The sequence below is a fragment of the Desulfosarcina sp. genome (assembly GCF_055467485.1).
In genome coordinates, this window is the sequence record NZ_JBUOIV010000002.1 from 115,344 (window position 1) to 173,014 (window position 57,671).

The following is a 57,671-nucleotide window of genomic DNA, read 5'->3' on the forward strand; positions in this document are numbered from 1 at the left end:
TCTCCCGTCGAACCGGTGCCTTTTTTAAAGTCTTCTTTGGCTTCTTCAAAGCCTTTGCGAAAATTATCGGGCACGTTTTGAACTTCTTTTTTGACGGTCCGGCCCGCTTTGGTCCCGGACTCCTTTGCGTCCTTGCCGATTTTTTTCCAGTCGTCAGCCACGCCTTGCCAGAAGAGGCTCCAGGAAGAGGGGTTGTCTGCTTTCTGGCCAGAACCGGACCCGGCAATTGACGGTGATGCCGTCAGGATGGCGACGATGAGGAGAAAACCGATCAGATTCGATGTCATGGTGTCAGCTTGCCTCCTGAAACCTGATGCCGTTTTCCGTGGGGCGGGTCATCGAGGGTTAGCGGAATCACGCTTCTGCAACGATTGCCTCGATCTTTTCCCAGATGAACTGGGCCACCTCCTCGGCCGAATTTTTTTCGATCACGGCAAGATCCTCGCACAACGCCTCGATGTTGGCTTCTTCGATATCCGTCATTTTATTCACCAGGAATGAATCCACCTCGCCGCCTGCGGGCAGCAGGCCACAGGCACCCACGGCGCCGATGTAATTGCCGTCGACAAAAATCGGTACCACGATCTTCATCAACCCGGCGTCGCACTCCTCGATCACCGGCCGCTTCTCAACCTTGGCCTGGTTGGCCTGGTTCATGTGCGCCACGGCAAAAATAAACGACTGGCCCTTGTCCGTGGCCTTGATTGCCGGACAGAGACGATTGACCCACACTTTATTGTCGGTGATGCGGATGCCGTCGGTATTGAACACATTCGATTCCAATCCCGAGTGTTCATGGATTTCGTTCTCGATCTGGGTCCATTTTTCCAGGGGCAACAGGTCGGTCAGTTCCACGGTTATACTCCTTGATTCACTGGTAACGGTAAGGCTCCAATTTAGACGTGCAGTTTCTTCCTTTACCATTTTTGTTAGGTCATAGGGAAGCGCTTTCGGTAAGCCAGGCCCTGAGTCGCTTCATGCCTTCCTCGATGGAAATCTCGGCCGTGTACCCTAGGTCCCGTTTGGCCGCGGAAATGTCGAACCAGTGGGACGTAGCCAACTCCCGGGCAACGAAGCGCGTCATCCGTGGTTCAGCGGAAATGCCGAAGGTTCGGTAGGCCCACTCCATCAGCGCACCGATGCAGTAGGCCGCCCGTGGTGACAGGGTTTTGGTCAGCGGGGGCTTGCCACCGGCGACCAGGATCCGGTCGACCATCTCCCACAAACCGATGGGATGGTCATCGCTGATGAAATAGACCCTGCCCGAAACGGCAGGGTTTTGCTCCAGCGCCTGCATGGCCAGCACATGGGCGCGGGCAGCGTTGTCGACGTAAATCGTGTCCACGCGGTTGCTTCCGTCACCCACCCGGCGAAGCGTAGCGGCCCGGGCGATGATGCGCGGAACGAGGTGGTTGTCCTGCGGGCCCCATATCAGATGCGGACGCAGGGCTACGGTTTTAAGCACATCGTCAGCGGCGGCCATAACGGCCTGTTCGGCCATGGCTTTGGTCTGCGGGTAGGGTGCATGATAATGGGACGGATAGGGGACCGATTCATCCACCCCTTGCATGTTGCCGCCGTCAAACACCACGCTGGGGCTGCTGGTGTATATCAGCATGGGAACCCGGCCGGATCGGCAGGCCGTGATGACATTGCGGGTGCCGATCACATTGGGCCGGTGATAGTCCGCCAGCTTGCCCCACACCCCGGTTTTGGACGCCACGTGGAATACGGCATCCCTGCCGCTGACCGCTTTGTTGACGGCGTCGGCGTCGGCGATGTCGCCGGGCAACTGACGGACATCGAGGGTGTCCAGATCCGGGTAGGTGCCCCGCGAAAAGCTGACCACCCGATGGCCTTTGGCCAGCAGCTGCCGCACGATGGCTTTGCCTAAAAATCCTCCGCCACCGGTAACCAGAATGTTTTTTGGGGTGCTGACAGCCGATGCGTGCTTGGTTTCCATAATGAATCCGGTTACTGTTTCTTTTCCGCCCAGGCGGCCAACTGTTCTCTGAAAATCTTTGAATTGTGGCGGATATCAACGGGGAAAGCCCGGTGAAACAGGATCGTTTCGATGTCCTCAGTGATCGGGCTGGCCTTGGCCAAGGCCAGGAGTTCTTTTTCCAAGCCTTTTTTATTCTTGCCATCGTCTCCGGGCTCCAGCTCGATACAGACCACCGGCCGCTGCCGTCCCTGGGGGCCCACACCGACCAGTGCGCTGCGAAACACGCGGGGATGGTTGTTGAATATGGCCTCGCATGGAATCGTGAACATGGTTTTTGCCGAAGTGGTTACCCGATGGTTTTTGCGGCCGCAGAACCAGATACGGCCTTTTTTATCAATCCATCCCAGGTCGCCCATGCGGTGCCAGAAGGTGCCGCCGTCGACGATCTTGGCCAGTGCGTCGTCCCGGGGCCGCTCGTAATAGCCGCGGGTCACCTGATCGCCGCGCACGCTGATTTCGCCGATTTCTCCGTCCGGTAACAGCAGATCGTCCGTCCACTGGGCAATCGGCGCGTCCGAGATGCGGATGATCCTGACGTCGATGCCGGCAACGGGTTTCCCGACGCACATGCCGTAGCCCTGCTCGCTGAGTTTGCGGGTTTCGGCCAGGATCTCGTCGCTGCCGAAAGCGCTGACCGGCATGGCCTCCGTGGCCCCATATCCGGTATGGATCTGGGCGCCCTCGACGAGCATGGCGCAAAACCGTTCGATATCGGCCGGCGCGGCCGGTGCGCCCGCGGAGATCACCCGCTTCAAGGTGGGCAGTTTGATTCCTTTTTCATTACCGTAGCGGCCGACGCGATTGAGCAGGGCCGGGGAGGCGAACATGTTGGTAACGCCATGGTTGACGATCGCTTCGATGATTCGCTCCGGGTTGACCCGGGCCGGCTTGGTGGGGTCCATGTCCGGGATAATGGCCGTCATTCCCAATGCCGGGTCGAACAGGGCGAAAAGCGGGAAGGTGGGAAGGTCGATTTCCTTCGGAGTGATGCCGAACTGGTCGCGAATGGCGCGCACTTGGGCATCGAAGACCCCGTGTGAGTAAAAAACACCCTTGGCCGGACCGGTGCTGCCGGTGGTAAATAAAATGGCCGCGATTTCATCGGCCCGTGTATCGGCCATTTTAAATGGTTCCCACTGCCGGCTGCGCACCTGGTCCAGGGTGAGTCCGCCCCAGAACCAGCGACTGCCCACGGTAATGAAAGTATGGACGCTTTTGAAATACCCGGGGGCCAGGGTGCGCAGGACATGGGCCGGGGGAATGCCGATCAGGGCCTGGGCCCGGCTTTCCTTCAGGCAGTTCAGCATGCGGGAGATGCCCATACCCGGGTCCACCATGACGGGCACGGCCCCGACCTTGAACAGGGCGAAGACCAGGGCGAAAAAGTCCAGGCTCGGTCTGACCATGAGAATGGTGCGCACGCCTCGGCTGACCCCTTTATCTTCAAGGCCCCATGCCAGGCAATCCGATTCGATGTCCAGTTGGCGGAAGGTAAGGTGGGTGTATGCCACCCGGCCTTGCCCGTCCCTGCGGCAAGGGCAGACCACCGCCCGTTTGTAGGGTTGGATGCGAGCCATGGTGCGCAGGTAAGTGGCCACGTTGACCGTGGTACAAACAGGTGCGTCGGGTGATTTTTCCATAAGCGATCGGTTGTTATGCAGCCTTGTAGACGGCAACCTGAAAGATCTTATCCAAGAGTTTAGTTATAAATTTATAAGTTACCTGATTTTATGTATTTAAACTCATACAGAATCGAACTTGCGCGACACCGGATGGCGTGATAAAAAATCGGTTGCCAATCCGATGATCCGCTCCGGCACATCCTCCATCAGGTAGTGGCCGGCGTCGTCGAACAGGTGTTTTTCAGCCTTGGGAAACCGTCGGCACCACTCGTTGTAGTAATCCACGTCGAAAACGAAATCGTGCCGTCCCCACAGGATCAGCATGGGGACATGGGCCAGTGAGGCCAGGTGCCGGTCCACCCGGTCGACGATGGAGAATCCCGGATCGCCGGACAGCAGGGGAATGTCCTGGACGAAGCGCAAGGTGGCCAGCCGGTTTCTCGGGCAGTTGTAGGGGGCCAGCAGCCCTTTTTTCACTTCTGCTGCCAACCGTTTCCGCGGTGCCATGTGAAGGGCCCCTCTGGCAAACAGGTTCCCGTGGAGGACGGCCGGCGTGGCCAGGGCACCCAGATTGCGAATGACCCACAGACGAAAGGGGATGCGCTTGCGGCCCGGGGGAAAAAAGCCTGCCGTGTTGCTGATGATCAGGCGCGCCACCCGGTGCGGGTTCGCCACGGCCCAGGCCATGGCGATCATGCCGCCCCAGTCATGGACCATGAGCGTGACCCGATCCAGGTCGAGATGATCCATCAGCGCCGAAAAATCATCCAGGCGGCTCTGCAGCCGGAAGTCGTATTCGCTCTCATCGGGTTTGTCCGACAGGCCGCACCCCATGTGATCCGGAGCGATGGTGCGATGGCTCGATGCAAGGGCGGCAATGATGCGGCGAAAGAAAAAAGACCAGGTGGGGTTGCCGTGCACCATGACCACCGGGTCGCCCTTCCCCTGGTCGACAAAGTGGTAGCGAAGCCCGTTGCGTTCCAGATAATGGGACTGGAACGGATAAAGGTGGCGGTAGTCGGCCGCATCGATGGTCTGATTGCGAAGGGTCATGGTTTCGTTTTGCCTGCTGCTGGAACCAGGGCCAGTTCGAAATTCTCCATTTTGTATATGGGCAGGCCATCCACACTGAGCAGGCCGTTGGCCCGGATCGTCGGGGCGCCGCCATCACGCACGCGTGTGATCAGGGCTTCCACGGCAACGGTTTTATTTTTCGGAATGATCTGCCCGCGATAGGTCCAGCTGTGGCGGCTGCCCTCCACCATGCGGAACCGGTGGGTTACCGCCAGATGCGGCCACCGTTTCATTGTCACAGTTTTAATCAGTTGTAAAAAGGATTCCAAGCCCAGGGACCCGGGGCAGACCGGATCCTGGTGGAAATGGGCCTTGAAAAACCATTCGTCCGGATCCACCTTTTTAATGCCGCGAATGTAACCCAGACCGGAAGGCCCGCCTTCCGGCAAATTGGCCTCGATGCGGTCAACCATCATCAGGACCTTGCCGGGCAGGGCCAGCTCGTCCACGAAAAGGGAAAGGGCAGTGGCGGATTCCGTTGTGTGCGGGGGATCCATGGACAGGACGCTGGCACCGACCGTTGTCCCGGAATAGGGGGACATGGCTTTGACCAGGGGATCCGCCGGCCCCATGCCCTTTTGCTCGTTGAGCGCTTCAGCGGAAAAGAACCCGAAATAGGTGTCGCCGGTGTAGACCGGTTCGTCACCGGCATACACCTCGAAATCGAAATTTTCGATGATCATGTCGGCCGCCTCGCTGACCTTGGTCATGCGGCAACGCATGGTCAACGTGCCGGTGGCCGGTGTCACCTGGCGGTGCAAAATGGCGTTGCCTCCCAGGTTGCGGAATTTCAGGTCACGCTGGCTGCGCAGGGCCGAACCTGCATAGGCGGCCAGCCACCCGCAGGGTTGCAGGGCGATTTCCAGCAAGACGCAGAAGGGCATGACGCCGGAGCGGTCTGCCGCAAAATACCATTCCCGCTCGGGGATGTCATACTGGGCGGTGATCCATCCGTCGGCCTTGAGCGTCCATGGGGGCGGTTCTACATGGATCACCCGGTCCATGAAGCAATAGGGTGGTCCCGGAAGGCGAGCGATTTTTCGATTTTCGTCGAAGACGCGGTAAGGCTCACCAAAAGCCTCGGAGGGCTTTCCCGTGGCAAAGGCCAGGATTGACGCCCGATCGTACAGGGGGGCGGCAGGCATCGTCGGTTCTTTGACCTTCGTTGGGCGAGTGGTCCGTGGACGCCATGCAGCCTCGATCTCCTCACGGCTGATCCCGGTCATTTTCACGGACATATCCTTGAAAAAGACGATGGGGCGGCCGTCGGCCGACATATGGGCGTCGGCAATGGCGTAGGGTTCGGGGCCGTATCCGATTTCGCTGATCTGGATTTCGTAGTGCACATGGCGCGTTGCCGGGGTGACCGGTCCGCGGCATTTGAGGCGGGCGGCATTGCCAATTACCGGTTCGTAGCACACGCCGGGTTTTTCCGTTACCCATCCCATTCGCTGGAGAAAGACCCGCAGCGTGTGGGCGCAGCATTCGTACATGAGGGTGCCGGGCATGACCATGTCGTCCACGAAATGGCAGACGAGGAACCAGTCATCGGGGTGGATGTCCGCTTCGGCCCGGATCAGGCCGAGGCCATAGCGGCCACCCGCGGGGTCAAGTTCAAGAACACGGTGGATCAGGCGCATGCGGCCACCTGGCAAATGCAGGCCGGCCGACAAGCCGATGCCGGCGAACTGACTGCCGAAACACCCGGCCAGGTCGCCGCGGCGCAGGGCGTCCACCTGGTCCTCCGAATAGGTCTCCCTGGCCATGGGAACCGGCGGATGCCAATCCACCGGACATCTGCCGGGCACGGCCTGGCGTTCCCGTTCGGTGAGGATGATGCCGCCGGAGTTGATCACCTCGGCTTCGGTGAAAAATCCGGCACAACCGTCGCGCATGCTGATCAGGTGATCGCCATTGACAAACCCTTCGAAGCGAAAGAAGAACATCCAGGTCTCTCCCTGGCGCACGAAGCGGTCGATGGCGATCTCGTAGCGGATGGTATCCCCGGGACGGGGCAACCCCCTGTGAAAGACCACGACCGCGTCCAGCAGGCGGTAGGCCCGCTCACCCTTCACCCTATGGTCGATGCCCAGGTAGGAACTCAGAAACAGGTCTGCCTGACCGGCCTCCACGCTGATGCAAACCGGTGCGCGATCGCCATCCAGGTACCAGGCACCCGGCAGAACGTCATGCTCGGTGACCACCTGCCCCGATTCCATGGACAGCATTTTACCCTGCACGGAGATGATGCGATCCACCAGCATCAACGGCTCGTCGGGAAGGCGCACCCGCACCCGGTGGGTGTCCACCACGTCAAAGGCCGGTCCCAGGACGTGGCCCACGCTGCCGACGGCAAAAGCCAGGCACATCTCCCGGTCAAAGGCGGGAAGGTTTTGTGATTCGGGCACCTCAATCGCGGCAGCCGCAGCATCCGGCTGTGCCGAAGGCGCGCCGGTCAGGCGAGCGCCCAACCCCAGCAGGCGAGTCTGCAGGTCGACGGTTTCGGCAACACTTCGGGTTAATTCCTGAGATAAATCGAGAAACTGCTGATGGGCGCTGGCCGTGGTCTCCATGTTCCGGTGGGCCGCCTCAAGCAGTTTCGCCCAGGGGGCATCGAAAGCAGAATCGTTTCCAGCCGAAGCCGGCGATCCGTCCTTGCCTTGAGAGCCGGCCGGAAGCTTGACTTCCATCGGCGGCGAGGGCAACGATTCAGACGGTTCCTTTGGCTTCGACGCCACAGGCAACGCGGGTGAGATGATCGGACCGCCCACCGCGACCCGCACGATCTTGCGGTTACTGACCGACTCCGAAGAAACAAGGGCGGATGGTACGCCCTCATACAATGCGTTCAGGTTCACAGGTATCCGTTCGGCGACCAACCGGGCCAGGCACCGCAGCAACGAGGCGATTTCATCTTCGGTGCCATGGTTGGCCGCCACGGCCAAGTGGGGTTGACCGTCCAAGATCTGGTCGATCATGCGGCTGCACGACGCCCGCGGCCCCACCTCGATGAACACCCTGACTCCAGCGGCGGCTGCACACTTAATCGTCCGCGTGAAGTCGAATCCCTCAACAGCTTGTTTTACAATGGAATCAGCAATTTGGTCAGAAGTGACTTCATAGGGGGCGCCCCAGCTGCAGCTGTATACATCGAGCCCTGGCTTGGCAGTGGTCGGAAAAACATGCAGCCGCCGGTAGGCGTCGGCCGAAGGGCCGGCCGCATCGCAGTGCACGGTGACCACGCCGTCCAGATAGACGGCCTGGCAACCCATGGTGGTGACGGCCTGTGCCACCGCCCGTTCCAACCCGCCGATGACGCATTCACGGGGTGAGTTGACGATGAGCAGCCGCACCCGGGGTATCGCTGAAAGGGTTTGCCGGACCGATTCTGCCGGCCGGTTGACCACCGCCACACGCCATGCCACCTCTTCGCCCTCCGGTATCGACCATGCCTGGCGAAGCGACAGGCACGGGCCGGAAAGCTGGGTGGTGAACAGGTCGGTGGTCTGCATGCGCGCCAGCATGTCATCCCGGTCCGACCACACACCCTGGGCGAACAGGGCTGACGATTCGCCAAGGCTGTAGCCGATGACCGCATCCGCACGCACGGAAAAGCGGTCGAGGATGCGGGTCATGAGCTCGCCGAAAACCACCTGGCCAAATATCATGTTCAAGGGGTCGGCATTGAGCCGGGAGATGGCATCAGCCTCCCAACCGGCTTGCCACGAGCGTCGCCAGGGCATCAGACTCCAGGGTCGGAATTGGGTCTTCAATCGGGCGGTTTCACGGTCCATACCATTGACCGTGTCCGGAAACCGCAGGGCCAGATCGCGCCCCATGCCCAGGTAATGGTTGCCCGAACCGGGGTAGACCAGGGCAACCCGGGCATCGGCTCCGATGGGTTGAGCGCGAAAAAAGACCTGCCTGGAGTGCGGATCCGATTCGCCGGCGGCAATGGCTTGGCGGGCATCGTTGAACACCCTGCTAAAATCATCCTCCGGTTTAAGAATCAGGACGATGGCCCGGCGATGATCGGGCCGCGGCGGGTGCAATTGCATCCACCTTCCGGCAGTCGCCTCAAGCGGCTCGGCAGAGGCGGTGCGCGATAAGAAATCCTCCAGATCTGCAAGACCTTCAATCAGTTGCGAAGGTTCGTCTGCGCTGACTGCGAAAAAGCCGGCACGGGTGCCGATCACCGGTGCCGGACCGGCAGGTTCGACACCGGATGCGTTTTTTTCGTCCTCCTGAATCAACACGTGACTGCAAGTGCCATCCACGGTTATCGACGCGCAGCAGGCGGTTCGGGGACCGCGCTCCCGATCCCGATACCATGGCTGGGCCCGGTCCGGCATGTGAAAGGGATGAATCCTTTCCGCTGGTCCGTCCGATGGCTCGGGTTGCCGCGTATAACCGGCAAGGGGGGGTAAAACGCGATGATACAGGCACAACGCCGCTTTAGCCAGGGACGCCAGGCCGCTGGCAGCGCCGGTAAGCCCGGCGATGGGTGTGGCCGATCCAAGAGCGATGGCCGCTGACGGATCGGTCCGGTCGGCTTTTTGAAAAAAGCGGGCAAGGGCGGCGATTTCCATACAGTCCTGATCCGGTACACCGGCGCCGTGAGCTTCCACATATGACACCGAGTCGACAGGGACATCGGTGCGGCTAAAACACCCGGACAACGAGTAGCTGTAGGTCGACTCGCTGACCTTTCCCGCTGCCGGATCATCACCGCCGGCGCTGCCGATGCCACGGATGACGGCATAAATGCGATCGCCGTCGATCCTGGCCCGAGCCAGCGGCTTGAGCGCCAGTGCCACCGCACCGTCTCCGGGAAGCGTCCCATCGGCTGAGGCATCGAATGGGCGGACTGAATTGGTTGGCGAAAGGGGCAAGAAGCGGTTCGTGCGAACCACGCTGCGTCCTTCAGCGGCCAGATCCACCGCTCCGACCAGCATGGCGTCGACTGCCCCCTCCTGCAGCAGGTCGACGGCGACCTGCAACGCTTTGAACCCGGATGCCGTATCGGCTGAGAGCACGAAACTGGGTCCGCCGAGGCGAAATTCCCGGGCCATGCGGCTGGCGACGATGCCTCCTAAAGCCCCCATGACACGCGGCGGGGTGAGAGGGGGGCCGCATTGGTTACGCAGGTTTTCCATCCACTGGTCCATGGTCCGGTCGTCCAGGTTCAGGCCATGCACCGCGTTCCAGTGCCTGACCGCCGTGAAAAGCTGCCAGCGCAAATGAAAGTTCGTTGCTTCGAAATCGAATCCGATCCCGAACACCACACCCATGCGTTCACGGGGGGCGCGCAGGTCGAACCCGGCATCGGTCAGGGCGCCGGCACCCACTTTGAGGGCCAGCAACTGCTGGGGAAGGATGTCATGGATTTCATTGGGCGGAATCTGGAACTCGCCGATACTGATCTCAATGCTGTCGACATAGGCCCCTTTGGGGTCGAGGCCGCCCAAGGCGCCGATCAACGCGCTGTCGGCTCCTTTCCAGCGGCCGGGGGGCCGGGTCGCGATGCCGCTGTGGCCTTGAAATATGGCGTCGGCGTATGTTTGCAGATGGTTCAGCGATCCCAGGGTCACATCCATACCCACGATGGCCACCGGGGCAGGAGAAGCAACATCGGGGCTTTCATTTACCGATAATCGTTGGCAAGTGATGGATCGGTCCACAGGGCGATGCGTTGGCCACGCTTCGAAGAGGATATGGGCGTTGATGCCGCCGAAGCCAAAAGCGCTGACAGCAGCCCGCCTGGGGGTCTGTTCCGCACGGGCCTGCCACGGCGCTGCTTTGGTTTGCACCCTGAAAGGACTGCCCCTCAGCGGGCTGTCTTCGGGGGGCTGCTCAAAGTTGATCGACGTCGGCAGGGTCCGGTGCCGCATGGCCAGCAGCGTTTTGATGATGCCGGCCGCGCCGGCGGCGGTCAGCAGGTGGCCGATCATGGATTTTACCGAACCAATGGCGCAGGTGCCCGCGTCTGAAGATGCGGCTTTCCAGAGTTGAACCAGGCTTTGGACTTCCGTGGCGTCGCCGGCACGAGTACCGGTACCGTGACATTCGATGTAATCCACGTCTGATGGCTGCCAGCCGGCCAACCGGTAGGCCTGCTCCATTGCGCGGATCTGGCCGAGGCTCTCGGGGGCCAACAGGTTGCCGCGCATGTCGTTGGAAAGGCCCACACCGTGAATCACGCCGTGGATCGTATCGCCGTGTGCGATGGCGTCGGCCAGGCGCTTCAACACCAGAATACCGACACCTTCACCCACCACCAGGCCGTCTGCCCGACGGTCAAAGGGTGCGCAACGGCCCGAGAGGGAAAGGGCCTGCAGCTGGCTGAAGCCGGTCTGGGTATACAGGCATTCGGGTCGCGAGACCCCGCCGGTCACGACCATGTCCGCACGGTCCGCCGCCAGTGCCTGGCAGGCGAGTTTGACCGCGTAGATAGAAGACGCGCAAGCGGCGTCAAGGGTAAAATTATCCCCCCCAAATCCCATTTCCGCGGCCAGGAGTGCCGCAGGCAGCCCGTCGACCCGGCTGGCCATGGCCTCGACACGGGTCGGTATTGCCGGGGATGCCGGCGTACGGAGAAACAGGCGATTTTCAATGGCCTTGCCCAGGATTTTTCGGGAAAAGCCGGAGGCACTGTCCGTGGGCAGGGCGATGGCTGCCAGAATGGTATGGACGCGGCGGCGGTCGACCGGAGCGGTTACACAATTCCGGACGGCCCGCTTCCCGGCAGTGAGCGTAAGCTGGTGGACCGGATCCAGCCCTCGGGTCAACTCCGGATCAAGGGTAAAGGCATCGGGATCGAAGGTGAAATCATTGATCAAACAGGCGTGACGGGAATAGGGACGATCCGGCACCCGGGTGGTGCTCAGCCGATCCTGAGATGGGGAGATCCAGCGGTCCTCCGGAACCGGTGCAGACTGGTCGATGCCGTTGACGATGTTTTGCCAGAACCGATCCAGGTCCGGAGCGCCGGGAAAGATGCCGTCCATGCCGACGACGGCAATAAGGGGGTGTCTGTCCATATCAAGGAAAATCACTAATTTTTTAAAATGGTTTCGAGGTTGCCCCCGAAAATAACGATATTGATGGTATTGCTTTCAATTATTTGCCAAAACATAATTACATACCCGCTTCATGGATATAACGCAATAATCAATAGCCGATCAGCCTGCTGCCGATCCGGGTCACCGACCCATCGGCAGGCAATTCGCGTCTCTCAACATGCTGCCGGCGACCACGGCGCAAGGGTTCGGGATTTGTTTTGACAGCGGCATCCGCTGCCGCTATTGTGTTATTAACAGACGCCCACAATGATTTTGCCGCGACTCCGGATACAGATGATGCGGCGCCACGCTTTTCAAAATGCCCGATGCCGCCAATTGTCCAGCTCAATCGAATTGACGCATAAGCCACAACGCGCCTCTTGCCTATCATGCCATAGGGAAAAACGAATGATCAACGGTTCCACCCGGTCAGGCCGATTCGTAACATGCGGTTCTTTCACAAAGGCCCGCGAACACTCCAAGCCAATCATACCCTCGGAATGTTCGCTAAACGTGCTTTGTCGGATGTAACGCGTTTACGGTTTGGTCAGGCACGCGTAAACGAAAAAAAAAGGAGGTGAACCATGAAAATCCAAATCAAGCGTATCCTCTGCGCCACCGACCTTTCTGATTTTTCCAATTCAGCCGTGATGCAGGCCATCGGCATGGCCAAAGAGTTCGGTTCAAGGCTGTCGATCTGTCATGTGATCGATCTGCCTTTGGTTACCATGCACGGGGCGGCTTTTGTATACCCGGAAGATCAGATCGAAGAGATGAAAACCGGTGCCATGGATCAGATAAGGGGGTTGGTGAAGGACAGTGCGCTGAATTGGGAAGCTGTGGTGGAAACCGGCCCCGTCTCCAGCACGCTGTGCCGTCTGGTTTCTGAAAAGCAGGCGGACCTGGCTATCGTATCCACCCACGGGCGCACCGGGTTTAAGCGACTGTTCCTCGGTTCGGTGACCGAAAGGCTGTTGCGAACGATTTCCTGTCCATTGCTGGTCGTTACGCCGCCTGAAAAATCGGGTAGGATGGAAAAGCGGTTCAAGGGATTCGGCTTCGAACAGATCATGGTGGGGTGCGATTTTTCAGCAGATTCCGGGATGGCGGTGCAATACGGGTTCAGCCTCGCACAGGAGTTCGAAGCCGTGATCCATTTAGTGCATGTGGTGGAGCCTTTTGTCTACCGAGATGCCATGTTGCCGGATAGCGTAAAATCGGAGGCGCTCACCGAGGTGACCACGGGTTGCCGGCAGCGACTCGAAGAACTGGTGCCGGCAGATGCCCACAACTGGTGCAAGGTTGAGATCGCCTGCGAGGCCGGCAAACCTTTTCAGGCGCTGAAGAAATACGCCGCATCCCATCAGGTTGACCTCATCGTACTTGGTGTGAGGGGCCATTCACTGGTGGAAACGATGCTTTTGGGCTCGACAACCGACCGGTTGATCCGCGAGGTGGCTTGTCCGGTGCTGTCCGTCTGCCCGCCCTGATACGAAACAACGGCAGCCTGCGCCGTGGGAAATCGACGGATTTTTCACCATGACCGAGAGATAATCGTTTTTTTTAACGGTCATGAATGGCGTTTTTTTCGAGGCGTCCGTCCCATCACCGGCTTTTTCTCTTCAAATGAACACGGCCTGGAGTGGATCAGGGACAGCATGGCTCCATGCGCCTCAAGCTTCAAGTCGCCATCCCGGATGCCTAAAAGGATCGATCGTCTCCAGTTGATCAGGGACCATAAGAGGATCAGGATGCCCAGTCCGCAGAAAAGCAGAAGGTGAAGGGCCAATTGCAGGGGAATCAAGCCGGTGATGGACAGGAACAGCACGGTGGCCGAGGCGGCCCAGACATAAATCCTTATCTGTGCGGCAAGAAAGTCGTGATGAACGATGGTCCAGATACTTATCCGGGCAAGGGAGGATTGGAGTTTGAATGGATGTTTGGGATTCATGGTATACCTCCTTTGGTTATGTCATTTTTAAAGATCCTCCTTTCATATTGTTGGTTTACCGCTAACGTCGGGAAGATAGCTGCCGATCCATGTTGGGGTGAAGGGTCGGTTTTGCAAATAGGCTCTTTGATATCTATATAATTATAAATTCGAAATGGTTACCTGTCAATCGGCTAAGGTCGTTGCAGAACGGTTTTCGTTTTTGTGTCGGCCGGCAATTGGAAGACAAAGGGCAGGCCGATAAATCCAACCAGGGCAAAAATGATATATGTCGTTTTCAATCCAATCAGATCCCCGGTCATGCCGACGATCACCACCACCGCCGAGCGGGCCAGAAATGAAATCATCATGAACAGTCCGTTGGCAGCCGAGGGACTCTCCACGGCGTTTTCCTGAACCAATGCCAGCATCACCGGAGTGGTGGACAACAAGGTGAAACCGGTGAGCACCAGCATGGCATAAGCCAACCACCCATCCACCCAGACGAACGCCAGCAGGGATATTGGCGCGCCAAGCAGCGACAGGGTCAGTAACCGTCGGCGGCCAAAACGATCGCTCAGGGTGCCGGCCACCATGACGCCGGCAACACCGGCGATTTCGAAGATGGTCAATCCGGCACCGGCCAGCCACAGATTCCCCGTGTTCATGGCGATGAAGGTGGGCAGAAAGGAGGCCATGCAGCCGTGCATGAAGCCCCTGGCCACGAGAATGCCGGTAATCGGCATCAGGATATGCCGCATGCTGCGCCAGGTTTGCGTCAGCGGCACCGGTGCGGCGGCGGTGCGGGTCACCGGAAGGTCTCGGGTAGCCAAGAGCAGCATGGCCGAGCAGGCAAAACTGACCACCATCACCGGATAGAATCCGTCCAACCCCATGAGGGCCACCAGACCCACCGCCGCCATCGGGCCAACCGCACGGGCCGCTTCCCCGCCGACCATGAAAAAAGACATGCCCATGCCTTTTCGATCTCCGGACATGCGGGCCACCACCACCGGTGCCGGCACATGAAAAACGGATATGCTGATGCCGGCAAACAGCATCAGGATCAGCAGTATGCCATAGGTGGGTGCGACGCCGATAAGGCTCATGGGGACGGCGGTCAAGGCCGGCGCCAGTATGAGAAACCAACGCACGCTGATGCGATCTGCCAGGGAACCGATCCAGGGGTTGATCAATGCGGGCAACTGCATCACCGTGGACAGCAGCCCGGCCTGGGTCAGGGACATGGAGAGCTTTTCGATGAGCAGTGGCAACAGGGGCGCCAGAAAGCTCGAATAGACGTCATGCACAAAGTGTCCGATGGAGACGGCGATGACGCCTTTAAAGTTGACGCGGTCGCCCGCCAAGGGCGTTTGGATGGCCGACGGATTAACGATTGATTGCATAGGGTCCACTGTTGTCAGGAAAACGTGCACATATCCACAAGAAAGGCCCTAACCGATCGAACCTATATCCGTTTGCCCGGATTCGGTCAACCGCAGAGCGACCGATGGCGATCTTCAGGCTGGCAATACTTCGAAAGACCCATGGACTAATTGTCGATTCCCCGTTCGCATGGCAATCCGGTCGCAACGAAGGGCATGTGTACGTGGTTACGGCTCAATCCAACAAAGGCAACCGGCAAAGGTCAATGGCAGTGACCATCCAGCAATAGTTGTATTTGCCAGGAGAACGGTTATCTTTTTTATAATGGCCATTTGGCTTTGAAGGGAGCACCGCACTATGTATCTTGCCCGATTGCCCGACAAGCGTCACGGTCGGCGGTATATGATCCGACAATCCTATGCCGATGGTCACTGCTATCGGAGCCGTGACCTGTTCGATCTGGGTGATGACCCGTCGCGCTTTATTGTCTATCCCGGTGGGAATGGCTTTTATATCGATACGGCGGTGGAGGACGCCATCGCCGATCTGGGTTTTTCAGTAACCCAGAATGACCTGGAACCGGTTTTCATGCCCTTTCTGCCGCCGCACATCAGACGGGTGGTCGACGGATTCGATCGAAAGGCACGAACCGCTTCTCCTTCGGATACGTGTGCTCCGGCTGACACCATTCATCGCTTCGACCGGTACCGACTGCACTATCTCAAGCTGGGACGGGTGGACCCCAAAGATGTGAATTGCACGCCGGACCGTTTTTATGCAAACCTGACACACAAATCCCGCGATGAGATCGAATACGATTTTATTGAAGCGGAACGCATCTTGAAGGCGGAGGAACTGTCCCTCTACACGTATCAGATTTTTGACCTGCAGCGTTACTTCAGCGAACATTTTGCGCGCAGCCACCCCGAAGGCCTCGATCAGGAACGCATGGACCGTTTTTTCGTCAACACCCTGTGTCAACTCAGCCGGGACGAATCGTTCTGGGTAGGCAGCGACGATGAATCCGGGCTGCAACAGCACCTGGTTCGCTACGCGGTCATGTATTTCGACAACTGTTTTCCCTCAGGCGACCCCTTCCGTGATTACCTGAGGGATTTCATGAATCGCCACCGAATCCATCGCCCGCCGGAGAGCGTTCAGGTCAGCCTGGCCGAATCCGCCCGGCTGTTCGGCGTGACGGTGGATGCCTTGAAAAATATGGATTGCCGGTCGCTGACCCGGCAGTACCGCAAACTGGCCTTGAGGCATCACCCTGACAAAGGCGGTGATCCGGATACCTTTGTCAAGCTTGCTGCGGCCTATGAAAAATTGTTGAAGGGCAAATCAAGGAACTGACTTGACCAGCGATGGAAAAACAGGTGGCATCGTAGTGTTGGCCGATGCCACCTGTTTTGTTCGGAAGGCCGTCGGCTATACCGGCCGCGGTGCCGGTGGCGGGGTGCTGCTGATTCTTTCTTCGTAGGTGGAGAGCAGAAAAAGGGTGGCCAGCGGCTGGGTGAACAGCACACCGATGAAGACGGTCCCGCCGATCATTGAAATAGCCATGAAGATGATCACCACCACCACGTGATCAACCAGTTCACCGCTTCTGGCCATGGCATAGCTTTCCTTGACCGCATCGACGATGCCCATATTCTTGTCGGTCATCAACGGCATCATGTAGATACAACAGAAGGTGACCGCCACAACGACCATAATGCCGGGCAGGAAGAGCAGCGCGAAACCGATGGCGACCGCCACGAACACGGCGATGCCGAATCCCAACAGCGGCAGAAACAGATTCATGTGGGCAAAAAGGTCTTGGACTTTGGGTTCCCGGCCGTTTCGCATCAACTGGAGCAGGCTCTGGGTGTAACCGGCCATGGTGACCGGGGCCAGAATGCCCAGGCTCAGGGAACTCACCGCTACCATGACCAGGGTTATGAGAATCAGCGATACGACATTGCCAAGGGTCAGATTCCAGGCGGTTTCGATGTGACGCTTAAAGTCCATGGGCGCTCCTCAAGGCGTGTAGGTTTATCAAATGGTTGATGGAATACGATATAACCAACTTAGATAAATATAGTTTAATGTTATAGGCAGCGGGCGGTTCGCTTGCAACGAATGGTCGCATATACCGGCTTTGGCTGGCTGCTGTCAACCGTCATCGCCGATAGCAACACAGGCCGACGTCACCTATCATCGCTTTCCACTCCCGGATCTCCGATCCAATCGGCCGTCCAGCATCCGCCTCATCTGATCCCTTTCGGTTTTTGCCTGGGCAAGGTTCAGCTTCAGGGCCTCGTGTCCGGCGGGCGGGCATTCAGCCAATTCCTTTTCTAGCCGTTCCACTTCCTGTTGGAGCCGGTAAAGATCCCTGGCTATGAGTTGTAAGGACATGACATCCTATTCCTGTTTCTTGGGGAACGTGTGTGCCTTGAGAACGGCAAAGGGGCTGCTTTCATCCTGGCGTTGGCATTGGCAGGATGTTTGGTTGAGATTCGCACCGCATCGGTTGCACAAACCCTTGCACGAATCCCGGCACAGGGGTCTAAACGGCAGGGCCATGATGATCTGCTGGGCAATTTCATCTGCGAGATCGATGCTGTCCCCGCTGTAGACGATCACGTCCATATCATCTGCGGTAAGCTCGATGTCGTCCTCCGCGGCCGGATCAATCGCGCAAGGATCTTCCGGCACGGCCGTGCCGGAGAAGTCGGTTTGTATTTTCATGTCAAACGGCTCGAGGCAGCGGCCGCAGGGCATGCGGACTTCAGATCCTGCCCTGCCGCTGATCATAACCGTTTCGCCGGCAAGGGTTGCATGAATATGCACATGGATCGGCCGGATAAAACTGACGACGCCGTCACCGGCAACGGCAGCGAGAAGGGGCAATGCGGCAGCATCCTCCCGTTGGTCCAGATTCAATCCCTGCTCGGTGATGCTGCCGATGTGGATTCGAAACATATTTAGTGGTTTGGTTGTTTGAATGGAATGCGTCGGTTAACGTCCCTGGTCGTGGCCTGATGCAAGACACAGCCAGGGACGTCGTTCAGGATGATAGTCTACAACTTCTGTGCATTGGCCGCAAGATAATCGGCGACACCGTCGCTAGTGGGGTTCATGCCTTCATCACCTTTGTTCCAACCGGCCGGGCAGACTTCACCATTTTTTTCGGTAAACTGGAGGGCGTCGACCATGCGCAGCATCTCGTCAACATTGCGGCCTAAAGGCAGGTTGTTGACGACTTGATGCTGAACCATGCCATCCCGGTCAATTAAAAAAGATGCCCGCAGGGCCACACCGGCATCGGGGTGCTCGATTCCAAAGGCGCGGGTGATGTCATGCTTCACGTCAGCCACCATGGGAAACTGAACCGGCCCGATGCCACCCTCTTTTACCGGCGTGGTTCGCCATGCGAAATGGGTAAACTGGGAATCGATGGAAACACCTACCACATTTGCGCCGCGATGGGTGAAGGCGTCCATGCGCCTATTGTGGGCCAGGATTTCAGTGGGACACACGAAGGTAAAATCCAGGGGCCAGAAGAAAAGAACCGTATATTTTCCTTGCAGGTCGGAAAGTTTGAATTCTTCTACGATTTCACCGCTGGGCAATACCGCCGGCGCGGTAAAATCCGGTGCAGGTCTTCCTACGAGTACACTCATGTCGATCTCCTTATTATCTGAACCGATGCCGGTCATCGGTGGTTGTCGAAAAGGGCCACGCATCCAATTTTGGTTTCCCGGCCTTCAACACAGGCACAGCCACGCATCTGCCTTGCCGGGTTTACGATTCCATCGTGGTCAAACAATCGGCAGTTTTGATGGTATCTGTCATGTCATAGAAATACTTGACTTTAAATATCGAATGCGAAGCCCCGTCGGCCCGATCGTTCGCCACAGACATGTCCAATAATCATTCCATATGACGACATGTCAAGTCATCTGAGGCGCATGGGCCATAGCGCGGCATGATCGAGGTTGAGGCGCACGCCCCTCGCCGAGCATTTGTCGCTTGTTGCGGTGTTCGCTGCTTGATCAAAAAATGATCATGGTCGGGACGATCGACGGATGTTGACTGCTATGGGTTCGAAAAGATTCGGTTCATTCGTGGCGTTAAAGAAGGCTTCTGCGGGTTGATGCTGTCGGCGGTCTCCGGGAAACCACGGTTGTATGGGCCGGCATAAAAACATCTTGATGAACGTTCTTTTTGTCCCGTGGGGTCGGCGGGTTCAGCCAACCAGGGCGTGTCGGGACCGAATCAGCCAGGAGGGGCGGGGGCGGCTGTCGGGTTTTCTTTGAAAAAGATCAACTGCCACCTGTCCTGGTGGGGGTCGTGTCGGATGATATAGAGGCTGCCGTCATCACCGACAAGTTTGAAATACCGGTGGTCCGGCGCCAACCAGCGATCCTGGATCGCAACGACGCCGACGTGGCGTGCTCCCATCGTCAGGCGCCGCGGCGTCTCTTCGCTCCGGTAGCCGGCATAGCAATCGACCCGGATATCCATCTATCTGCCGGGCACGATAATTCGGGAATCGCTGCGCTGCTTATTCTGCTCCTGCTCCTGCATTTTTCTGATCTGCTCTACCATGCGGGCCATTTCCCGCTCCATGGCTTCGGGAAATACCTGGATGGCTTCGGCCAGGTTGTTGGCCATCAATTTGGCCTGCAGGGGGAGCGGGCCCTGTGGGGTGAGGATTTGCGTGTGGCCGAAAAAGACGGGGGAACGACTGGCGTCGTCCTTGCCGTCCGCCGTAACGGGCACCATCCGTCGTATGGATGCCACCTTTAGATCGGTGATGGCGTCCTCTCGATATAGACTGGTAGTATCTACTTTAAAATCAATTTGTTCTTGCCCTGTCATTAAGATTCTCCATTCGTTTTGGGTGATGGTGTCTCGTAAAATACGCGAGGATTCAAGATAGCTGATTTTGTTAAAGGTGTCACGGAGTTTGTAAAAAGAGCCTGCCATCAGGTTGACCTACCTATACTGTTGAAGTTTGCTGCCGCCCGTCATATAGTTGAAGACACATGCAAACCGAAACAAACGCCTCGCCCTCCAAGGGGCAATTTTTCAAACTCCGCATGACCGCCATCGGCATCTCCCTGTCTGTCTCCGTGGTGCTGATGGCCGTCAAATTCTATACTTTTCACCTGACCCGCTCCTCGGCGGTGCTATCCGATGCGCTGGAGTCCATCATCAATGTCGTGGCAGCCGCGTTTGCCGTGGTGAGCATCTGGATGGCCGCACAACCTCCTGATTCCGAACATCCTTACGGACACGGCAAAATCGAATACTTCTCCGCCGGGTTCGAAGGGGCCCTGATAATCTTCGCCGCCGTCGGGATTTTCAAGACCGGCATCTCGCACCTGCTGATGCCCAGACCCCTTGCCAATCTGCAGGCGGGCCTGGCCATCCTGGTCGCTGCCTCAGCCATCAACCTGTTGCTTGGGATCGGACTGGTAAGGCTTGGGAAAAAAACAGAATCCATGACCCTGATTGCGGACGGCAAACATGTGCTCACCGATGTCTACACCTCCGCCGGCGTGGTTGCCGGATTGCTCCTTGTCCATTTGACCGGCTGGCTCTGGCTGGATGGCGGCATTGCCTGTCTGGTGGGTGTCAATATCCTGCTGACCGGCACACGTTTGGTGCGACAGAGCTTTTCGGCGCTGATGGACGCCTCCGATCCCCGGCTACTCGACGAGATATCCCGGCTGCTTGAAGAACACCGCCAGGGAGTCTGGATCGATATCCATCAACTGCGGGCATGGCGGTCCGGAAGTTTTGTCCATATCGATCTGCACCTCGTTCTGCCCAGGGACTATCTGCTCGATGATGCCCACGCCCAGGCCAAATCACTGGAAAAGCTGCTTATCGGGCATTTCGAGGGCAATGCAGGCGTTCTGGTGCACATGGACCCGTGCGGAACGGTTTCCTCAGATGGCAAGGCCATGGCCTGCTGGGAAAACTGTTCCGAGCGGTCAGCGGCAGAGAAAGAGGGGAGTGACGGTCATGATCATTTTGTCAAGCTCGGAGGCAGCAAGTGATTTCTGCCAACGTCCGTTGGCGGGCTGTTGTCCATCTGGCCGCGTACCACATTGACCCGAGCGACTCGCCCCAATCTCCGGTCTGACTCCGGTTTCATTGGATCATGGTCGGCTCGAGTCCATCGGAACACCGGCCTGGAATGGCCAATCGTTGAGCTGGCAAAAACTGGTGTCAAAAAAAATAACCACAGCGGAGCGGGTCACTTCGCCGGCATGGCTGCAATGGGTTTCAAGGGCAGGGAAAAATAAAAAGTGGCACCTTTTCCCGGTGTGCTCTTTACCTTCAGCTCACCCTGGTGGTGCCGGATGATCTGGCGGGTGATGGAGAGCCCCAGGCCGGTTCCCGGCGGGCGTCCGCGGGTCGGATCCATCACCTGCTGAAACTTGTCGAAAATCTGTTTCTGGTCGGTTTCACTGATGCCGATGCCGTTGTCCTTGACCGAAACCGTCAGCCGGTCGGCGGCATATTCCAGTCGGATGTCGATCTGCCCCCGGTCCGGATCACAGAACTTTACGGCATTGGAGATCAGATTCACCATGGCTTGGATCAACTGGTCACGATCGCCATCGATGAGTCGTGATGATTCTGGCAGATTCACCTGCATGCGTATTCGCTTGTCTGCCACCAGTTGGCCGGTGGCGCTGACTGCATCTTGCACCACGTCCTTGAGATCCAGCGAGGTTATCGCCCAACGCATGCGGCCCGATTCCAACTTCTGGAAATCGAGGACCTGGGTGATGAGTCGGGTCAGCCGCTGCGTTTCACGGATGATAATGCTGGAAAATTCCCGTTGACGGTCCGGGGTCGTGTCCGGGTAGTCGTGGAGAATCTCGGCAAGAGAACGGATGGCCGTCAGCGGGGTCCGAAGCTCGTGGGAAACTGTTGAAATAAATTCGTCTTTCAGCCGATCCAACTCTTGAAGACGCTGGTTGGCCGCCCGCAGTTCAGCCGATGCCCGTTCCAGTTCGCGGCTGTAGATGATCGCCTGACGGGTTTCATTCAGGATATCCATCACTTCTTCGATGCCAAGCGGCTCCTCCTTGACCACGGAAGCGACCATTACCCTTGCGGATGCCGAGCCGATGGCCCCGGCAAGCAGTTTTTCGATGTGATTGATCAGTCCGGGATCCCGGGTGAGGGACTGGTCCCAATTGATGCCGTAGTTCATGGCGTAGTTGTCCAGCGCCGCTTCGGTTCGCTCCCTCCCTAAAAAGCGCTCCAGCATGGAGACGAGGTCGGGAAGGTAGGCGGTCCCGCGCCAGACGGATGAGTCATGAACCCTGCCCACATAGCGATAGACATCCACGAACATGGCCGCTTGGGTGTGCTCCATGGCCGAGGGGCGGCTGAACAGGGATCCGGCCACGTAGCAGCCCACGTTGGCCAGCATGCTCCAAAACACCGCATGCGTGATGCGGTCGAATACATCCAGGCCAAACAGTTCGAACGGCTTCAGAGAATCGATGCCAAAGGGGCCGTGCTCCAAGAAGTCCTGGGGAATCAGGCCTGCGCCTGCCAGGGAAGGCAGGAACAGGGTATAACACCATACCAGAAAACCGGCCACCAGGCCCAACAAAGCACCGGTTCGGGTGCCGCCTTTCCAGAAAATACCGATCAGCAGGGCCGGGGCAAATTGAGCTACCGCGGTAAAGGAGGTTAGACCAATCGACACCAGGGTGTAATATTCCCCGGCATAGTGAAAATAGGCGTAACCCATGAGCAGCACCAAGATGATTCCCAGCCGTCGAATGGATAACAGGATGCTGCTCAAGTCCTCGCGCTGGGCCAGCTTCAGAGATGGCATGTGAAGCAGCAGCGGCATTACCAGATCGTTGCAAATCATGGTGGACAGGGCCACGGTCTCCACGATGACCATGCCGGTCGCCGCCGACATGCCTCCGATAAACACCAGCAGGGTCAGAAATACCTGCTTGTTGGCCATAGGAAGCGTCAAGACGAACATGTCCGCGTCAAGACCGCTGGAGCCGAAAGAGAGCATGCCGGCAAAGGCCACCGGCAGGACGAAGATGTTGATGGCCAACAGGTAAAGGGGGAAAAGCCAGATGGCCTTGTTCAAATGGTCTTCGTTGACATTTTCTACGACCATGACCTGGAACTGACGGGGAAGAAAGACGATGGCCATCATCGACAGGAAAATGTGGGCGAACCAACTGGAGAATGCACCGGCATCCTTGGGCAGGGTCATTAAAAGACGAAGCTCGGGAGATACCAGGGCTTTTTGGCTCAGTTCGTCGAAACCGTTGTAAATGAAAAAGGTGATAAATGTTCCCACCGCCAGAAAGGCCACCAGTTTTACGATGGATTCAAAGGCAATCGCCGCCACTAGGCCTTCGTGGCGTTCGGTGGCCTCGAGGTTCCTGGTGCCGAAAAGCGTGGCGAAAACCGCCAGGAACAGGGCCACATAAAAGGTGGTGTCGCTCCACACCCCGATGCCGCCTGGAGATGACAACGGCTTTAGCGACGGGTATTGATGGATTAGAAGGAAGCTGGAGGATATGGCCTTGAGCTGGAGCGAGATGTAGGGAATGATGCCCAGCACGGCGATGACAGTCACCACGCCCCCCAGCGTCATGCTCTTTCCGTACCGGGAGCCGATGAAGTCGGCAATGGAGGTAATCCGGTGAATCTTTGAAATGCGGACGATCTTTTTCAAAACCAGCCAGCCGAGCGTGACCATCAACGTGGGTCCCAGATAAATGGTCAGAAAGGCCGGGCCGGCGGAGGCGGCTCGCCCGACACTGCCGTAAAAGGTCCATGCGGTGCAGTATACGGCGAGGGAGAGCGCATAAATATAGGGGTTGCTGATGATGCTCCGGCCGATGTCGGCGCGCTTGTCGCCATAATAAGCGATGGCGAACAAGACACCGATGTAGCACAGGGATACGAAGATGACGGTTTCCGTCGCCAGCATGGAAACTCCCGCTATTCGCTGTGATCCGTAAAGGGTGTGTCCGGCTTGGAACGGCTGATCATCAGTATCAGGAATATGATCAGCGACCAGGCGGTGAACAGGTAAAGGTATAGGACAGGAATGCCAAAAGCCAGCATCGGTCGGTTGAACAGATGGAGCAAAGGATAGTTGAACAGCAACAAGCCCAGCAAGAAAAGCCCCACCAGTCGTCTGCCGTTGATCTTGTCGCGGGTCATGGGTCAGCCCCTTTCAACCGGCAACGCCGATTGCGTTGCGCCGCTTTTACGTTTTTTTATCGAGATCGGGAAGGCGGGTTTATCCTACCACTGGCAATATGGAATGTCCAGCCGGTGAGCGATGGAGAAAAGGCGCTGTGCATATGGATGTAATCGTTTTAGGAAATAGGGCGCCATCCGTTTTTCAGTTTTCTGCCATCCAGGATCGAGTCCCTGATCCACGTCCGCGTTCATCTATCCTCCAGGATCAGACCGGCTGGCAACGCTTCGCCGAAAACCGCATTTTGTTCCTTCTGCCGCCGAGAAGCGTGCTGGGTGATGCGCACCAGCGGTTCGGGAAAATCGCCGGCTGAAGTGATCCAGTGGATAATCCTGTCGCGGGTCTCCGGCTGAATATCGCGCAACGGGTCGCCTGTTTTTCGGCACAACTGGGAAAGCATCTCCACGACGGGTTTGGGGTTTTTCCAGTTTAGCGGGAGAATGGCAGCGACCCAGTCGGCGACTTCGGTCGGCGGGATCACCCGGTCAATGGAACCGTAGAGCAGGTCGCGGGCGCCGATCCGGGACAGTGCCCACAACAGCTGAGGTTGGGGTTTTCTTGCTTTGAACTGGGCGACAAGCTGGCGTCCAAGGATGATCTTGTCCTTGACATGCAGGCGCTCCATGTTGGCCGTGGCCATCCACATTTCCATGAATTCCTGGCGGGGAATTCGCGAACCCTTCTTCACGACCAGGGACGGAGAGATGTCTTGGAAAAACTGACGCTGCTGGCCCGGATTGAGACCGGCGGCCACCCGTCGCCACATGATCCACCATTCGGCGCGCACTTGCGGGGCGTTGGCGTGGATCGGTCCTTTTTTATATACTTTCCAAAGCTTTTTGACGCGATGGGGATCAAAACCTTCTCCCATTCCCGGCCTGAGGCAATACCCCAGCAGGTTCATCCAGCGGCTTTCGTATTCGGCAGACGCCTTTCTATCGGCGGCGCTATCGAGCAGGGTGTCGGCCAGATCCCGCAGCAGGCTCAAGGGCCACTTGTCCCGGGGGCAGCCAAGGGCGTCGGCGATCTCAGACATCAAGCGAGGCAGTCGAGATTTATCGCGGCCGGCAGCAAACGCCGATAGAACGACCTGTTGCGCCAGTTCTACCCGGGATGCTTCGAAAATTTCCCTTTCGGCCACCTCCTCGGATGTGACGGTTCCCCTGAGCTGAAAACGAAGCTGCCATCGGTGAGGCGAGGTCAAGGACTGGCACCAGATCTCAAGGGAGCCAACCTCGGTATAGCTCGCTTCCAGTCTGACGGGAATCTCGGATTGAATGCCTTTGTCGCCAAATTGAATGACGGTATTCAACGACGGCAGAGCGGTCAGGGTGTCGTCGACGTCCACCCGGTCTCCGCAATGGTCGCCGGATCGAAAACTGGAGCTGAACAGATCAAATGCTACCGGTTGGTTGGCCAGCACCTTGAACACATGGTCGGGGAGGGCGATGGCGCTGCCCTCTTCGAGTCCACGTTCCACCAGGCACACCGCCTGAGTTGCACCGGCACTGTCGTTCGGACCACCGGTAGCCACGCCCACATAATAACTGCGAGGACTTCCGCTGCCGACCCGCACACCGATGCCTGCCTTGACCATCCCGTAGTAGGCCGCACCCAGGGAGACAGCGAGGTCCATCTCCCGGTTGTCAAGACACACGGGGCCGGCGTCGCGGGAAAACCGATTGCGCACAGCCTCCTGGATGCGTTCCTGGAGCACCCGCGCCTTCAGCGACCCGCCATTGAAAAGGATCAGGTCGGGGCAGGGATCAACGGTTCCGATGGCGGCTTTTACATCCGCCTGATGGCGGTCCAGAAAACGAACCAGGTGGCCGGTGATGGCGGTGTCCGCTTCATAGGGCAGCCCCCAAGATGCGTTTCCTTCAAGTGAATCCGTATGGCTGCAGGACCCGGAAAGCGGAAAGAACTGTTCCAGAACGATCGCTTCGATCTCCCGGCGGTTGATCTGGCCGGTCAGGGTGCCGGCAATCAGGCTTGATCCCCCACCCATCAGGGTAACCCGGCCGCTGTCAGCAATACCGTCCAGAATATTTTCCTTGATCCGGCGGCACTGGTGGCAGAGGGTTTTCCAGGCATCCCTATCCATGGTGGACGGTGATTTTCCCAGACGGCGGGCCATGCTGCGGGCGATGGCAAAATCCATGTTGTCACCTCCCAGAATCAGATGATCACCGACTGCAATTCGTTCGAATCGCGGACTGCCGTCTGCCATGCGCAGGGAGATGAGGGTAAAGTCCGTGGTGCCACCACCCACGTCGCAAACCAGGATGAGTTGATTGGTGGACACATGTCCGGGCCAATCTTTTTCGTGACGCATCAACCAGTTATAGAAGGCGGCCAATGGTTCTTCCAGCAGAATGACATCCGGAAGGCCTGCCATGCGGGCGGCTTCAAGGGTCATGTCCCTGGCCACCTCGTCGAAAGAGGCGGGTATGGTGACGACCACCACCTGGTTTTCCAGATAACCGTCCTCATCATCCCCCATGGCCACGTTCCACGCTTTGCGGATATGTTTGAGATAGGCGGCCGAAGCCTGGATCGGCGAGACCTTGAACACCTCGTCACCGGCGCCCCATGGCAGTATCCGGGCTTGAGTATCGACGCTTTTGTTGCACAGCCAGCTTTTGGCTGAAGAGACCAGCCGCGCCGGTACCTTGCCGCCATGGTCGCGGGCAAATACGCCCACGAAATTCCGGTCATCCCGGCTGCGCTGATCGATGGTCCATGGGGCAGTCATATCCTGGTCGGCGATGTCGTATTCACCGGGAATGTATAAGAATGAAGGCAGAACGGAATGGGGGGCGAATTCACCCGGGCCGGTCAACTGGTGGACCCGGAATGTTTGGATGACGGGCCTGTCGGTATCGCCATTGCCCAGTTCCGCATAGGCGACCGAATTGTTGGTGGTGCCCAGATCGATGCCGATGACAAAACGACTTTCCGAAGTCAAAAAGATCCCCCTTGAAGTATGGTCATGGTGCCGGAGGTCATAGAGGCCCAGCCGACGTGGTCATCGTTGACCGCCACGCGATGAAGGTAATTTTTTCGGAATTGGCTTGAAAGCGGCTACTGGATCTCGACCTCTGCAGGAGCGATGAGTTTCGGGTTTTCCGCCTCCGACAGTTTCGGCAGTGAAATAGAGCGCAACTGCCAGCCCCGGTGGCGTAAAATACCCGAAAAAGGCGGCTGCCCAACCACGTTTCCCACCAGCTTGACCGCATGCCGATCGAATCCGGCAGCGATTTCGACGGTCTCCCCTTCGGCACGCTTCATGACCGGTTCCGGTGAAAGATAGCGCTCAACGGTTTTCTTGCAGTTTTCATGGATGCTGCGCACCGCAGCCCCGATCTGGCTGTCTTCATGAAGGGAGAGATCCTCTTGAAGAAAATCCATCAAGCGCCCCTCACGCTGGAGCACGGAAAAAAGGTGCACGAAAAGCCGCTGTTCATGTTTGTGACGTTGCTTTCGATCCGCATCGGATTCCTGGGTGTTCGTGGATGCCGGCTTTTGGGTCTGTGGCAAGTCGGAGTGGCGTTCGGTTAATTTAACCAGGATCTCTTTTTGAAACAGCCATTGCAGAATGCCGAATAGGATCAGGAAAACATACAACCACACATACTCCATCACGTTCAATGGTGTGCCCACGTCCCGGGAGCGCCAGTAGAAACAGGCGATGATGCCAAACAGAAGCGTTGAGAAAAAAATTGATTGGAAGAAGGAACGCAAAGCAAAGGACTTCAACATTTTAACCTGTTTCATGGGTCGGCTGCCTGTCAGGTTGCTGATTATTGGGAAATGTTTTGGCCGCGCAAGTAATCACCGGCGGCCCTTTCAAGACAATCGTGTACCGGGTTTTGCCTTGTGGAGGTTAATCAGTTATGCTAATCATAAAGGCATAAAGATCAAGTGACGCATTCCGGTTTGAACGGGCCCTAAAAAAAGGCGCTGCCGGCAAATGACGGACCGAATCATATCGCTGACAACCATGGCAAACAAATACAGACATCGCTTTGACTTTGATATCGGCTACCTGGTGAAAAGCCCGTGCCGGGAGTGTATTGAACGCTACCTTTTTCCCGATTGCATGGACAGCTGCATTTCCCTTGACAAGATCCGCACGGTGCTTGCCAACAGTGTCAACTGTTCACGGTCTTATTCGTCTGTGGAGTCCCACGCCATCTTTCAGGAGCCCAGAGACGACAATTAAAAGGGCTTCCTTCGCCTTTGCCGCCTCACCCGTTCACCTTCGACGAAACCATTCCCTGTCGGTTGAAAATCTTTTTGTCGGCTTTCGAGCGTCTGACCTGCGGTTATTGAGCGGTAAATCGATAAAGCACGGCCCCCCAGGTGACACCAGCGCCCAGTCCCAGGAACATGACCGTGCTGCCGGTGCCGACAATGCCTTTTTCGATGGCCTCATCCAGTGCCAATGGAATGCTGGCGGCCGTAGTGTTGCCATAACGCTGAATGTTGTTATAGACCTTGGACTCCGGGAGATCCAAGGCCTTGGCGAATGCCTGATTGATCCGCAGATTGGCCTGATGGGGGATGAACAGATCGACCGCTGCCAGAGGGATGTCCGCTTTCTCAAGGGCCTCTCCAACCACCTCGGGAAGCCGTCGAACGGCGGTCTTGAAAATATTCCTGCCATCCATGGTTGGAAAATGCTTTCCCTCCTTGATCATCTTTTCATCGAGCCGTGGATTTTCACGTGACGCAGGCGCGAAGGTCATCAGGCTTTCGGCCAGAGAGCCGTCTGCATGCAGACACGAGGAAAGCACCCCCTCCTGGATGCCCGTCTCCACGCCCTCCAGACAGACTGCCGCGGCGCCGTCTCCGAATATAACGGCTACATCGCGACCCCTGGTTGAAATATCGAGCCCGGTACTGTGCACTTCGGCGCCCACCACAAGCACCCGCTCGGCCAGGTTGCTGCGAATGTAGGCGTCGGCAGTGGCCACCCCGTACAGAAAGCCGGTACACTGTTGGCGGATGTCCAGTGCCGGAGTGGACGTGAGGCCAAGCTTATGGGCCAGCAGGCAGCCGGAACCGGGAAAAAAAAGATCCGGACTCAGCGTGGCGAAAATAATCAGATCGATCTCTTCAGGCTTCCATCCGGCGCGATCCATGGCGATTGTTGACGCTTCCAGGCCCAGGTCGGAGGCACCGACGCCCCCCGTTTCGGGGACCCAGTAACGCTGTTCAATGCCAGTGCGCTGGGTAATCCATTCATTGGATGTATCCATCCGCTGCGCTAAGTCGTCATTGGTGACGAGACGGGCGGGCACATGCCGACCGGTTCCTTTGATGATGGTTTTTTTCATGCTTTCTCACTCCTTAGATTCAATCCAACCCATTTGTACATCGGTCTTTACTCGCAATGCACATGCGGCTGAAATATAACCCCGGTTAGAATAATGATCAAGAAATTTATCTGGTTATATCGCTGTGAGCTGCTTTTACATCGTATTGGATAGGGTAGAGGCAACCGGTACATGAAATGCGGGAATGTCGGGAAATGGGTTGAGAGGTTGTTTGTGAATGAACAGAAAACAGATAAAATCCTTAAGTTTGTTGCGCATTCGACGATATCTACGTTGAGACCGAAGAACCACGTCGCATCCGGGGGAAATCCATAAAAAACCAAGTGGTCAGACGACTGCCGGGTTTGATCAATCACACACCGATAACGCGTGCTGGTACATGATGGAAAAGAAAAAAGAACTGTCACAAAAAAAAGACCAATCAACAACGACGGGTAACCATGTGACGGATGTCGATAGTCAGGATAGTAGCAGCCACGACGGTTCAGCTGACCTGAATGAAGACGAACTGGCTGCATTCAATGCAATCATGGGTGATATTGACCGTCAGGAAGAAAAACAATTGGATGGCACGCCCCAAGATACCGGGACTGAAGCTAATGACCCACAGGATTCGTCCGAAAAAATACCGGCAGCGCTTGATCGAGCGATCGAAACCATCAGCAGCGAAAAACCAACCGACGTTGAGTTGCCTGATTCCATCGATGTAGAGGCGAGGGCTACTGAAGAGAGTGATGAGGAAAGCCTGGACGAGGACCAGCAAAGGGCTTTTGAACGTATCATGGCCCAGATTGAGAGCGGTGAGTTGGCTGATACCGGTTCAGTAAAAGAGGCGGACGAAGACCCCGAATCGGAAGCGCCCGAAGATTTTGCCGCCCAGCTGGAAAAGGTGGCAACAGCGGCCGATGCGGACGCTGATAAACGACCGGCAGGCGCGCAAGGCGATGAGCCAATCGATGACGATGGGCTGGACCCGGATCAGCAACAGGCCCTCGAAAGCATCATGGCTCAGATTCAAGGCGGTGGCGAAGCGGATGACATCATCGGTTCGGAAAAGGAAACGGACGAAGCACCTGAATCGGTAGACGCGGATAATTCTTCTGCCGAGTTGGAAAAAGTGATTCAGGAATCAGTCGCTGCCGAAGACAATGAAGGTACAGACACTGACGACGGGCTCAACGTCGACCAGCAGCGCGCCTTTGAGAGCATCATGGCCCAGATTGAAGGCGGAGACAAGAATCCAGCGGAGCCTGTATCTGACAAAGCGATGTCAGCAGATACCTATTCAAGCCAATCACCCGAGGATCAAGCGCAACAGCCAGCCGAGCCGACCAATGAAAAAAGCGATGATGGGTCGCCCAATAGCCCTCATGATATCGAAGAAATTTTGACGGAGATCGCTGCAAGCGACGATGAGTCCCATCCGCCGGAAGCCGATTCGAATCAAGCAGGCTTTCAAAAAACCGCAGTCGATGCTTCAGAAAAGAGGCGGGTCGATGAAGATGCTGCGTTCGATGACAAAGCAGACAGCGACTTAGCGCACGCAGACCATCACCATACCGCAGCAACGGCCGGGTGGAACGGAGCAACTGGCCAACCGGATGAAAGCCTCCGCGCAAAGGGCTCTTCGGAGGACCCGCCATCTGAAAAAAAACCAACACCCGTCCGTTTGGTTGACCCCCAGAGACCGGAACCCCTGCGCGAAGCGTCGAAAACTGCGGTCGGCAGGCAAAAGAAAGTCCTCCTGGCATCGGTTGTTGCCTTTCTTTTTCTGGCTCTGGCTGGTTATTTTTACGGGGTTCCCCGAAACCTGCGCTCATCGATGCCCGTTGCACCGGATGCGGGCAACCGTATCCCGGAGACCGCTGACGACGTTCAGCCGGCCGTTCAGATGCAGAAGGCGCAGGCGGTCGTCGACGACCCATCCGACCGATCACGTCTGAAAACGGCCTCCGAAAATCTGGACCGGCTGCGAAACCAACTTATTGACAAGCAGGCGGAGATCGGTGAACTGCGCGCCTATTACCAGGCCGGAATCGATGCGGAAATCCAAGCAATCGCCGATAGGGTCGGGACCACAGGTAAGGGCACGATCTCATTTAAATCGGCGACAGCGGATCCGAGCATCAGTCTGGGGCTTTCGGCGATTCAACGGCGAGACACCTATATCAAGAAACTGGAAACCCCGGTCAGTATCCTCGCAGGGAGCAGTGAAGAGCTATTGTTTTTCTCACGCAAAGCGGCATTGCTGGCCCTGATGGTCGCCAAGACCAGCGATATTGACATCGACGGTTTCATCCAGCAGGCGGATGAAGTCAGAAACAGGCATGGCAGTGAACTGGCCCGGTTGAACATCGACGCTGTTCCGGCATCACCGCGGACGTTGGAGTCCATCTGGCTGGACGTGAAAAAGCACCTGCCAACAACAGCGAAAAAGACCGACAACAATAGCGATAGCCAGGGCAGCGATACGGACAACACAACCATATGGAAAGATATCTGTGATGGTGATTTTTCCCAGAAACACAGGTTGACCGCACTGTCGCCCGAGGCCGCACGCTGTCTGACCACATGGAAAGGCAAAGATCTGTTCCTCAACGCGTTGACCGACCTGTCACCGGAAGCAGCCCGTCATCTTTCTGAATGGCAAGGGGATTGGCTGGGTTTGAACGGTCTAACGGATCTGTCTCCGGAGGCCGCCGTTCACCTGTCCCGCTGGAAAGGCAAAGGACTCTCCCTGAACAGCCTTTCGCGTCTTTCACCCCGGGTGGTGGCCATCCTTTCAGACTGGCAGGGAGATCAGATCGAACTGATCAATGTGAAACACATGGCTCACTGGGAAAATCCCAAGACCCGGTTGTTCCTTTCCGAGGATCTCAAACGCAAACTCAACGCCACAGGAAAATAGACCGTGAAACCATCCATGATCATGTATCGATCGATTATGTCTGTCATCGTTCTGGTCTCGCTGGTATTGCCTTCGACCGTAGCGGCCAGTAACAAAGCGCATCTGCTGCGTCAGACCATGGCGGACATCGCTTTGCTCAACAGCCAGATGGCCCAGAGAAAGTCGGACGCTGACGGAATCCGGGACGCGCTGTCGGCGCAATTGGAAACCATCGAAGCAGAGGTGCGGCGTGAGTGGCAGGAAAAAGGAATCAATACCGAAGCAGACGCCTTGAATAATCCGAGGATCCGGTACGATTTGATGCTGATGGCCGAAATTCAGGCATACGTCTACCGGTACACGCAAAAGATCGGCTACTACCGGGTGGCCTGCGACCGGCTCAGTTATCTGTATCAGCAGGCTGACGATGACCTAAAAATCGTCAGCACCCTTTCCGATATGAAAATCGACGCACTCATTTCCCAGGCCGAAAAGATCCTGGACGATTACCTTTCCGAAGCCCAGACCATCGTCATCCAGCCCGATCAACTGATCATCCAGGCGCCGGAAAAAATATGGGAAGCCCTCAGATCGCGTAAATAATCGACCACGCCTGATCCGGGTCAACCCACGGACGGCATCAAGGCCCAGCGGATGACCGGGTTTTTGACTTCAGGCACGCGATCAAGGCAAAGAATGCCGCTGTTCTGCAGCTTGAATACGGTCCGGTCCGGGTCGCCGCAAACCAGCAGACCGACCAACCGCTCCAGAAAGGGCAGGTGGCCGACCAGCATGACGTTCTTGTCCAGTGCGAGGCTGGCTGCGAAGGCGGGAACGTCATCCAATGGATTCATGCCGCTGCGAGACGCCAGGCCATCTGCAGGTGACAGCTGCGAGGCCAGGACCTCGGCGGTTTCCCTGGCCCTTTTTTTCCCGCTGTGAACGATTCGTGAAACCTTCACGCGGTAGCCTCTGGCCACACCGGCGATTCGTTCGGTTTCCATTTTACCTTCGGCTGACAGCCCCTTTTCCGGATCCTCGGTTTTGGGAAGGCTTTTTCCGTGTTGAACCAGATATAACGCCATGGTGACACCTCGATCGTTTCGTATTCTATTCTTAATATCCGTGTGTTTGGGTCAGAACTTGTTTAGACCATCAGATTCATCAATTTATCGTGAAGCACCTCGTAGGAATAGAATTTTTCGGCAAGCGCATAGTTGGTTTCCACCATCCTTTGGCGAAGCTCTTCGTCTTCGAGCAATGCGCGGGTTTGATCAACCGCTTCATCGGTCACATATCCGTCTATTTCAACGGCTGCGAATCCCTTGGGTTTGATGTCGAAGGTATAGATCGAGTAACGGTTGACAAGAATCGGCTTGCGAAAATAGACTGCTTCTAAAAAGGCGTTGCCGAAGCCCTCGATCGTGGAGGGATAGGTGATAAAATCGGCATGGTGGTAGATGTCGTTCAGCGTGTAGATCTTACGACCGTCGGCGGTCATGCCCCGACTGTCATTGATGATGTCCGAGACGAAAAGCGTGTTTACCTGCATGCGGCGGGAATAGTCGATGATGCGCTGTTCGTAATCGTGTCCTTCGTCTCCGGAGGCGTGTGAGATAACCAGTCGGGCGTTCATCCCCAGCCGGCTGACCAACTCGATAGCATTTTCGATACCCTTTCGTTTAACCACCCGGGTAGGCTGAAGGATCAAGCGCTCGTCCTCAGCCAGACCCAAGGCCTGTCGGACATCACTGGCATAGTCGTCCGGCGGCAGGGGCGGATTCTTGAAATCCATGACGTTGGGGATAATGGTGCCTGAAATACCGGTTCGAAGGGAAAGTTGATTGTCGGCCGAGGAACTGATCACCACATGACGGATGGGCGGCAGGTGGGGAGGGAAGGCCATGTTGAGATAATCCCAGACTGAATTGGCCTTGAACTGTTGCCGCTCCCAGAAAAAATCGTGGTGATGGGCGATGGTCGGCAGGCCCGTCTCCGCGATGACTTCGGTTATGGCCAGCCCCAAGGGGATGTTCAGGGGGATGGTCAGCGAATTTTCGGGCACCAGCAGATCGATATTGAACCTGGCGATGAAAGCGTAAAGGCTGTCTTTCAGCTGTTCCTTGACCTGATAAATCTGGGTGGTCAATTGCCGGTCTCGAACACCGTTGGCAGTGGCGCCGAAGGCGGTGTTGAAGATCGCTCGGATTTCCGGTTCCATGAAGTGGGCCTTGGGAACCAGGAAGGACCGCGCCGGGTCTCGATCCAGTTCACCGGCGATATAGAAACAATGAAACCCCTCTTTTTCAAACACCCGAGCCCATTTTTCTGTCTCCAGGGAGACACCGTCGGTTCCGGCGAACCGGGTGGATATGAATCCGATGTTATGAACCTTGTCAAATGGGATATACATCGCCATACCTGTACGTATAGGTGGGGAAAAGGACGATCAGGGGCAAAGGATCCGGTCACGCGTAACGGTTAAAAGTTAAAAGAACATCATTAAACCGAAGATGTCAACGGCTTAATCCCGCAGGTTGTCGAGAAAGATCGTTATCTTGGACACTCCAATGGAATCGATTCTAAAACGAATTTACGGGAGAGAGAAGGGCGCTGTCGCACTGGAACGATTATCGGCCGTGCTGAATGATTTTTCACCCGAGTTTACAGCCGACGGCATGACGGGTTTCAGCGAGAAAGACGTCATGCTCATTACCTACGGCGATTCCCTGCAAAATAAAGGTGAACTGCCGCTTCAAACCCTGCATCGCTTTGCCGGCAGGTATTTCAAGGATGTGTTCTCCGGCATCCATATCCTGCCTTTTTTTCCCTATTCGTCCGACGACGGATTCAGTGTCATGGACTTTCAGAAGGTCAGATCCGACCTGGGCGGTTGGAAAGATATACAGGCAATCGGCCGCGATTTCAATCTGATGGTGGATCTCGTGGCCAATCACGTGTCTGCAAAAAGCCGGTGGTTCCAATCCTATCTGAATGCGGAGAGCGGATTCAGAAAGCTTGCCATCGAGGTCGATCCAGCAACGGACTTGTCGCTCGTGACCCGGCCCCGGACGCTGCCTCTGCTGACCGCTTACACGAAACGTTCGGGTCGCCGAGTGCATGTCTGGACGACATTCAGCGCCGATCAGATCGACCTCAATTACCAGAGCCTGGGCGTGCTGGAGAACATGGTGCGGACCCTGCTCTTCTACGTTGCCAGAAGCGCCCGCATCATCCGGTTGGACGCCATCGCCTACTTGTGGAAACAGGTTGGCACACCTTGCATCCATCTGCCGCAGACCCACGACATGGTCCGGCTGTTTCGCAGGATTCTGGATCTGACGGCACCCGGGGTGACGATTGTCACCGAGACCAACGTGCCCCACGCTGAAAATATCAGCTATTTCGGCAATGGCGCCGACGAGGCCCAGATGGTCTATAATTTTTCCTTGCCGCCGTTGCTGCTCTATTCACTATCCACCGGCAACGCCCGCATTTTCTCCGATTGGGCCCGGGACCTGGCAACGCCCTCGGAACGAACGATGTTTTTCAATTTCACCGCATCCCATGACGGCATCGGCGTGCGACCCCTGGAAGGGATATTGCCATCTACCCAGATCGCATGGTTGGCCGAACGTGTCCGCCTCAACGGCGGTCAGGTTTCCGAAAGGTGCAATCCGGATGGGTCGAAGAGCCCCTATGAGTTGAATATTACCTATCTGGACGCGCTGAAAGACCCCTCTGCGCCAGATGACCCGCTGCACATTCCCAGATTTCTGGCATCCCAGGCGGTGACCATGGCCCTTGCCGGCGTCCCGGCCGTATACATTCACAGCATACTGGGATCCCAGAACTGGACGGAGGGTGTGCGCTTGACAGGGCGGGCCCGGACGATCAACCGGGCGAAATTGTCGGTTGAAACGGTTCACGCGGAACTGGCCGACTCCGACAGCGTTCGGGCACGTATTTTTTATCCCTGCCTTGAGATGATCGGCATCCGCGCCGGTCAGCCGGCCTTCCATCCCGCCGCGCGCATGCAGGTCCTCACTTTAGACCATCGGGTATTCGCCGTAAAACGCGTTTGTCCGCAACAGACCCTTTTTGCCGTGACCAACTTTTCGGCTGCCGCCCTGACTGTGAAACTTGAGATCGAAAACACGTCGCCCCCCCTGATTGATCTCCTCGGTGGCGGGCGGTTTAACAATGGGGCGGTTGCTCTCAACGCCTACCAAACCGTGTGGTTGACTCACCGGCCATTTAACCGTTGACCCCATAAATGGTGGCCATCAGATTCTCCAACCGGCGCCGCAGGGTGGCATAGCCATAGTGACGGGCGGCCACCGCGTAATTGTGAACGGTCATCTGCTTTCGCAGCTCCGGGTTTTCGATCACGTCCCTGACTTTGTGGACGTTCTTTCTGGTCAGAAAACCATCCATGACGATCAGATCGAAGCCCTTGGGTTCAATATCCCTCACGAAGATGGCATAGCGGTTGATCAGAAGGGGTTTATGGTAATAAACCGCCTCCAGAAAGGCGTTGCCAAACCCTTCGTAAAGGCTGGGGTAGGTGATGAAATCGGCATGCGCGTAAAGTTCCCAGAGTGACGGGCGGTCTGGTCGGTCGGCCGTGCGGGTGCTGATCAAGCGAAGGTCCACCCCGCGCTCGCGGGCGTGGTCCGCGAGCCATTCGGCGTATTCATAGCCCTCGTCGCCGGCTTCGTGGGAGATCAGGAGCTTGAAACGCGAATCTCGAAGTTGGTGGACCAGATCGATGGCGTGTTCGATCCCTTTGCGCTGAACGATACGCGTCGGCTGAAGAATCAGGTAATCTTCAGGGGTCAGGCCGATCCGCTGTCTGAATGCATGGGTATCCATTTGGTCGGTTGCTGGCGGATTTTCAAAATCGAGTACATTGGGAATGATGGTCGAAGCGATGCCCGTGCGCAGGGCGAGTTCCTCCTGGGCTGCTGAATTGATGACCACGTGTTCGATATTCGGCAGGTTGGGCGGAAATGCCATGCGCAGGAAATCCCCCACGGCATTGACCGAAAAGCGGGTTCGCTCCCAGAAGAAGTCGTGGTGGTGAGCCACGGTGGGAATCTGGGTCTCGGCGATGAATTCGGTCATTGCCAGCCCCAGCGGCAGGTGCATGGGGATGGTCAACAGGTTCTGCGCCACGAGCATGTCGAGACTGAACCGTTGGCTGAACGCGTAAAGCCGCTCTTTCAGATACGCACGAAGATCGTGGATTGCCTGGGTGGTTTCAGGGCTCCGCCGGTTCCTGCCGAATATCTGCACATCGATGGCTTGATTCGTCTTGTGCAGGAAAAAGGCTTCGGGAACCTTGACGCTCCGCTCGGGGTCACGATCCAGTTCCCCGGCAAACCAGAAGCAGCGATGTCCGCTGTTCTCTAAAACTTCCGACCATTTGGCCGCTTCCAGGGACACCCCGTCGGTTCCTGCGAAGCGGGTGGATACGAAACCGATACGTTTACCCATCATGCCTCCTTTTGAGACATCCACCGGCGGTTGACAAAGCGCCCCGGTTACTCAACAATGACGATACACGCCGAAACCATTCCGATCAGCGGACCTTGATCGATGCCTTCGTTGCGGAGACGCCATGAGGATCGCCTTTGTTCACTACCATCTGAAAACGGGGGGCGTCACCACCGTCCTTAGGCGGCAGGTCGAGGCCATCCATGGCAATTGTAGCACCCTCGTCCTGACGGGGGATCGGGCGGCCGCCGAATGGTCATGTCAGGTGGCGGAAATTCCCGGACTGGGTTACGACCAACCGGGCGTTTTACCGCCGGCAGCGGATAGGGTTGCCGAGCGGGTGCTCAAGGCACTATACGAAAAGTGGCCAAGTGGATGCGACGTACTTCACGTGCATAATCCAACCTTGGCCAAGAACCGGCGATTTCTCAAAATTATTAAACGGCTGCAGCAGGCCGGGGTCAACCTTTTTTTGCAGATCCACGACTTCGCCGAAGACGGGCGGCCCGATCTTTACTATAGTGAGGAATATCCAGCGGATTGCCATTACGGCGTGATCAACGCCCGGGATGCCGGTATTCTGAAGAGGGCCGGACTGGATGACACAGGCCTGCACCACCTTCCCAATGCCGTCGAAGTCATAGCCGGCAAGACGGGCTGGTACCCGAATTCGCAGATTTTATATCCGGTTCGTGCCATCCGGCGCAAGAATCTGGGCGAGGCCATTTTGCTGTCCATGTTTTTAATGGGCGGACAGCGTTTGGCCGTCACCCAACCGCCGAACAGTCCGGCGGATGCATCAAGCTACAGGGATTGGATCGAATGGGTAAGACAACACCATCTGCCTGTTGACTTTGCGGTCGGCAAGAATGTCGACTTTTCGTTACTCGTAGGGGCTTCGGAATCGATAGTCTCCACGAGCATCTCCGAAGGGTTCGGCCTGGCCTTCCTCGAGCCCTGGACGGCCGGCAAACTGTTGTGGGGGCGAGGGCTCAGAGAAATAATAACGGATTTCGAGAAAAACGGGATCAAACTGGATTTTTTATATGACCGCCTCGATGTTCCCCTGGCCTGGATCGATGGGGCGGCCTTTTCCCGGGAATGGCACGATGCGGTGGTCAGCGCTGCCGAACGCTACGGTCACCTTCTCGAAGCCGATCAGGCAAACCGCGCTTTCGCCCGTCTGACCCGCGATGAACGCATTGATTTTGGCTTATTAAAAGAGACTTTTCAAAGGCAGGTCCTTGCACGCCTGACGACCGACCCGTCCGGCAAGCGCGAACTGGTTTCGCTGAATCCCTGGCTCTCCCATCCCGGCATTGTCGGCGATTCGTCGGCCATCATCGAGAACAATCGACGGGCGGTTCTCCAGAATTATGGCACAGGGCAATACAGCAACCGGCTTCTGACCATTTACGATCGAATCGTCCATCATCCGGTTTGCCATCGTATCGACAAGCGTGTCTTGCGTGAATCCTTTTTCGATCTCCAACGGTTTTCGCTGCTCCAATGGAGCCCGTATGGCAGGTAAAGAGAACATATGCGCGCAGCATGTTCGCCCGTTGAAACCGATTCCCACAGGCGTTGCACCGGATCTGGGGAAAATGCAGCGCTTTTCGGCCATGCTCTTCGATATCTACGGCACCCTGCTGATCAGCGGGGCAGGGGACATCGGGTTCACGCGGGAGCCGACGCAAAGCGCGGCCGACGTGCAGGACCTGCTGCAACGATACGGAATTGGCCGCACGCCGGACCATCTCGCGAGTTCCCTCACGCTGACTATCAAGCGGAGCCATGCCGACCAGCGTCGCAAGGGTATCGAGCACCCGGAGGTGGACATCGTTCAGGTATGGCGGCAGGTTCTTGGTTTGAACAACATCACTGAACTAAAAAATTTCGCCCTGGAATACGAACTGATCGTTAACCCGATCTATCCCATGCCCGGCTTAAAGGAACTTTTGGCTGCAGGCAAAAAGAGCAAGATGCCAATGGGGATCATCTCCAATGCTCAGTTTTACACCATTATCTTGCTTGAGCGGTTTCTCGGCGCGACACTCGAAGCGCAGGGGATCGATCGACGCTTATCCTTTTTTTCATGGAGAGAAGGGCATGCCAAACCGTCAACCGTTATGTTCGATCGGGCACAAACGGCCCTTCTCAGCATGGGAATTCCCGTTGCGTCAGCACTGGTGGTGGGCAACGACATGCAAAACGATATTTTACCGGCCAAAGCGGCCGGATTCAAGACCGCCCTTTTTGCCGGTGACCGGCGATCCTTGCGCCGAAGGGAATCCGTCAACCACTGCAGGGACACCTCTCCGGATTTAATTGTCACCGATCTTCGCCAGTTGATCGCCGGAGTAGACGATTCATCAATCATGAGGATATAAATGGAAGGATATCTCGACCGATTGCCGTCGTTCGTGGACCAGATCCGCAAAATCCGTGAAATCATCATCAGCAACATCGTGCTCATCGGACAGATTTCAGCACCCACCTTCTACGAGCGAAGGCGAGCGGAGGCCCTGGTGGAGCGCCTGGCCGATTTCCAGGTGGACGAATGCAGCATCGATGATTTCGGCAATCCCATCGGTGTGATCCGCGGTGCATCGACAGAAAGACAATCCATCTTCGTCGTGGCCCATCTCGACACTTTTTCAGACGTGGAGGTCGACCAGAATTACGAGGTCACAGATAAAACCATCAGCGGCATGGGTGTTTCGGACAACTCGGCTGCCGTGGGCGTGCTGGCCTCACTGCCGGAGGTTTTCAATCGGCTGGGCTTGACATTTGAATCGGACATCGTTCTGGTTGCTCCCAATCACAGCCTGGCACGGGGAAATCTGAGGGGCATCCGCCGGTTGCTGCAGGTCTGGCCCACGCCGATTCGTGGTGCCATCTGCCTGGAAAGCGTGGAATTGGGGCGACTCAATTATTATTCCGACGGCATGATCCGGGGTGAGATCAGTTGCAGTATCGCCTCTGAAAAACAATGGGACCGGCACCACGTGCCGAACGCGATTCTGGTCATCAACGAAGTGATTAACGCGATCCTTGGCCTACGGTTGCCCCAGAAACCTCGCACACAGATCGTCATCGGAAAGATCGCCGGCGGGTTCAACCACGGCAGAATCGCCTATGACGCCAATATCGGGTTCGAGATCCGCAGCGATGCCGACCAGATCGTCAAAGATTTATATGACGAAATGCGAGACATTGTCGATGGGATCAACAAGGCCTTCGCCGTCGAACTGAAACTCAACCGCATCAGCAATCTGAATGCCACTCGCCTGCCGTACAATCATCCGCTGGTCAAATGCGCCTCCCGGATCTTGAACCGTCTGGGGGTGGAAGCCGTGAGCGAACCCAGCGAAACGGCCCTGTCTATTTTCCTGCAACGCAATATCCCGGCAGTCACCTTGGGATTGACCCATGGGGACAATTATCATCAGGACGGCGCCATGATCGAAATCGAGCCGATCTACAAAGGCATATCACAAATACCGGCACTGGTCATGGCCATGGACAACGGGGTGTGTGATGAATAATAAATGGATCGAATCGAACACCTTTCACCATTCCGAATTCAAGGAACTCGATATCCTGGTCAGCGCCAAACAGAGCAAAAAACTCTCCATTTCCTTGTGTCTGCCCACGCTGAACGAGGAGAAGACCATCGCCAAGGAGATCGTCATCATGAGATCGGAACTGATGACGCGCTACCCGCTCATAGACGAGATCGTGGTCATCGATTCCGGATCGACGGACAAGACCCGCCAGATCGCCAGATCATACGATGCGACCGTTTACCAGGCCGATGACATTCTGCCGCGCCTGGAGAAATTCAAGGGAAAAGGGGAGAACCTGTGGAAAGCACTTTACGTGACCCGGGGAGATATCATCGTCTATATCGATGCCGACATTAAAAATATTCACCATCGGTTTGCCTATGGGCTGCTGGGTCCCTTGCTGCTTTCGGATCGTATCCGCTTTACCAAGGCCTTTTACGACCGCCCCATCTCGCTGGGAGATAACCGGCTGCGCCCCACCGGCGGCGGCCGCGTCACGGAGTTGGTGACGCGGCCCTTGTTTTCTCTGTTCATGCCGGATCTGACCCAGTTCCTGCAGCCGCTATCCGGAGAGTACGCGGGGTACCGCAGCATCTTCGAAAACATCCCCTTCCACATTGGCTACGGGGTGGAAACCGGTATGCTGATCGACATCCACGAAAAATGGGGGCTGGAGGTCATGGCCCAGGTCGATCTCGACCGGCGGATACACAAGAATCAGGATACAAAGGCCTTGGGGCGGATGGCCTTTGTAATCATCAAGACCTTCCTGAACCGTGTCCAGCAGTTAGACCGGGTTGACATCAAACAGGAAATCTTCGATGAGATGATTCAATACAGCCGGGTCGGGGACAGGCTTCGACCCCAAGCCCATGTCCTGCAAGAGCACGAGCGGCAACCGATGGTTCAAATCCCTGAATATGTGCAAAAAAACACCGCCACGAAATCAAACTAGGCGCATTTCACTTCAACGAACTGTCCAATACCATCAATTTCAACCCTACCACGCGGAAAAATAAACCAACCGCTGTGCAGATGCTCGGTGTCGTGATTATAGATATGTCTGGTGCCGGTATGGGCTGAAGTTATCATAAAAGCTGGCCCTTAAAACCATGGACAGGAGGTGGCCGGCATGGTAATCCGGCACCGGTAAGCTTGACCATCGCCAGTGCGGTCTGGCCGATTTCAGAATAAGAGAGGATAGATATGAGCGAAAAAAAGATTGCCGGGTATGTCAAATCAGAAAATGTGATCTGGTTTGTCGCGGTGTCTCTGCTGATCGGTTTCGTCGCGGGGGTCGCTTTCGGCATTTACAAAAGCGGCAGCATTGTCGATCCCCATGGATCCGAACAATCGGCGGGCATGGACGTCGAGCGGCAGCAGGCCATTGACATGCTCAAGGCCCAGACCGAGAAAAATCCCCTGGATCTTAACGCCTGGATAGATCTGGGGCATCAGTACTTCGACGCCAACCTCCCGGAAGAGGCCATTGCGGCCTACGAAACGGCGCTGGACATACAGCCGGAAAACGCCAATGTCTGGACGGATTTGGGCGTCATGTACCGACGGAGCGGCAGCCCGGAAAAAGCGGTGGAAGCTTTCGACCGGGCCATGGCGATCGATCCGTCCCATGAGATTTCTCGATTCAACAAGGGGATCGTCCTGTTCCATGACCTCAAGGATGAGAAGAACGCCCTGGCTGCTTGGGAATCGCTGCTGGCCCTCAACCCCGATGCGAAGTCGCCCGGCGGCCAGACAGTGCGCGAACTGGTTGATCACATCAAAGAAAAGCACCAGGATTGAAGATGAACAGAGCGATTTGCAACCAGTCCACGCTGATCAGAAAGGGCCGGGTGTTTGATTTTTTCACTGAGAATATCACCCTGCCCAACGGCGTCACCATGGACATGGAGATTATCCGGCATCCCGGTGCGGCCGCCATTGTGCCGTTCATGGAAGACGATTCGGTTTTGCTCCTCAAACAGTATCGTCATGCGGTCGGTGGTTTCATCTGGGAAATTCCAGCCGGAACATTGAATCCGGGTGAGGACGCCCGCCGGTGTGCCGAAAGGGAATTGACCGAGGAAACCGGTTATACAGCCCGGAGCTTTGAAAAACTGGCCCAGATCACCCCGCTTCCTGCATACTCGGACGAGCGCATTCACCTGTTTCTGGCAACCGGCCTGACCAAGGCGGCCCAGAGCCTGGATGACGATGAACTGCTCTTTGTTCATCGGGTAGCCATGCGCGAGGCCATTAATATGATTGCCGAAGGGGAAATCCAGGATGCCAAAACCATTGCCGGGCTGCAATTGGCGGCAAGCCGATCGGCCGGGAGCGGGTAATGAAGACAGCATAAGATCAGATGCCTGGCTGTCCCCATCCCTTGAGTCCGCACGTCAAACACAGCAGTCCCAGGCCCGTCAGCACTCCTGATAGACAGCCCGCGGGAAGGATGCCCATTGTGCACTATCAATCGAAGGTTGTAACGCGACATGTTCAGGCGCATGATGCCTTCAATTCAACGGGTGTGGTGGCGGTGTCTCCCCTGCAAAAAACCCTGTCCTACCGGTTAATGCAAAATGCTGCACCAGGCGGCAGAATGCATCACAGCAGTAACTTCCTGTAATTTTATCTCATATACAAAAACCAAGTTCTTGCTGTTGCAAATTGCGCCAGTTCACATCATTCAGCAGGCCGGCCATTATTTTTGGTAAAAACGATGAAAACCTTATGGAAACATATAGTTATCAAATATTCCTATATTTCGCTTACCTTCGGTACGGATCGTGCGGTTACATCTATCCAAGAACTGAATAACAGCCCATTAAACCTCTTTTCGGCTGCTTTTCAATTAACGATTTCATGAACTGCGAACTGAAATCATTAACAATAAGGAGGTCCATTATGATAGATACAGCCAAACGTAGGACGGGACGTCCCTTTGTCTATTCCATGGCCAATGACCTGTGTGTCTGGAGCCGTGCCGGTGTTCTCAAACAGATGAAATGCTTCAATGCATTCGACTGCCTTGGATGTAAACTTGACAAACGGGTGTTATCCGACTTTGAAAAAAAACAAGGTGATGCAAAAACCACCGATCCCCGACCGATAAGAATGCGGCTTATGATGAAACAGGGAAAGTGCCGACACATGCTCAGTGGCCGTGTTTCCTACAGCCTCTGCTCTTACGGCTACAATTGTGTAAAATGTCCATATGACCAGATGATAGAAGACACCAGCTACCTCCCCAATTTGAAAACCGCCCAGTGCGACAAGACGTCCGGATTTGATGTAGCCAGGGATCATTATTACCATTATGGCCACACATGGGCCCGGGTTGAATATGGCGGACGCGTCCGTGTAGGCATCGATGACTTTGCCTACCGCTTGCTGGGTGAGCAGGATGAAATCAAACTCCCCGGTCTGGGGAACACGGTGGGGCAAAACAGGACCCAGGCGGTCATCAAGCGTTCCGGAATGGAAGCGGAAACCTTAAGCCCCGTTGACGGCAAGGTGGTGGCGGTAAACCAAAAAATTGTTAAGCATGCCGGCATTGCCAATGACGCGCCCTATGATGATGGATGGCTCATGGTGATCCAACCATCAAGTCTTCATAAAAACCTTAAAAACCTTTTTTTCGGCGACGAAAGCCTGGCCTGGATAGATGATGAGGCCGGCCGACTCACGAGTCTTTTGAGGGAAAATGCGGGCTATCAGATGGCGGCTACCGGTGGTGACGCCATTAAAGATATTTTCGGAACCGTTCCGGAAATTGGATGGGACCGGTTGGTTGAGGAATTTCTCGGCTGATATGGTAATATCCGGAAATTAAAATGCGCTGACGGATGCCGTGAAAAGATGGCGAAGTCGGCGGGATATTTCATAGGCGCAGGCTTCACAGAAACGGGGTTGTAACTGGTCCAGCTTTTCAAGGCTGGCAGAGAAGCACATAAGACAATCCACTGTCCTGCAGTGTCCGATGCCAAGAAGATGGCCGACTTCATGGAGGCCGATCTTTGCTGCCCTGGTGTAGGTGACATCTGGTCTTTCATCAGCAATTCGGTAGAGGGATATGAGTGCGGCTTTGCCGCCCAACTGTGATTCGCCATAGACAAAAGAAAGGATAGGGGTACAGATGTCATACCGGACAACCCCAAGGGTCAGGGGGACCTTACCGGCATCTGATTCAAGGGCATTGATAATTTGACCGGCGTCGTATTGAAGCCTGCCGTGCAGGTAGGCATATTCGGGTTTAGGCTGATTCGGCCGTATATCGCTATTAAGGCCCATCACTGCCTGAAGGTTGGCGGCCACGACGGATAAGGCCAGTTCATCGACAGTCCCTATAGGGATGATGTTCAGGTGGACCTGATCATGTATCGGCGTTTGTTTGTCAATGGCTCTATATTTCCGTATGGGGGTTAACAACGGGTAATCTGATGTCGTTTCATCTTTCTTGTCAGAGTGCTCCGATCGATCCCCAGCTGTTTTGCAGCCCTGCTGACATTCCAGTTGCAGCTATCCAAAGCTGCCCGGACATGATTGATTTCCATGTCCTTCAAAGTGAGCGGGCCCATTTCGCAGAAATCTGCTTCGGGGTTTAGAAAGATCATCTCTTTGGCCCCGATCATCCTGCCCTTTGCGATCACCACTGCTCTTTCGATGACATTTCGAAGCTCCCTCACGTTGCCAGGCCACTGGTAAGCGGTCATCATGCCGATAGCTCTCTGGGTGAATCCCATAAGGGATTTGCCGGTTTCCTCAACATAGTGTTTCAAAAAGTGGTCAGCCAATACCGGCACATCTTCCAACCGTTCCCGCAAGGGAGGAATATGGAGACCGATCACATTGATACGATAGTAGAAATCTTCCCTGAACCGATTCTCACCAATGAGATGCGGCAGGTGTTGGTGGGTGGCGCTGATCAGCCTGAAATCGCTTTTAATGGGCTGGGAGCCGCCCACTCGCAAGAACTGCTTTTCCTCCAGCGCTCGTAAAAGGCTGATCTGCATTTTTGAAGAGATCTCACCGATTTCATCTAGAAAAAGGGTGCCGTTGTTCGCCATTTCAAGACGCCCCCGCCTGGCTTTGACTGCCCCAGTAAAGGCTCCTCTTTCATGCCCGAACAACTCACTTTCAAGAATGGATTCGGTAAGGGCGCCACAGTTGATGGTAATGAACGGACCTTCAGACCGCAGGCTCTGCTGTTGAATGGCCCTTGCCACCATATCCTTTCCGACCCCGGTTTCACCGGTAATCAGCACAGGCGCAAGGGAAGGCCCGATTTCTTCTATGGTTTTAAATACCTTCTGCATGGGTTCCGAATGGATGACCATCACGTTGTGAAGAGAATCCTGGTGATCCATCAGTTGCTCACGGAGGACGAGATTTTCATCCTGAAGGGCTTTAATGGCCATGACCCGTTCCATGAGAAGGGATAATTCATCAGGATCAAAGGGTTTGCATAGGTAGTCGCTAGCCCCCAGCTTCATAGCCTCCACGGCAGTCTGTATGGACCCATGGGCCGTAATCATGATCACCATGGCATCCGGCTGTTTTTCTTTGAGTTTAGTCAAGAGCTCGATGCCGTCCATCCCCGGCATCTTTATATCCAGAAGGTATACGTCAAAGGCATTGTCCTGAATGCGTGCTAACGCGTCAAAACCGGAAAAAGCGGTTTCCACCAAATAACCATCCTTTGCAAACCATGCGCATAGGGCCTCGCAGATGGTTTCCTCATCATCCACAATCATGATTTTCGTGGACAGACTCATGTTCAACTCCTCAATTTTGAACGCGTCTCAAAAGTGTTAAAGGGCCCATTATAGTGTCTTCAGTCGGCGTAAGATTTTATATTTCCTGAATATGGTCCGTTTTGATCATCGCTCCGCTATTTGCATAGGTACCTGATCTTTATTTTTGAGATCGGTTTAACAACTATAATGAGTTGGATTTAATGCCTAAAAAACCGCATTCTCATGCTGAGAATATGGGATCTACTTATTCATCAGGCCGCGGACGAGGCAGTTTGATGCGGAATGTGCTGCCCTTTCCCATCTCGCTGTCTACTTCCACGACGCCATTGTGTTCGCGAATGATACCGTAAACCATAGAAAGGCCCAACCCAACGCCCTTTCCTTCGGGCTTGGTTGAATAAAAGGGTTCAAATATGCGTGGCAATTCATCGGCATCGATGCCAAGGCCGGTATCGGAGATGGTTAGCCAGATCATGTTTTCTTTTTCGTCAAAGCCACCGGTCACTGCCATTCTGCCACCTTGGGGCATCGCATCCATGGCATTGAATATGAGGTTCATGAGGCACTGCTGGATCTGGGCGCTGTCTCCCCAGGCCGTATATGATGAAGAGGGAAGGTCTACCTCACAGGTAACGCCTGCAATTTCAAGTTGGTGGCTGATTAACAGCATGATGGTATTGACCATGTCAACCAGGTCAATCTTTTTGGCATCCACCTTTTTCTGTCGGGCAAAGGTCAGCAGGTTTTTTACAATTTCGCCGCACCGCATGGCTTCTCGAACAGATAGGCCAAGATATCGATTAACCTCTTTCATCCGATCCCGGCCTAAATCATTATCCTTGGCAAAGGATAAAATCAGTTTGTTAAAAGTGACGATGCTGGTGATGGGGTTGTTGATTTCATGGCAGACCGAGGCCACCAGGCGACCCAGGGATGCGAGCCGGTCATCTTGGACGTAACGGGTGAGATTGTCCTTGATTATCTGTGCGCGCTTTTCAATCCGTTCACTCAGATCTTTGGTCATGTCCCTGACCGTGACCACAAACTGAGTGATTTCACCCAAATGGTTGAATATCGGATAGGTGGTGACTTGGCTGACCTGGGTGCCTCCATCTGCCATCACTACTTCGTGAACCGCACGCGAAGGCCGACCGGTTCTCAGGGTCTCCTGCGCAGGGCATATTCTTTCAGGAACCGAGCAGGGCTCTTTTGCATGATGCATGATCTCAAAACAAAAACGCCCGAGGATTGATTCCCTCCCCGCCCCACCGTTAATCAGGGTTGAGTTATTACAGTTGATAATTCGGTAATCCCTGTCAATGACGAGCACGCCATCGGGTGAGGCCTCAAGCAGGGCAGAGGCAAAGGATGTGGCCAGGTTGATCTCTGTTTCCTGTTTGGACACCTTGTTGTACAAGGTGGCGAAATCAAAAAAAAGCATGGCGGTCGGCCGGTCCAGCACCCCAATGGTTGGCGGTTTATGGGAAATCAGCTCGGATAGGATCTTCGGGTCGCCGGTAAGCTCAAGGATCAGGTCCAGGTATTCGATAGTCAACAGGTCTTTTGGATTTTCAAACAACTCAATTCCGGTTTCACCGGCATATTTGTTACAGGCTGCAGACTTGGAGATGGTAGCCATGGCCACCAGTTTAAGGCGAAGGTGCGAAGGCCTGATGGCATGCAGATCCCTCATGATCGACAGGCAGCGGGATCCTCTTGCCACGACCCCCACATTCAAAAGCAGGCAGTGTTCAGGTCCTTCCATGGCGCCCGTCAAGCCCCTTTACTCAGGCGTTTATTGAAACAGGTTTTGAAACCTGTGTTTTTGCACCACGAAAAGAGATAAGATCGCTTTCAGGAGTGTGCCGATGATTGGAAATAGGTTGTCGTATCCGAGCTTTATTAATTTCGCGATTGAACCCTTCCCGTGGAGCGTCACGGAGAATTCGCTATCTTTCGTGTTTAATGGCCATACGGATAGATGGTTGATCCCGAATGAAAGCGGCTTCCGTGCAGGGGTATTATTATCGTCCGAATACCAACACTTTAGAGTCTAATCGGATGATGTGTCAAGTTGCCTAATCGACAGCGGGCGACGCAGGGTTAAAAAGATGGCCGTTGGGGCAACATTGAAGAGGGGTGGAGAGTGAAGTCATTTTTTCGAATGTGAAACGTTCCCAAGCGAAGTCAGAAATAAACATCAGGCGTCTGCCCGGTCCCATCCCTTTAGTCCGCACATCAAACACAGCAGTCCCAGACCCGTCAGCACTCCTGATAGACAGCCCGTGGCAAGGATGCCGCCAGCCTGCCATACCGCTCCGCCCATCAGCGCCCCGATCACCCGTCCGATACCTGCTGTGGCAAAAAAGCCGGACATCATGGTTGCCCGGAAACCCGGCAATATTTCGGTGCACAGGCTCAGGCTGGTGACCATGGTGAATTCGAAAATGAAGAAAAGAATGGCCAGGCCAGATAGCGACGCGGCCAGGGATGATTCCATGAAAGGCAATGCAAAGTAACTCAAGACGGACAGGCTCAAGCCGGCAACCAGGGCCCGTTTTAATCCGATGCGGTCGGAAACCGTTGCAGTCAGGCCTTCTCCCGCCAGTTCGGCCACACCGATGAGGCTGGTCCCCAACCCCAAAGCGACAATGCCCAGGTCAAAGCGATTTTCAAGCCACGCCCCGTATACCACGAATAAATTGTCGTTGGCCGCGCTGACAAAAAACACATAACCCAAGGCACCCAATGCGGGTCGGTTGGCAATCAACCGCGAATAGGCGTTTAGGTAGTCAGCTGGCGATAGCTTTCGGCCGGCCGGTTCGGGCTCGTCGGGAATGAAGAAAAAGAGGGCGACGGCCCCGATGCATCCCAGCGCGCCCATCACCAGAAATGGCATTTGCCATCCATACCTGTCCATGAGAACGGCCACCAGCGGGATGCCGATCAGGGTACTGGCAGACCACGAGGTTTCCATCATGCCCATCACCAGTGCCCGCCTACGGTAAGGTACCCGGCTGCCGACCCAGGCCTGCACGGCCGGATCGAATATGCTCTTGCCAAGTCCGGCCATAACGAGGGCCACCAGGACGACTGCATAAATAGGGAATATGGCAGCAGCCAGCATGCCGGCCGCCAGCATCGCCATCCCGGCGATCATCATTTTCCGGTAACCCAGACGGTCGGACATGGGACCGATAAGCGCACCCAGCAGGGAGGTCACCTGATTGATGGCAATCAGGGAGGTGACCGCCGACAGGGAGACGCCGAGTCCGCGGCTCAAGACCGGTGCAAAGGGATAGGCGAAACGCCTTGCGGTATTGAGCACCAGCCTGAAAAAAGTGGTAGCCGCAATGGGTACAAAAAGGTTCGTTCGGTGGGATGGGTTCATTGGGCCTGGTTTGTCAATCGGGTCAGGTCAGCGAATCGTCCATGGAATGGACGATGGGTCATGGCCCGTCCCTTCAGGATTGGGTTGCCGGTGAATTTTCTCAATTTTCCGAGAAACGGGCCGCCAGGATCAGGTTGATGTGTTCCCGGTCGAATGAATAGCGGGTATTGCAGTGGTGGCATCGGATCTCAACAGGAAAAGGGCCTTTTTCTTGAATGTCCTTCAGTTCGTCGATGGGCAGCAGGGTGAGGACATTGCGGATCTGATCCCGGTTGCAGTGGCAGATAAAACCGACGTTGCGCCGGTCGATGAAACGGGGCGCGTAGTCACCCAGATAGCTGCGCACCAACTCCTCCGGTGCGGTCCCTTCATCCAGCAGGGCGGCAATCGATGGAAGGGAAACCACCTGAGCCTCGATACGCCGGACCACCGCGGCCTCGGCGTCGGGCATGGCTTGCAGGAACATACCACCGGCAGCTGCCACATTGCCCTGACTGTCGAACTTGACGCTGAGGCTGAATGACGTGGGAATCTGCTCGGAGGTGAGATAATAGTGGGCCAGGTCCTTGGCCAGGCTGCCGTGGGCCATCATCACCCTGCCGGTAAAGGGGCGCTTGGCATCGGCCAGGATGCGGGTGACCGATATGAACCCGGCGCCGAAGAACGGCGAGAGGTTGAAGTCGGCCAATGGCTTTTCAACAGGGATGGGCACATTTTTCAAAAACCCGCGAACTTCGCCGGCGGCGTTGGCTTCGACAACCAGGCCCTTGACCGGGCCGGAGCAGTCCACCTGCAGCCCCAGGCGGTCCTTGCCCTTAAGGCTGGCCCCCATCAGGCAGGCGCCTAAATAGGCATGCCCGAGTACCAGGGTTTCGAGGATGCCCAGTTCGTGATTCCAGCGCATCTGGTTGATCATCCGGCTGCCGTCGAGCACTGCCCCGCGAATGGTATCATCGGCCATCAGGAATGTGTGCAGGCAATCGTTCCCACGATCAAGATGTGTCGATTGGTTGGTTTCAGGTATTTTTTTTTCCATGGATAAGGGTAACGTTGTCAATTGGTTCAAGCGGTTGCGACTTGACCGTCTCCCGGAGGTGATCCGGAACCGGGCATGTATCTCATCCGTCAACGAATGGCCAGCCAAGCACAGGCCCTGGCAACGCCCGGTTGTGCGATATCCGATTCGGACCTGGTCGGCTGATTTCAGGCCCATTATTTTACGCGCGCGTTCGATTCTATTTTTTACTTGTTCGCGATTGCGTATCTTAGACAAATTGGTGAGCAGTCCGGACGCTTCGATGGGCGACTCTTTTCGGCTTTCCAGCAAGAGACGATACCAATAGGGGAGCTCCGCATTGAAAAGGGAGACCAGGTCCGCGGCGTGCTGCCGGGCCGTTCGCAGCAATGCATGGTCACTGTTCGGGTTGCCCGGGGCGTCAGGTCCGGTTGCTGCATTCATTCGTTCCAGGTATCGCGCAAGTTCGTGGCCAAGTTTTCGTTTGGTAATGTTGTAACCGACGATTGGCTTGATCCACAGTTTGGCTATGATGTATCCCAGCAGGCCGGCAATGAAACTGGCGCCGGCGGCAATCAGCAGTGGTGAATCCATGGGTATCCTTTTAACCGGCGCGACGGTTGCGAAACCGCTGGTACTCGACCATGCGGGCCGCTGCCTTCACCGCCCGCTCCGGCGTTTCATAAAACACGCCCTTCAGATGATGGCCTTTCACCCGATAGACCGTGGCATCTTTTTCATCGGTGAGCAGGCTGACCCCAAAGACCGGCTTGCCGTAACTCTCCATCAGCCGGACAATTTGTTCGATGTAGCTGTTTTCGAAATCAGAAAACGCGCTGACGGCCTCATCCAGAAATTCCCGTGTATAAGAGGCATCCGCGTGTTCAACTGAATCGGCCAGGCGCCTGAGAAAAATTCGGCGCCCTAAGATGCCCAGGTTGATGACCGCATCGCAGCCTTTCCATTGAAGCAGCGCTTCCATGACGGTCAAGGGGATGGACGGGTCGTTTTCCCCCACCAGATCGATAGGATTGGACCGGCTCCAATAGGGCGGCAGGACCTTATCGATCTCGGCAATCAGCTCTGCAGAGAGATCCGGCACCTCCAGGCCGAATTGATTGCACAGGTCGGCGGTGACCACGCCCCATCCGCCGCCCAGGGTCATGATGGCGATGCGGTTACCCCGGGGAAGCGGAAGGGAAGAGAAGGCGGCGGACAGGTCCAGCAGCTCCATGGGCTGGTCTACCTTGACAATGCCCGCCTGTTGGCACACCGCGTTGAACAGCCGGGTGTCGGTGGCCATGGCACCCGTATGACTGGATGCTGCCCGGTTGCCTGCACGGGTCTGGCCGCCTTTGAGCAGCACGATGGGCTTTTTCTGGCTCACGCGGCGGGCACTTTCGAAAAATCGGCGGCCCTGCTTGACACTTTCGATATACAGCATCACGGTTCGGGTGAGTTCGTCGACTTCAAAGCCTTCCATGTAGTCTTCGATGGTGATCATGGCTTCGTTGCCCGAGCCGGAAAAGGCCCGAATGCCGATGCCCTGCGCTTCGGCAAAGGCCAGCAACTGGGTCCCCATGTTACCGGACTGGGCGACCACCGCCGTGGAACCGGCCAACGGACGAACCGAGGTCCCCGTGCAGAAAAAATGGATATGGGGATTGCAGATGCCCATGGTGTTGGGGCCGAGGATAAGAATTCCGGCAGCCCGCGCTTCCTGCGCCAGCTGCTTTTCCAAGGTTTTGCCGTCAGCACCGGTTTCACCGAAACCGGATGTGATCAGCACCACGTTTTTAATTCCTTTGGCTTTCAGTTGAGGGATCAGGTTCATGATGCCGGCGGCAGGAACGGTTACCACCGCGAGGTCGACCTCTCCGGGTACGTCTGCCACCGATGCAAAGGCGGGTTTGCCGGCGATGACGCCACCTTTGGGATTGACGGCATAAACGTCCCCCCGGTAGCCGCCGCTGATCGTATTGCAGACGAGCATATGCCCCCACTTGCCCATTTGGGCGGAAGCGCCGATGAACGCCACGGATCGGGGGTAGAACAGTGAATGGATAGCTGGGGGCGGCACCGCATGGGCATCGGTTGCCTCGTTATCCGGCTCGGCAAGGGTGATCAGCGCATCCACGGCATGGAGTTCTCCGTTGGCCGTGGCAATCAGCGGATTGATGTCGATCTCGGCAATTTCAGGAAAATCGGCAGCGATGGCGGAAAGCCCCACTAACGTGTCCATCAGGCGTTCACGATCCACTGCCGCTTCTCCTCGAAATGCACCCAGCAGCAGGCGGGATCGGATGGATTCGATCATGTCCGCCGCATCTTGACGCGTAAGCGGTGCCAGCCGAAAGACGACATCGGACAATGCTTCGGTCAGGATGCCGCCCACTCCGAAAAGAATCGCCGGTCCAAAATGCGGGTCGCGGAAAAGACCGGCCACGAATTCCCGATGCCCGCGGATTTGCGGTTGAACGAGAATCTGCTTCGCGGCGGCAGCCTGAAGGATCTGCTCAGCCGCAGATAGCACGGATTTTTCATCGGTCAGATTCAAGTGAACCAGGCCGCTTTCGGTTTTATGCAGCAGGTCGTCGCCAAGTCCTTTGAGCACCACGGGAAACCCAAGGTCGGCAGCCGCTGTGGCAGCCTCTGCGGGCGTGTTGGCGATCGTTTCTGCGACTACGGGAACGTCGTAGCGACCCAGTAGCGTTTTGGATTCGGCTTCGGTTAGCGCCCTCCTGCCGGATGCGAGGGCATTTTTCACCCAATCACTCAGATCCACGTCATCATCTCCTGATATCCATCAGTTTTAAATCGCGCATCCAGAAACGGCCCTTGAAACGATTAAATTGACCGGTCACTATCTACTTGAGGCAGTTGGACAAGGTCAAGGGTTAGTTCACCATCGATCAATCGACAGGTCGGAAACCAGTGGGAACAAACGGTGAAAAAGCGTTTGAGATGACCATCGATGATCCTGGGCCCTCAATATTGAATGGGCTGGCGGATGGCTATCGGCTGGTCTACGAAAGATTGATAACCAAAATCGTCGAAGTAGACGTTGAATGACCCTTTGCCAACGGTATGGAGGCCAAGGGTCGAGCCGAGGCCAGTCAGCGCGGTTTCGGAGCTGCGGATGAGTGTGTTCGGTCGGTCGAGCGAGTTGATCACTTGAACGGTTCCAACGCTGCTGTTCAACGCGTCCCATTGAATCAACTGGAAATAGTCCTTGTCCGCCGTCCATGGTTCGCCTTCATCCGGCGGCCAGACCAAGGCGGGAGGATCGATCGGGTAAGGATGTTTGTCGCCATCCAGGGGATCCGCGTTCGGTGTGCCGCAACCGGATTCGGTCCCATAGTAGGCCTCGATGAAATGGTCCTGGGTCCTGAATCCGGTGAGTGTCGCCAAGCTGGCGGGTTTGCCGGCAACCGACAGTCGTTCACCGATCTGGAATACACCGTCGACATGGTCAATCAGAAGCGTGCCTGCTGCGTCGAGCGTGGCCCAACTGCCGCTTGCGATCACCGGTGAACCATAGACGGTTGCCGACGCAAAACTGTTGTCACCGATAATTCGATCGCCGGCTTCGATTGGACCTGCATCGCCGTTGGTAAAGGTGACGGAGGCTATTTCCTTGAAGCGCGAGAGCAGTGTGGCGTTTTCAACAGCGAAGTCATCGGCGGTGAATTCAATGTTAAAGATATGCCAGCCGATGGTACCCGCATTGATGCGAAACAGTAGGGTAGAAATGGTCTGACCAATGAAAGCGGTGAGGTCGGCCTTGTTTGCCTCCACCGGAATCCAATTTGCACCATTGTCGATAGAAACCGCTATTGCCGTGCAGTCGGACTGCAATGGGTCGCATGTGCTGGAAAAGCTGAGGTTGATCGTTCGGTAATCGCATGGCAATGGAGGAACGACGGTCAGGTCGGTGATGGGAGCGGAATATTTGCTGCCGAGGATGTCCACCCATTGAAGCTCGTTGATTTCCTGGGTACTGGAATCCAGATTGACATCGGAAATCTGTTTATACGCCAGCCATTGTTTCTCAGAATCATTGCTTCCGGTGGACTGCCAAAGAATGATGGCGTGCACGTTGTCAGCAGAAAACGGCTTCAGCCCGTTGTAAATATTGTCAATGGCGGATGTACCGCCGCTTGGCGCACTGCGTTGAAATGACAACCCATAGGTTTTATCGCCACCCTCGGTTAAACGAAAACTGATACCCGCCGTAAAATACACGGGCACGACGGGTTCGAAGCCGATTTTTACCTGTGTGTCGAATTGACCGGGATTGAATTGCACGGCGCCGACGTTCAGTTCGATCAAACTGGCGCTGGGGGTGTCGGCACCGGACTGGGTGACACCGGTGACCCTGAGTACGCTGTTTCCACCGATGTCACCCGTTTCGTGCAGGATAGGCGCAGAGCCGTTTTCATTCCACATGTCCAGATTGTTAAAGCGTTCGTGAAAAACGATGCGCTGGGGTTCATTTTCCTCGGGAATCTGGACATGGTAAACGATGTCACGGGATGCCATCAAATCCCCGCTGCCGACAGAACCGGTGGATGTGATTCTAACAAATTTTTTCAGACGGATATTTTCGTTGGCGGTTACTAATAAATCCGAGAAATCGGAACGGTCGGTTCGTTCGATGCCCACCAGCGTATGCGCATCACGGTCGTTTTCGCGGTAGGTATAGGTGTTTCCAGCCAATACAAAAGATCCGTTGCGGTCCGGAAACAAGTCGCCGGATCCTGGAGACAGGGACAGATCGCCACCGCTTGAAACGGTCTGCGCGACGGCCTGCGCGACCGGGTATACGGGTGTGTATGCCGGCACTGTCAGTGGCGACGACAATCCATTGAAGGTGATCACCTGCCCCGCGATGGATGCGGATGAGAATGTATAAACGCTATCGTTGACGCTCAGGCTGCCGCCTGCCAGGGGGAAGGAATACGTCGGATTCCCATATATGCGCGTTATCAATGTCGTGGTATTCAATAGATCTACGTCGACAAGAAAATAATAGGGGGCAATGGATACGGTGAATTGACCCTGCTTGTCCTGGAGGTGGTGGGCAACACCGTTAAGGGCGTTCAATGCCGTATATTTTGCATTTTCACTGGCTGCATGGAGATATTGGCTAGCGGCGTAGCGCAAACCGGATTCTGCCAGATAATAGGCTTGGAGGGATCTGCCTGTGGTGGTGCGATGCAGCTGGGAAGAGCTGATCATCGGGACGATGGCGGCACCCAGTGCAGCAAATACCAGAATGGCGATAATGATGCCGATCAACGCACTGCCACTGCTTTTTTTGCAGGACCGGGACCGGTCTGTGGGTTGGCGCCTCCGGTTCGTTGGTTGAACCCACCGTACCACCCATCCTAAAGGTATCACGATCAGCGCCCACGGAGTTAGCGACCGGATGAGCGTGAAGTCGGAGCCAACCGGGCCGGGCTGCATTGCCGAAATGAAGCAGGCATATTGTTCCATTGTGGGGGGGGGGACGGGCAGGGTGGCATTGCCGCCATAATTGTCGTTATTCCTCAGGTAAATCAACTGGGTTGCATTCACGGTAACGCCGGCAACGTCCTTGTTGCGCAGGTTCAGCGAAAATTGAATGGTGGAGAGTTCGCGGATATCATCCGTTAAAACCCACGTGTTCCCGCCCTTAAAGTAATTCAGGGTGAATGAATCCACGCTGTCGGTTAGGACAGCGCCCTTGTTGTCCAGATCGGCGTTTGAAATCGGTCCTTCCAGATCTTCATACAGCTTGATCGTATCATTTACCTTCGCGATGGCCTGAACTTGGCCGGTCGCCGCGTAATAGACGATATAAGGCCGCGTATCATCCGTGTGA

The 57,671-nt window shown here is 56.0% G+C and carries 44 protein-coding genes (2 of these 44 cut by a window edge); 14 read left to right on the top strand and 30 right to left on the bottom strand.

Annotated elements, in window-relative coordinates:
• From ACZCED_RS01660 to ACZCED_RS01690, 7 genes are all read right to left on the bottom strand, one after another.
• Nucleotides 1-287: the 5' portion of a hypothetical protein gene (locus tag ACZCED_RS01660; protein ID WP_462969540.1), read on the bottom strand. It extends 19 nt beyond the left edge of the window; the window shows 287 of its 306 coding nt (coding positions 1-287); it begins with the start codon at nucleotides 285-287; its stop codon lies off the left edge, out of view.
• A gap of 67 nt (nucleotides 288-354) precedes the next feature.
• Nucleotides 355-855, bottom strand: coding sequence for a PocR ligand-binding domain-containing protein (locus ACZCED_RS01665; RefSeq protein WP_464860073.1), 501 nt, complete (start codon nucleotides 853-855; stop codon nucleotides 355-357).
• A 79-nt stretch (nucleotides 856-934) separates the two neighbouring features.
• On the bottom strand, nucleotides 935-1,963 hold the full coding sequence (locus tag ACZCED_RS01670) for an NAD-dependent epimerase/dehydratase family protein (protein ID WP_464860074.1): 1,029 nt from the start codon (nucleotides 1,961-1,963) through the stop codon (nucleotides 935-937).
• A gap of 11 nt (nucleotides 1,964-1,974) precedes the next feature.
• The gene (locus ACZCED_RS01675; RefSeq protein WP_462969537.1) at nucleotides 1,975-3,645 is read right to left on the bottom strand and encodes a fatty acid CoA ligase family protein; all 1,671 of its coding nucleotides are present in this window, start codon (nucleotides 3,643-3,645) and stop codon (nucleotides 1,975-1,977) included.
• 102 nt (nucleotides 3,646-3,747) lie between these two features.
• On the bottom strand, nucleotides 3,748-4,680 hold the full coding sequence (locus ACZCED_RS01680) for an alpha/beta fold hydrolase (RefSeq protein ID WP_464860075.1): 933 nt from the start codon (nucleotides 4,678-4,680) through the stop codon (nucleotides 3,748-3,750).
• On the bottom strand, nucleotides 4,677-11,741 hold the full coding sequence (locus tag ACZCED_RS01685; protein ID WP_464860076.1) for a beta-ketoacyl synthase N-terminal-like domain-containing protein: 7,065 nt from the start codon (nucleotides 11,739-11,741) through the stop codon (nucleotides 4,677-4,679). The genes ACZCED_RS01680 and ACZCED_RS01685 overlap by 4 nt, the downstream gene beginning before the upstream one ends.
• Nucleotides 11,742-11,871: 130 nt before the next feature.
• Nucleotides 11,872-12,132, bottom strand: a complete 261-nt coding sequence (locus ACZCED_RS01690; protein ID WP_464860077.1) for a hypothetical protein — start codon at nucleotides 12,130-12,132, stop codon at nucleotides 11,872-11,874.
• Between the two features lie 214 nt (nucleotides 12,133-12,346).
• On the opposite strand from ACZCED_RS01690, the gene ACZCED_RS01695 reads away from it, so the two are divergent.
• Entirely contained in the window at nucleotides 12,347-13,252 is a 906-nt protein-coding gene (locus ACZCED_RS01695) for a universal stress protein (RefSeq protein ID WP_462967973.1), read from the top strand.
• Nucleotides 13,253-13,332: 80 nt separating this feature from the next.
• On the opposite strand, the gene ACZCED_RS01700 is transcribed toward ACZCED_RS01695, so the two are convergent.
• Both ACZCED_RS01700 and ACZCED_RS01705 read right to left on the bottom strand, forming a co-directional pair.
• Nucleotides 13,333-13,713, bottom strand: a complete 381-nt coding sequence (locus ACZCED_RS01700) for a hypothetical protein (protein ID WP_462967974.1) — start codon at nucleotides 13,711-13,713, stop codon at nucleotides 13,333-13,335.
• Nucleotides 13,714-13,886: 173 nt separating this feature from the next.
• Nucleotides 13,887-15,098 (bottom strand): MFS transporter, encoded by a 1,212-nt coding sequence (locus ACZCED_RS01705; RefSeq protein WP_462967975.1) that lies wholly within the window; start codon nucleotides 15,096-15,098, stop codon nucleotides 13,887-13,889.
• Nucleotides 15,099-15,435: 337 nt separating this feature from the next.
• On the opposite strand from ACZCED_RS01705, the gene ACZCED_RS01710 reads away from it, so the two are divergent.
• A complete protein-coding gene (locus tag ACZCED_RS01710; RefSeq protein WP_462967976.1) occupies nucleotides 15,436-16,434 on the top strand; it encodes a DnaJ domain-containing protein in 999 nt (332 codons plus the stop codon).
• Between the two features lie 75 nt (nucleotides 16,435-16,509).
• Here ACZCED_RS01710 and ACZCED_RS01715 read toward each other — a convergent pair whose 3' ends face one another.
• From ACZCED_RS01715 to ACZCED_RS01740, 6 genes are all read right to left on the bottom strand, one after another.
• Nucleotides 16,510-17,091, bottom strand: a complete 582-nt coding sequence (locus ACZCED_RS01715) for a hypothetical protein (RefSeq protein WP_462967977.1) — start codon at nucleotides 17,089-17,091, stop codon at nucleotides 16,510-16,512.
• A 186-nt stretch (nucleotides 17,092-17,277) separates the two neighbouring features.
• Nucleotides 17,278-17,478, bottom strand: a complete 201-nt coding sequence (locus tag ACZCED_RS01720; protein ID WP_462967978.1) for a hypothetical protein — start codon at nucleotides 17,476-17,478, stop codon at nucleotides 17,278-17,280.
• A gap of 6 nt (nucleotides 17,479-17,484) precedes the next feature.
• Entirely contained in the window at nucleotides 17,485-18,045 is a 561-nt protein-coding gene (locus tag ACZCED_RS01725; RefSeq protein ID WP_464860078.1) for a YceD family protein, read from the bottom strand.
• 98 nt (nucleotides 18,046-18,143) lie between these two features.
• Entirely contained in the window at nucleotides 18,144-18,746 is a 603-nt protein-coding gene (locus tag ACZCED_RS01730; protein ID WP_464860079.1) for a peroxiredoxin, read from the bottom strand.
• Nucleotides 18,747-19,341: 595 nt separating this feature from the next.
• Entirely contained in the window at nucleotides 19,342-19,590 is a 249-nt protein-coding gene (locus ACZCED_RS01735) for a hypothetical protein (RefSeq protein WP_462967981.1), read from the bottom strand.
• Entirely contained in the window at nucleotides 19,591-19,947 is a 357-nt protein-coding gene (locus ACZCED_RS01740; RefSeq protein WP_462967982.1) for a cytoplasmic protein, read from the bottom strand. It abuts the gene before it with no gap.
• A gap of 167 nt (nucleotides 19,948-20,114) precedes the next feature.
• Here ACZCED_RS01740 and ACZCED_RS01745 point away from each other — a divergent pair, with 167 nt between their 5' ends.
• A complete protein-coding gene (locus ACZCED_RS01745) occupies nucleotides 20,115-21,134 on the top strand; it encodes a cation diffusion facilitator family transporter (RefSeq protein ID WP_462967983.1) in 1,020 nt (339 codons plus the stop codon).
• Nucleotides 21,135-21,334: 200 nt separating this feature from the next.
• Here the strand turns inward: ACZCED_RS01745 and ACZCED_RS01750 are convergent, their stop codons facing one another.
• The 4 genes from ACZCED_RS01750 to ACZCED_RS01765 form a co-directional block, all read right to left on the bottom strand.
• Nucleotides 21,335-24,067 (bottom strand): ATP-binding protein, encoded by a 2,733-nt coding sequence (locus ACZCED_RS01750; protein ID WP_462967984.1) that lies wholly within the window; start codon nucleotides 24,065-24,067, stop codon nucleotides 21,335-21,337.
• A gap of 11 nt (nucleotides 24,068-24,078) precedes the next feature.
• Entirely contained in the window at nucleotides 24,079-24,303 is a 225-nt protein-coding gene (locus ACZCED_RS01755; protein ID WP_462967985.1) for a hypothetical protein, read from the bottom strand.
• A 230-nt stretch (nucleotides 24,304-24,533) separates the two neighbouring features.
• The gene (locus ACZCED_RS01760) at nucleotides 24,534-27,311 is read right to left on the bottom strand and encodes an Hsp70 family protein (RefSeq protein WP_464860080.1); all 2,778 of its coding nucleotides are present in this window, start codon (nucleotides 27,309-27,311) and stop codon (nucleotides 24,534-24,536) included.
• A 116-nt stretch (nucleotides 27,312-27,427) separates the two neighbouring features.
• Entirely contained in the window at nucleotides 27,428-28,120 is a 693-nt protein-coding gene (locus ACZCED_RS01765) for a DUF2760 domain-containing protein (RefSeq protein ID WP_462967987.1), read from the bottom strand.
• Between the two features lie 196 nt (nucleotides 28,121-28,316).
• On the opposite strand from ACZCED_RS01765, the gene ACZCED_RS01770 reads away from it, so the two are divergent.
• Complete coding sequence (locus ACZCED_RS01770) at nucleotides 28,317-28,568, top strand: hypothetical protein (RefSeq protein ID WP_462967988.1); 252 nt, start codon at nucleotides 28,317-28,319, stop codon at nucleotides 28,566-28,568.
• 103 nt (nucleotides 28,569-28,671) lie between these two features.
• Here ACZCED_RS01770 and ACZCED_RS01775 read toward each other — a convergent pair whose 3' ends face one another.
• The gene (locus ACZCED_RS01775) at nucleotides 28,672-29,685 is read right to left on the bottom strand and encodes a 3-oxoacyl-ACP synthase III family protein (protein ID WP_464860081.1); all 1,014 of its coding nucleotides are present in this window, start codon (nucleotides 29,683-29,685) and stop codon (nucleotides 28,672-28,674) included.
• A 379-nt stretch (nucleotides 29,686-30,064) separates the two neighbouring features.
• On the opposite strand from ACZCED_RS01775, the gene ACZCED_RS01780 reads away from it, so the two are divergent.
• Nucleotides 30,065-32,593: a hypothetical protein gene (locus tag ACZCED_RS01780; RefSeq protein ID WP_464860082.1), complete on the top strand. Its 2,529-nt coding sequence runs from the start codon at nucleotides 30,065-30,067 to the stop codon at nucleotides 32,591-32,593.
• A gap of 3 nt (nucleotides 32,594-32,596) precedes the next feature.
• On the top strand, nucleotides 32,597-33,175 hold the full coding sequence (locus ACZCED_RS01785; protein WP_462967991.1) for a hypothetical protein: 579 nt from the start codon (nucleotides 32,597-32,599) through the stop codon (nucleotides 33,173-33,175).
• 20 nt (nucleotides 33,176-33,195) lie between these two features.
• Here ACZCED_RS01785 and sixA read toward each other — a convergent pair whose 3' ends face one another.
• Together sixA and ACZCED_RS01795 are read right to left on the bottom strand one after the other, a co-directional pair.
• Nucleotides 33,196-33,657, bottom strand: coding sequence for a phosphohistidine phosphatase SixA (gene sixA / locus ACZCED_RS01790; RefSeq protein WP_462967992.1), 462 nt, complete (start codon nucleotides 33,655-33,657; stop codon nucleotides 33,196-33,198).
• 62 nt (nucleotides 33,658-33,719) lie between these two features.
• Entirely contained in the window at nucleotides 33,720-34,985 is a 1,266-nt protein-coding gene (locus tag ACZCED_RS01795) for a glycosyltransferase (protein WP_464860083.1), read from the bottom strand.
• A gap of 157 nt (nucleotides 34,986-35,142) precedes the next feature.
• On the opposite strand from ACZCED_RS01795, the gene ACZCED_RS01800 reads away from it, so the two are divergent.
• On the top strand, nucleotides 35,143-36,840 hold the full coding sequence (locus tag ACZCED_RS01800) for a sugar phosphorylase (protein ID WP_462967994.1): 1,698 nt from the start codon (nucleotides 35,143-35,145) through the stop codon (nucleotides 36,838-36,840).
• Here ACZCED_RS01800 and ACZCED_RS01805 read toward each other — a convergent pair.
• A complete protein-coding gene (locus ACZCED_RS01805) occupies nucleotides 36,830-38,071 on the bottom strand; it encodes a glycosyltransferase (RefSeq protein ID WP_462967995.1) in 1,242 nt (413 codons plus the stop codon). The two genes, ACZCED_RS01800 and ACZCED_RS01805, sit on opposite strands and share 11 nt — an antisense overlap.
• Before the next feature lie 124 nt (nucleotides 38,072-38,195).
• Here ACZCED_RS01805 and ACZCED_RS01810 point away from each other — a divergent pair, with 124 nt between their 5' ends.
• The 7 genes from ACZCED_RS01810 to ACZCED_RS01840 all read left to right on the top strand — a co-directional run bounded on the left by ACZCED_RS01810 (nucleotide 38,196) and on the right by ACZCED_RS01840 (nucleotide 45,453).
• Nucleotides 38,196-39,602 (top strand): glycosyltransferase family protein, encoded by a 1,407-nt coding sequence (locus ACZCED_RS01810; RefSeq protein ID WP_464860084.1) that lies wholly within the window; start codon nucleotides 38,196-38,198, stop codon nucleotides 39,600-39,602.
• Complete coding sequence (locus tag ACZCED_RS01815) at nucleotides 39,592-40,461, top strand: HAD family hydrolase (RefSeq protein WP_464860085.1); 870 nt, start codon at nucleotides 39,592-39,594, stop codon at nucleotides 40,459-40,461. The genes ACZCED_RS01810 and ACZCED_RS01815 overlap by 11 nt, the downstream gene beginning before the upstream one ends.
• Complete coding sequence (locus ACZCED_RS01820; RefSeq protein WP_462967998.1) at nucleotides 40,462-41,619, top strand: peptidase dimerization domain-containing protein; 1,158 nt, start codon at nucleotides 40,462-40,464, stop codon at nucleotides 41,617-41,619.
• On the top strand, nucleotides 41,612-42,595 hold the full coding sequence (locus tag ACZCED_RS01825) for a glucosyl-3-phosphoglycerate synthase (RefSeq protein WP_462967999.1): 984 nt from the start codon (nucleotides 41,612-41,614) through the stop codon (nucleotides 42,593-42,595). The genes ACZCED_RS01820 and ACZCED_RS01825 overlap by 8 nt, the downstream gene beginning before the upstream one ends.
• 251 nt (nucleotides 42,596-42,846) lie before the next feature.
• On the top strand, nucleotides 42,847-43,443 hold the full coding sequence (locus ACZCED_RS01830; RefSeq protein WP_464860086.1) for a tetratricopeptide repeat protein: 597 nt from the start codon (nucleotides 42,847-42,849) through the stop codon (nucleotides 43,441-43,443).
• Between the two features lie 2 nt (nucleotides 43,444-43,445).
• Entirely contained in the window at nucleotides 43,446-43,985 is a 540-nt protein-coding gene (locus ACZCED_RS01835; protein WP_462968001.1) for an NUDIX domain-containing protein, read from the top strand.
• 562 nt (nucleotides 43,986-44,547) lie between these two features.
• A complete protein-coding gene (locus ACZCED_RS01840) occupies nucleotides 44,548-45,453 on the top strand; it encodes a glycine cleavage system protein H (protein ID WP_462968002.1) in 906 nt (301 codons plus the stop codon).
• 18 nt (nucleotides 45,454-45,471) lie between these two features.
• On the opposite strand, the gene ACZCED_RS01845 is transcribed toward ACZCED_RS01840, so the two are convergent.
• From ACZCED_RS01845 to ACZCED_RS01875, 7 genes are all read right to left on the bottom strand, one after another.
• Nucleotides 45,472-46,071: a hypothetical protein gene (locus ACZCED_RS01845; protein ID WP_464860087.1), complete on the bottom strand. Its 600-nt coding sequence runs from the start codon at nucleotides 46,069-46,071 to the stop codon at nucleotides 45,472-45,474.
• Nucleotides 46,065-47,417, bottom strand: coding sequence for a sigma-54-dependent transcriptional regulator (locus tag ACZCED_RS01850; RefSeq protein ID WP_462968004.1), 1,353 nt, complete (start codon nucleotides 47,415-47,417; stop codon nucleotides 46,065-46,067). Before ACZCED_RS01850 ends, ACZCED_RS01845 begins: the two co-directional genes overlap by 7 nt.
• A 226-nt stretch (nucleotides 47,418-47,643) precedes the next feature.
• On the bottom strand, nucleotides 47,644-49,164 hold the full coding sequence (locus tag ACZCED_RS01855) for a sensor histidine kinase (RefSeq protein WP_464860088.1): 1,521 nt from the start codon (nucleotides 49,162-49,164) through the stop codon (nucleotides 47,644-47,646).
• A 435-nt stretch (nucleotides 49,165-49,599) separates the two neighbouring features.
• Nucleotides 49,600-50,790, bottom strand: a complete 1,191-nt coding sequence (locus tag ACZCED_RS01860) for an MFS transporter (protein ID WP_462968006.1) — start codon at nucleotides 50,788-50,790, stop codon at nucleotides 49,600-49,602.
• 100 nt (nucleotides 50,791-50,890) lie between these two features.
• Nucleotides 50,891-52,399 carry an Hsp33 family molecular chaperone HslO gene (locus ACZCED_RS01865; RefSeq protein WP_464860089.1) on the bottom strand — a complete coding sequence of 503 codons (1,509 nt, stop codon included), beginning with the start codon at nucleotides 52,397-52,399 and terminating at the stop codon, nucleotides 50,891-50,893.
• Between the two features lie 10 nt (nucleotides 52,400-52,409).
• Complete coding sequence (locus tag ACZCED_RS01870; RefSeq protein WP_464860090.1) at nucleotides 52,410-54,590, bottom strand: acetate--CoA ligase family protein; 2,181 nt, start codon at nucleotides 54,588-54,590, stop codon at nucleotides 52,410-52,412.
• A 203-nt stretch (nucleotides 54,591-54,793) separates the two neighbouring features.
• Nucleotides 54,794-57,671, bottom strand: partial view of a PulJ/GspJ family protein gene (locus ACZCED_RS01875; RefSeq protein ID WP_464860091.1) — the 3' portion only. 242 nt of this gene lie beyond the right edge of the window; the window shows 2,878 of its 3,120 coding nt (coding positions 243-3,120); its start codon lies off the right edge, out of view — the gene reads right to left on this strand; it ends in the stop codon at nucleotides 54,794-54,796.

What these genes read in the sequence shown, in the direction of transcription:
- ACZCED_RS01670 (WP_464860074.1), bottom strand. Translation starts at nt 1,963, where the DNA reads ATGGAAACCAAGCACGCATCGGCTGTCAGCACCCCAAAAAACATTCTG.
- ACZCED_RS01675 (WP_462969537.1), bottom strand. Translation starts at nt 3,645, where the DNA reads ATGGAAAAATCACCCGACGCACCTGTTTGTACCACGGTCAACGTGGCC.
- ACZCED_RS01680 (WP_464860075.1), bottom strand. Translation starts at nt 4,680, where the DNA reads ATGACCCTTCGCAATCAGACCATCGATGCGGCCGACTACCGCCACCTT.
- ACZCED_RS01685 (WP_464860076.1), bottom strand. Translation starts at nt 11,741, where the DNA reads ATGGACAGACACCCCCTTATTGCCGTCGTCGGCATGGACGGCATCTTT.
- ACZCED_RS01695 (WP_462967973.1), top strand. Translation starts at nt 12,347, where the DNA reads ATGAAAATCCAAATCAAGCGTATCCTCTGCGCCACCGACCTTTCTGAT.
- ACZCED_RS01700 (WP_462967974.1), bottom strand. Translation starts at nt 13,713, where the DNA reads ATGAATCCCAAACATCCATTCAAACTCCAATCCTCCCTTGCCCGGATA.
- ACZCED_RS01705 (WP_462967975.1), bottom strand. Translation starts at nt 15,098, where the DNA reads ATGCAATCAATCGTTAATCCGTCGGCCATCCAAACGCCCTTGGCGGGC.
- ACZCED_RS01710 (WP_462967976.1), top strand. Translation starts at nt 15,436, where the DNA reads ATGTATCTTGCCCGATTGCCCGACAAGCGTCACGGTCGGCGGTATATG.
- ACZCED_RS01715 (WP_462967977.1), bottom strand. Translation starts at nt 17,091, where the DNA reads ATGGACTTTAAGCGTCACATCGAAACCGCCTGGAATCTGACCCTTGGC.
- ACZCED_RS01720 (WP_462967978.1), bottom strand. Translation starts at nt 17,478, where the DNA reads ATGTCCTTACAACTCATAGCCAGGGATCTTTACCGGCTCCAACAGGAA.
- ACZCED_RS01725 (WP_464860078.1), bottom strand. Translation starts at nt 18,045, where the DNA reads ATGTTTCGAATCCACATCGGCAGCATCACCGAGCAGGGATTGAATCTG.
- ACZCED_RS01730 (WP_464860079.1), bottom strand. Translation starts at nt 18,746, where the DNA reads ATGAGTGTACTCGTAGGAAGACCTGCACCGGATTTTACCGCGCCGGCG.
- ACZCED_RS01735 (WP_462967981.1), bottom strand. Translation starts at nt 19,590, where the DNA reads ATGGATATCCGGGTCGATTGCTATGCCGGCTACCGGAGCGAAGAGACG.
- ACZCED_RS01740 (WP_462967982.1), bottom strand. Translation starts at nt 19,947, where the DNA reads ATGACAGGGCAAGAACAAATTGATTTTAAAGTAGATACTACCAGTCTA.
- ACZCED_RS01745 (WP_462967983.1), top strand. Translation starts at nt 20,115, where the DNA reads ATGCAAACCGAAACAAACGCCTCGCCCTCCAAGGGGCAATTTTTCAAA.
- ACZCED_RS01750 (WP_462967984.1), bottom strand. Translation starts at nt 24,067, where the DNA reads ATGCTGGCGACGGAAACCGTCATCTTCGTATCCCTGTGCTACATCGGT.
- ACZCED_RS01755 (WP_462967985.1), bottom strand. Translation starts at nt 24,303, where the DNA reads ATGACCCGCGACAAGATCAACGGCAGACGACTGGTGGGGCTTTTCTTG.
- ACZCED_RS01765 (WP_462967987.1), bottom strand. Translation starts at nt 28,120, where the DNA reads ATGAAACAGGTTAAAATGTTGAAGTCCTTTGCTTTGCGTTCCTTCTTC.
- ACZCED_RS01770 (WP_462967988.1), top strand. Translation starts at nt 28,317, where the DNA reads ATGACGGACCGAATCATATCGCTGACAACCATGGCAAACAAATACAGA.
- ACZCED_RS01775 (WP_464860081.1), bottom strand. Translation starts at nt 29,685, where the DNA reads ATGAAAAAAACCATCATCAAAGGAACCGGTCGGCATGTGCCCGCCCGT.
- ACZCED_RS01780 (WP_464860082.1), top strand. Translation starts at nt 30,065, where the DNA reads ATGATGGAAAAGAAAAAAGAACTGTCACAAAAAAAAGACCAATCAACA.
- sixA (WP_462967992.1), bottom strand. Translation starts at nt 33,657, where the DNA reads ATGGCGTTATATCTGGTTCAACACGGAAAAAGCCTTCCCAAAACCGAG.
- ACZCED_RS01795 (WP_464860083.1), bottom strand. Translation starts at nt 34,985, where the DNA reads ATGTATATCCCATTTGACAAGGTTCATAACATCGGATTCATATCCACC.
- ACZCED_RS01800 (WP_462967994.1), top strand. Translation starts at nt 35,143, where the DNA reads ATGGAATCGATTCTAAAACGAATTTACGGGAGAGAGAAGGGCGCTGTC.
- ACZCED_RS01805 (WP_462967995.1), bottom strand. Translation starts at nt 38,071, where the DNA reads ATGGGTAAACGTATCGGTTTCGTATCCACCCGCTTCGCAGGAACCGAC.
- ACZCED_RS01810 (WP_464860084.1), top strand. Translation starts at nt 38,196, where the DNA reads ATGAGGATCGCCTTTGTTCACTACCATCTGAAAACGGGGGGCGTCACC.
- ACZCED_RS01815 (WP_464860085.1), top strand. Translation starts at nt 39,592, where the DNA reads ATGGCAGGTAAAGAGAACATATGCGCGCAGCATGTTCGCCCGTTGAAA.
- ACZCED_RS01820 (WP_462967998.1), top strand. Translation starts at nt 40,462, where the DNA reads ATGGAAGGATATCTCGACCGATTGCCGTCGTTCGTGGACCAGATCCGC.
- ACZCED_RS01825 (WP_462967999.1), top strand. Translation starts at nt 41,612, where the DNA reads ATGAATAATAAATGGATCGAATCGAACACCTTTCACCATTCCGAATTC.
- ACZCED_RS01830 (WP_464860086.1), top strand. Translation starts at nt 42,847, where the DNA reads ATGAGCGAAAAAAAGATTGCCGGGTATGTCAAATCAGAAAATGTGATC.
- ACZCED_RS01835 (WP_462968001.1), top strand. Translation starts at nt 43,446, where the DNA reads ATGAACAGAGCGATTTGCAACCAGTCCACGCTGATCAGAAAGGGCCGG.
- ACZCED_RS01840 (WP_462968002.1), top strand. Translation starts at nt 44,548, where the DNA reads ATGATAGATACAGCCAAACGTAGGACGGGACGTCCCTTTGTCTATTCC.
- ACZCED_RS01850 (WP_462968004.1), bottom strand. Translation starts at nt 47,417, where the DNA reads ATGAGTCTGTCCACGAAAATCATGATTGTGGATGATGAGGAAACCATC.
- ACZCED_RS01855 (WP_464860088.1), bottom strand. Translation starts at nt 49,164, where the DNA reads ATGGAAGGACCTGAACACTGCCTGCTTTTGAATGTGGGGGTCGTGGCA.
- ACZCED_RS01860 (WP_462968006.1), bottom strand. Translation starts at nt 50,790, where the DNA reads ATGAACCCATCCCACCGAACGAACCTTTTTGTACCCATTGCGGCTACC.
- ACZCED_RS01865 (WP_464860089.1), bottom strand. Translation starts at nt 52,399, where the DNA reads ATGGATTCACCACTGCTGATTGCCGCCGGCGCCAGTTTCATTGCCGGC.